This is a genomic window from Vibrio sp. LQ2, assembly GCF_023920125.1.
In the GTDB taxonomy this organism is placed as follows: Bacteria; Pseudomonadota; Gammaproteobacteria; order Enterobacterales; family Vibrionaceae; genus Vibrio; species Vibrio fluvialis.
Genome location: NZ_CP085308.1, coordinates 2,361,243 through 2,418,913, shown reverse-complemented (window position 1 = coordinate 2,418,913; position 57,671 = coordinate 2,361,243). Strand labels below are relative to the sequence as shown.

Genomic DNA, 57,671 nt, shown 5'->3' with positions numbered 1-57,671 from the left:
AAGCCGGAAAAGATATTGAGCGTGGTCGTTTTCCCTGAACCCGTCCCTCCGGAAATCAGTATGTTCAGCTCTCCCTTGACGGCAGCTTCTACAAATTTAGCCATTTGTTCAGATAATGAATTGAACGACAAAAGGTTATCCATCGTCAGTTTATCTACAGCAAATCGGCGAATCGACACTGAAGGCCCGTCAAGAGCCAACGGTGGAATGATGGCATTCACCCGTGAGCCATCGGCCAAGCGAGCATCTACCATCGGAGAGGCCTCATCAATACGTCGACCAACTTGGCTAACAATGCGGTCAATAATATTGCGTAGGTGGCGATCATCGAGGAATGTATAAGGCGTGCGTTCCAGTTTACCGCGGCGTTCCACGTAAACACTCTTTGGACCATTAACCAGAATATCGGAAACCGTTGAATCGTGTAGCAGCGGTTCCAATGGCCCCAAACCAAACACTTCATCTTCGATCTGTTTGATCACACGCTTACGGCCTTCAGCACTCAATGCATGCGTTTGGTCATCAGCCATTAGTTGCACAATGGCATCATGCAGATCTTTTCTTGCGCGGTCTTTTTCCAGACTGGAAAGCAGTGCCAAGTCTAACGTTTCCAACAAGCGCTGGTGGTAATAATGTTTGACCGCCAGCTCTTGCTCCAACTGCTTACGAGCATCATCGATTTCTCGATTTTTGGTTTCAGACTCTCGTAATTTCTTCTCCAAAGGACTTTCATCCTGCTTGGGTCTGGACTCCGAAAATGCTGATTTAGACTCAACATTAGGAAGATCATCAACTTTTAGCACCTGGTCTTGAAACTCGGCATTGATGTTTTTTCTTTTGAAGAACATGCAACCCTCCTAATCCATCAGGAAAATAAACGCTTAATCCAACCTTTTTTCTCTTTCACTTCAGGCGCTAACGTTTGTGATAACTCAATTACCGATTTGGTAATTGAACTGTTTTTCTTTGACTCCACCACGGGTTTACCTAAATTGGCACTCTCAATGGCGGCTTTAAAATCATTGGGAATCATGTGAACTTTAACACCAGTAATTGTCTGCTCAATATCCTTCAGTTTGATTTGCTGGCGCTTTTCATATCGGTTCACAATGAGTTCTATCTGTTCTTTAGAGATACCGTATTCGAGCATCAACGACTTCGCTATTCGAGATGTATTTTTAATCCCCACCAAGTTTTGTTGCGTAACAAGAAAAACCTTCGACGAATGAGATAAAACTGGCGAAAACATTCGATCGACACCTATCGAGAGATCAACAAAAATATAGGGATAGTATTCCATCAATGTCGGTAACAATTTCCCTAGTTGCATGGCTTTATCGAAATTCTCATTGTGGTTTTCATGTTTAAAGCTTAGTACATGTAATCCCGATGAGTGCTTCGAAACCAAACTGTGCAGCGAAATTTCATCTAAGTCAGCGACATTCGCGATAGCGTCATTGATACTGTAGACCGGATTGATATTGAGATAATCCATGATCACTCCGAAATGAATATCAAGGTCAAGCAACAACACTTTATTTTTATGCTGCAGCGCGACTTCAACCGCGGTATTTAGCGCAATCGTCGTCGCTCCCGAGCCACCTTTGGTATTGAGAAATACAAACAATTGACCGAGTTTTCTGGCCGCAATTTTTTCTTCAGCAGCATTTTTCAACAGCGGAATAAGATCTTCTAACGAGGATCTGTCAGAAACGAAATCAGCGGCTCCGATTCTTAAAGCAATTTTTAATGCACCATTATCGCTTTCATCACCGAATACAATTAAAGAGGTATTCACGTCATCCTCTTCTACCTCGGGACTTTCATAATTCTGCAACTCAATCACTTTTTGCGCCCAATTTGGTCCAGTTTCAACAAAGATCAAATCTGGCGGCGAAAAATGTTTGAAGCTCTCAGACATCACACCGTGAAGAGAAATTACCTCATAACTAATGCTGTGGCATTTCGATAACTCACTCATCATGTGAAGTTTAAATCGGTCACTAGAATAGAGTACCCACACCGATAAACTGGTTTTAAGTCTGATATTACTGCTGTCACCTCGCGATAACTTCACGGCTTCTCCCATATCAATCCCTCTCAGCAATCGGTTTTATCGTCAGGATCTGAAGAGTCTGGACGTAAAATACCTAACGACTCCGAAGGTAAAGTGGTCTCAAAATCCGGTACTGATACAACGCCACTGTTACCTAAAAAACTTAACAACCCAGAAAACTGGTAGCTGTATCCCGTCACTCGTGCCCTGACGTAATAAATATCTGCATAGTGAGATGCTGGTGGTTCAGCAACTTTTGCACCATCAGATCCCAAGTATTCAATAACCAAATTTGATGATGTAAAACCATCTGGCGCTCCATCATTAAGTGCAAGTGATGGTATGTCCGGATCTGACACCACGCATACTGTCGCGAAACGGGCCGCTTTTCTTGTAATGTTATTGATTGTCTGAATTGAGTACACATACATGCCTATTTCCATAATAGCGAACAGAATAAGCAACAATACAGACGCCAAAAAAGTAAACTCAACCAGGGTCATACCCCGCTGTATACGGCGAACAACTTTCATAATGTCGTCCTCATAACAGCCGATGCACTAAGTACAATATTATTCATAAGCGAAGCGGGCAGAATATTGACAAGGGGTACGTAGGTGTAGCTGGCCGATACAACCACGTACTTGTCTGCGTGAGTCACGGTAACGTTCGCAGTAGTCAGCGTCGTTAATAATGCAGTTCCCGTCCCGGCTTTATTTCCATACACCACCATATTCTTAATGTCCGCGACCTCAGCAATGGAGTCAGACGATGCTGTACCATAAATATCAGTCACCGCAAATCGACAACCATTCTGTACTAGCTTGCTCAGCGTGTTGTAACGCACGAAAGCATTGCCAAACTCTATAATTCCGCCGAGCAGAACGAGTAATAGCGGAACAGTGATGATGAATTCAACCGCAGCTAAGCCCTTTTGTTTTTTAACGAACCTTTTCATGTCACGATTCCTCACTATTCGGGTCCTTGTAGAGGACGATTCGATGAGGACCATTTGATGTATTGGTTCCATTATTGCGTGTGTTTTTCACCGTACAATCTTCGATGAATTCACCAAAGATAGAGGTATGCCCACCATTCGAATTGGGCGCTTTTTGCAGTAAAAAGAAGCAACCTATTGCCGTTACGGAAAAACTATTGGTTCCCCCTGTTGCCCCGCTACAATCCACAATCGGGATAGCAAGAATTCGCCGTTCTGCATCACCATTAGCTTTACAATTTGTCGTATCCCCAGGACACACCCCACCAGCCAGATCGGATTGATAATCATCGTATCCCCATGCTGGTGTGCTGCCTACATCAGAGTCAGTTAACGTAGGAGAGGTTTGTTTAACATATAGGTCTGGCGGATAATCAGTGGCACTGAGACCGCCTCCAGAATAATCACCAAACCGAGTATTCAGCCCTTGCCCGACAGGACCGACAGTGTTGCCCGGTTTAGTATCAACTGTCTCTCCAGCATCCAAATCAACACAACCTTCGTATCCTCCAGCCAGTGCATCACGTACGGTACTGGCACCTGAGCCAAAATCAAGCAATTGGAAGTTACCCGAGCCCATGGTGGGATCACTTTGATCAGCAATCTTCAGCGCATAAACTACGCCAGCGTCATATCCATTTGTCCCGGCATCATCCCCTTCACAAACGGCCATGGGAACAATATTACAAGCATTACCACCAGGGCTAGGTCCAGCCACGGCACTGGCCGACAAGCGCTTGGTTACTCCCATCACTTTTGCAAAGAAGAAACTCTCTAAGTCCAACTCATTAACAACCACTCGAACATAGCGATCAGCGTCAGGAGAACTTGAGTATGATGACGCCGGAAATATGATCGGGTCATTCGAAAACTGAACTTGAATGTTTGCTGTATCAGATACGTCAAACACAAGTTCAGAGTTGCCTGCCGACGTAGACATTTTAGTTAATGTCGCTCGAGCCATTGCATCAGCCTGAGCTTCAGTACCATCTTTGTCCAACACGACAGCGGCAGCTAAAGCGGCTGCATCCACGCTATTTTGCAACTTGGTACGGTTCATCAGTGCGTGGTTGATATCAATAGCAAATGCAGCGACTGCAATCAGTAGCAACAATGCAATGGTAACAATCACAACAACCAGACCTCGCTGCTTACGTATTCCACGAAGTGGGCGTTGTGTTTTCATAACGACCTCGACTAGTTACTGCTGGTAGTACCACTACTAAAGCCTTCTATAAACTGGCTCGTAGTGCCGCTCTCCAACGGAACTTCTTTTCCTGTGTAAGTTTTGTATACGCCTTCCATTCTTTCACCCGTACCAACGGGTATATAGCCCAGATTTTCTTGGGTGGCGTTGGGATTGTATGTTTGCTCTGAAGCCAACTGTGCAACGTAGTAGCCCAAACGGGGTTCATTGGCGCATCCGGTCAAGAGCACAACACTTATTAGAAAAATCACTGATGAAATTTTCATAATATTTTCCTTATAAATCATGACCAAATGAGCCTTCAGACCCACCTTTGGTGGTATCTTCCATCGCATCATATTTAGACGACTTGGTACGTTTCACATCTTTGGGTTTAGCAAGATATGCACCTTCGCCTAACAGGTAATATTTCAAGTCCGTAGGCTCAACAAATGCGTCTGTCGGTAAGGTAATTTTTGAGCGATCGATAGGTTTGGCGAGTCTTGGTGTCACCAGAATGACTAACTCGGTTTGGCCTGAAATGTATTCTTGGCTGTTAAAAAGTTGACCTAATACAGGAATATCACCAAGACCTGGCATTTTGTTGGCTGAATCACGAGTGTTCTCACTGAGCAGGCCAGCAATACCTATCGTTTGCCCATCAGCGAGTTCAATAGTGGAAGAAGCACTGCGTCTTGTCACCGGTGGGATGTAGTAGACTGCATTGGTACCAACCGCCGTGTAATTGAGAGCCGAAGAGGACGCCACTTCGCTGACATCGACAGCCAATTTAAGGTTGATTTTTTTATCACTCAGAATCGTTGGTACAAATTTTAAGCCAACCCCGTACTCTTTGTACTCAATGGTAATACCGTTGTCGTTGGGTACAGGAATAGGGAATTCGCCCCCGGCCAGAAATTCAGCATTGGCGCCACTTAAGGCAGTTAAATTTGGTTCAGCCAGCACTTTAGCGACCCCGTTTTCTTTCGCGATATCTAACGCAATGGAAAACAAAGTATTACCATCCATAAAGGTTGACAGAAAACCCGTACTATCGATGCCTAAATCGTTGAACACTGGTGTCACGCCACTTATCCCACCGCCAGCGGATGTTCCGCCAATGGAAAAGTTACCGTTAGATTGCAGGAAATTAAAATTGGCACCAAAACGGCGGACTAAACTACGTTGTACTTCAGCCACAGTGACCTCAAGCATAACTTGCTGGGCACCACCGATGGTCATCAGGTTGACGACCCCCGTTGTACTTGCGTCCTCATTGCGAGAGCCTGTTGCTTTGTCGACGGCTTGTGCTGGCGCATACGTTTCAGCCAATCGAAGGGCTAAGTTCATTTTCTCTTGTGAACTCACCAGCCCACTCAGAATCAAGCGATTTTGCGAACTTTGCACTTTGATACCTTCGTCCGGCATGTATTCGTAGAGCTTCGCTTTCAGGCTGTTTACATCGTGAATAACTTCAATATTGATCGATTCAATCAGTCTGCCTTGTCTGTCCCAGGCCATTAAGTTTGTCGAACCCAGCTTATTACCGATCAGAAATAGCTCATCTGATTTCAGCATAACAATATCTAACACTTGCGGATCACCAAGAGAGACTCGGCTGGCGCTGCGTTGCAGTTTTACAAACGTAGACTTATGATGCGGCACCGTTATCGTTTCACCCGATTGGCTTGCAGAAACAGTCCAAACACTACATGCAAAGAATAATGCCAATGTTGTAATTATCGTTCTCATAACACACCTCAATTCTTCACACGAATGTTGGATGAATCGGTTCCTTTAATAATAGTCACACTTGGTGGTGGCACATATTTAACAACCTTTTCTTCCACTGCATGGGGATTACGCAGAACAAGTTGAATGTCTCCTTTACTTTTGGCACTCAACAGTTTTTCAGCTTCTCTAGGTGAAACCTCTAACGTTACAGCCCGTACAATAATCGGTTTATTTTCTTGAGTCTTGGCCGTCTGGTCGACAGCAAGAACACGGATGTCTTTTAAGATAGTGGTCGTATTGGCTGATGTTTTGCTGTATTGAACCGTGCTTAAAACGTCAACTTTATTGCCGGGTAACAAAAAACCAGCCACACCAATGACATCATTAACACGAATGGTAACCGCACGCTTATCTTCCGGAATCAGAGCAGCGAGGGTTGCCCCTTCTCCTGGTGTAGTTAGGCGCTGAGCAACAATAATTTCGTTGGTGTACATGTCCGAACCGGCTATTTTCCCAACAACACCTTCTGTACTCGAAAATTGGTTATCCTCTACCCAAGATTTTTCCAATAAACGAGTCGCTAAATGTTGCTCTTCAATGACTGTGCCTACCGGAATTTCACGAGAAGCCACAACCACAGGAACACGCTCCACGACTTCAACTTCAGTTTGAGGTTGAACTTGTCTATCCATCCATTGTTTTGCAAAGAAGACCGCTCCAAGACCAAATACAATAGATAACAGAAATAACAAAATCACTTGATTGCGACTCATCGAGCACCTCCTCCTTTGCCATCTGCTGTGAAGTAAACTTCCCACGCTCGCTCCATAATGACCGGAGTAATAAGGGGTTCGCTTTCTTCAAACGCTATGATGTCTCGACTGATTCCAATTAAGTCTTTCGGCAAGCAGGGATAAAAGCCCACAGCATGTTGTCTGTGTAGGCTATATAACACTTCGAAAGACGATGCATGGATCTGTAAATTTCGATTAGAAGCCATTTCTTCCCACAATGCGTGGTATTCAGATTGCTCCAGAGGATGAAACTGAACTTTGTAACCTAGCCGACGCAAAAATGCAGGATCACTGATTTTTTCGGGATCTAAGTTCGTCGAAAAAGCCAGCGTCAATATGAAAGGGATAGTAATTTGTTGGCCATTTGGCAAAGACAAGTAGTCATAAAAATATTCCATGGGAACGATCCAACGGTTGAGCAAGGTTGCTACTGGCATTGGTTGCCGTCCCAGGTCATCGATAATGAATATGCCATTGTTGGCCATCATTTGTAGTGGCGCCATCCAGACTCTGTTGTGTTCAGTGTGATTTACTTCCAACATATCCATGGTCAGTTCGCCGCCCACTTGAATACTGGGGCGTTCGCACAGAACCCAACGGCGATCATACTGATCTTTATACGATACCGATTGAGTCTGACCATTTGAGTCAACGGCACGATGGTGCTGTCTTGAGTACACCTTGATGATGTTACCCATGGCATACACGGAATAAGGTACGAACACAGATGTATTCAAAGAATTGAGTATTCTTGTCGCAACGAACGTCTTACCCGTCCCTGCATCTCCATAAAGGAGCAAGGCTCTGCCAGAGTTGATAGCTGGACCAAGAACAGACACTAATCGTTCTGCGCCATAGACATCCTTCAATGCAAATTCGACATCGGGACGCGTAATAATTTTAGATCGAACGTCCTGAGCCTGGACCATCGCATTGTAGTCCTCAAGAGAGACAGGAGCTGGCCCCAAGTACGCATCTTTGGCAAATGCCGCATCAGCTTCTCGCATACCTGTTTCAGACAAGCCGTAACGGACATGCCCTGTAGAAGGGCTTAAATAAGAAGCCTGTTCTGCTTGAAAGACTTCTACCAGCGACTTTTGCCTCAGTGTCGCGATGACATCTTCAATCATGTGGCTGTTAATTGCCATATGCCGAGTAAGCTGTAGAACATCCGATTTGGGGTAAGCGGCTAAATGCTTCAGCAGCAGATTTTCCAATACTGCTCTCGGGACTTTGAGATCTTCAAAAGATGTAGGAACCTTCGGCGCAGAAGCTTGAGGCGTCAGGGCGGATCGGTGAAGATCTTGGGATACCACTGTTGCCATAATGACTCCTTGTCATAGTAGCGCTTTAGAAAGAGCTCTGGGCATATTGTGCTAATGCAACACCGACAACGATGACAGGCGCCAATGGCATAACAAGATCATTACCCTTAGAACGTTTCAAACTTTTCCGACTTAGTTTTGTGTATAGCGGTCCAGACAAGTGAACTTTACTCACGATGCCTCCCGCACTGAGAGCTGATTTGTACTGAAGTAAATAATTCAGTACTCCGTACATGACACCGATAAAGACAGCACTAAGACCGATATATAGAAACGTATCAGCCAAATGACCGAAGCCGGTTAAAAATCCCACGACAGCCAACAACTTAACATCACCTGGTGCCATCCAACCCGCCAAATTGCATAGCAACGCGAGGATAAACACCATCACCATTGCTCCAACTTGGCCCGCGAAAAAGCCATAAGACTCATTCACTAAGACGGTTTGAAACGTCCCCGCTAAAATCAGCAGAGCAAGCAGATAGTTGGGTATACGATGCTGTCTCGCATCATATACACCAACTACAAACAACATAGTCCAAACTATAAGGCTCATATGTAATTTTTATCTGTAATGATTGATTGTCTACGAGAAGATGGCATCCAACTCAGCTTGAAGAGTAGAGCCCCAACCCGAAAACACGACGGCCAACGCTGCAACCAAAAGACCCGCACCGACTACGTATTCAACAACAGACAGACCTTCTTCATCTTGCCAAAAGTCTTTAACGAACTTAGTGAACTTATTCATTTTCTGGTCTCCTTCCTGAATGGTTCCCTTTGAATCTAGATAGTTCTATCAATAGCTGTTAGGACTTTTTTGTCTTCTTTTGGTACTTTTTTATTCAAGATTTCATGTAAAAGTTTGCTTAACCATCACTGAAAGTAATGAGTTGACCGCGTTTATTTGGCACTAACCGTTGCGGTACTTGAACTGAATGATTTGGCAGATAGGAAATCGAGACCTGAAACGCACATTTCTCTGCAAAGAATTTATCTCTCAGGGTATTTTTGCGAGCGATTTAATTCTCAATTGTGAAACTTAATTCACAGATTACATCCCTTTTTGTTGGGCTGTATGTTGAATAGCAAAGAAGCCTATCAATCGGATCTCATACTTAGGTAAGTCGACTTGCACTTTGCTGCCATGATTCTAGGCTTAACTACAAAACCCCTTATTCCAAAGGGTTAACGATAAGAACGATGCGAGCGCAAACTATGGCAGGAAAACTGGAAGGACACTGGTTGGGAAGCCCAGTAAACTTTTTACCTAAGCGAGTTCAGGATGTTTGCCGACACCATTTTGAGCTGGTGGAACACGGAAGCGACGTTTCAATCCTTAGTGAACCCAACATTCACTATGCATTGTTTTTCTATCAGAAGCCTCGCTGTCAGGAGTTACTCATGACAGCAATAAAGATGTGTGCCAATTTACATAAGTATCTGATTATTATTCACGATGGAAGCTACGAGAACTCTATCGGCCATCATGAGTCGATATTCGGAATCATGGATATTTCCGTTGATGACCCATCAATCACCCTGATTGGATTATGTCAAAAGTTGCATATGAGTTTTGACAAACATATTTTTTCGCCCAAGTTGCAAGAAAGTCCTATTTCATCCGCAAGTATGAGCAAAGAAATGCTCGATATTCTGCGCTATATCGAACTCAACATTACCAAGGAAATTCGTGAAGAAGACATCGCAGCGTATTGCCACTACTCCGTTTCCTACTTCTCTAAGTTATTCCATAAAGTCATCGGGATTAGTTTTCGTGATTACATTTGCAACAAGCGGATTGCCATGGCGAAAAGGCTATTGGTCGATGAGCGAAATGCCAAAATCGCCTTTATTGCCTACCAGTGTGGTTATCATGATGTTTCCTATTTTTCTCGAATTTTCAAAAAGAAAACGGGTATTAGCCCGGGAGTTTTCCGCCAGATCCATTCTTAATAAATTCTGTAACTGCGTGTGAGCAAAGCTTCCCCAGAGCAAAACAAACTGCTATATTTAACAACCAATTAACATAAAAATAACAACAGTTTTGCCAATAACATGGAGTTAGAGAATGATTCAGCCTAACGAGTTAAGCAAACCGACCTGTGCTCTCCCACCACCCAATGAGATGATTTTGAAATGGGCCAGGGAACGCCCTAATGAGGTTTATCTCAAGCAAATTATCAACCGACAATTCGTTGAATTTACTTATGCCGACGTTGCGGATCAAGCACTTCGTCTTGTCTCAGCACTGCGCGATTTGGGTGCAAAACCGGGCGATAAGATTGCTTTAATATCAAAAAACTGCGCCGAGTGGTTTATCTGCGATCTTGCGTTCATGCTGGGTGACTTCGTCAGTGTTCCCATCTTCCCCACAGCAGGGGCCGATACGATCGAATACTGTATTTCTCACAGTGAAAGTAAAATCTTGATCGCTGGTAAGCTTGATGATGCCAAAGCAACGTCGCAAGTACTTACTGAAGTGCCCGATCTTATCACTGTCTCCCTGCCATACGATTCAGCACCAACGTGTCAGCATCGCTATCAGGATCTTATCGCGCACTATCCGCCAAGTGAAAGTCGTCCACAACATTACGATGACAAGCTGATGTCGTTGGTGTACACCTCGGGAACCTCGGGATTACCGAAAGGAGCAATGCTGACCTACGGCGCGTTCAGTTGGTCGGTTCAGCAGTTGATTCGACACATCGACATTAAGGATAATGACCGCCTGTTCTCCTATTTGCCTTTAGCGCACATTACCGAACGCGTTTACATCTTTGGCAGCTCAATTCAGGGTGGCGTTCCGACGGCGTTTCCGGAATCACTCGATACCTTTATCGAAGATGTCAAAATGCAGCGCCCAACGTTGTTCATTTCGGTACCGAGACTCTGGACCCTGTTCCAGCAGCGTATTCAGGATAAGTTGCCGCAACGAAAACTTGATATCCTGCTTAAGATACCGTTCGTCAATACATTGATTAAACGCAAACTGGCTGATGGTCTTGGCCTCGATAAAGCGCGAGTGCTCGGTTGTGGCTCAGCACCGGTGTCCCCAGCACTGCTTTCCTGGTATCACAGTGTTGGTTTGAACATTACCGAAGCCTGGGGAATGACCGAGTCATTTGCTTACAGCACGATCAACTATCCATTCCGCGCCGATAAAATCGGAACGGTCGGACAAGCCGGGCCGGGAATCAATCTCAAGATTGCCTCTGACGGAGAGATCATGGTTCAGGGTAAAGGCTTATTTTCCGGTTACTACAAAAATGATATTGCCACCCAAGAATCCTTTGATCGCGAAGGCTGGTTGCACACCGGAGATATTGGTTCGTTGGATGCTGAAGGCTATCTGACTATCCAAGGGCGTAAAAAGGATACCTTCAAAACAGCGAAAGGTAAGTTCGTTTCGCCCGTGCCGATCGAGAAAAAGTTGTTTGAGTACAGTCGGGTAGAGATGATGTGCCTGATTGGTCTTGGGCTCCCCGCTCCTATTCTATTGGTCGTCCCTCATGATTTTCCTAACTTTGACCGGGCACGTTATGAACGCACAACGCGCAAAGTGATTGATAAAATGAACAACGAGTTGGAATCTCATGAACAAATTAAGGGCGTACTCATGATCAAAGAGCCATGGAGTATCGACAATGGCATTCTGACACCGACGCTTAAAATTAAGCGTCACGTGTTGGAACAAAAATACCATGAAGTCGGACAAAATTGGCCCAAAGGTCAGCTTGTCGTCTGGGAAGAATAATTGGAAAGGAGCCTGAGGGCTCCTTTTTCATTTTCACTATAAGTAACGCTGATAATCACGAGCGTTGTCACCGACTTCTTCTAACCCTATGTCTCGTCTAAGATGGGCATTTTCTGGCTCTGGTAATGCTCGACAGTGTTCCTTCTTCATGCCCAAAATCTGCCGAATCGCGTTAGTTATCTTTCTAATAACAGAATATTGCTGCTTAACTTGAATAACCTTTTCCATACATATCTTCCTGTACCCACCACCGCATAGCCCGTATTATGAAAAGGACGCTGACGCGATACGAACGATCATTTAATACACCGACTATAAGCAGAGATTATGGACAATCGCCTCAAACACCTTGCTGGTTTACGCTATTTTGAAGTCGCAGCACGCCTTCGAAGCTACAGTGCTGCCGCTACAGAGCTGTTTATTTCTCAAGCCGCCGTGAGCCAGAAAATCCGCCAACTGGAAGAAGGCCTGAGTTGCAAACTTTTCGTCCGACAGGGCCGAGAAATGCAACTCACCAAACAAGGTGAAACGCTCTACCAACAAGTCAGCAGTGGCTTTGAGAAAATCATCACTGGTCTTAATCAAATTCAAAGCGAACCGGTTGAAGGAGTATTGTGTGTGCGTACTCCACCTTCATTTGCTTCACGCTGGCTGATGCCAAGATTGTGGAAGTTCACGATGGAGCATCCGTATATTCCGATCCGCCTCATTACCGACTGCGATACACCCAATATTCGCCACACTTCGATTGATGTGGCGATATGGCAGGGGGATGAAGAGGTCAATGATCCTGGCTTGCACCAAGAGATGTTGTTTGAAGAGCCCGTCTATCCCTTTTGTTCACCTGAGTTGGCTAACTCAATGAAATTCTCCGAGCCGGAACAACTGCTGAACTGCTGGCTGATCCACTTCGACTCACAGAGTTTTTCCTGGTCTCAATGGTTCAGACAAGCGTCCGTCGTCATGGCCAAAGATACCGTTCAATGGATGGAAGTGAGTACCTTCGACATGGCTCTGAATGCCGTGATTGCAGGTCATGGAGCCTGTTTGGCGACCGACAGTCTGGCTGATGATTTTGTTGCCCGTAGCTTGTTAGTCAAACCGTTCTCTGTCGGATTAACACCCGGTGTGCGCTACAGCTTGATCAGCGATCCTTCTTCATCCCGCGCAGCCCGTATTGAAGCATTCAATGACTGGCTGCGACGGGAGCTGAGACAGCAAGCACCGCTTTAACGCCAGAAGCTTTTGTTAACTTCTGCCTCAATCTGCTCATGTTCAAGACCCAGGTCTTTCCACAGATGCGGAGGCAAGTCACGCAGCTGACGACGAGTGCGGTAGTTTTGTCGCCATTGCATTAACTGACTCAAGAAAGTATTAACTGAATAACTTGGTAATTGGTGCTGAGTACATGATTTTTCGATTTGAGTAACGTTCATAAGTCCCCCTTGAACCCTGATTTGTTATGACTAATAATCGTCATTAATCGTTATTCCGACAAACGATAGATCTTGCCATTCAGTTAAGGAAAACTAATGTGAGTGAACGTATCCCGCCTTTTCAAGGGCTGTTTTATTTTTATACAGCCGCCGAAACAGGCAGTTTCAAAGTCGCAGCGGAAAAGCTGTTTGTGACACCAGCGGCCATCAGCCAACAAATTCGCCTATTAGAAGAGTGGCTTGGGGCTGAACTGTTTGTTCGCCAACACCGAAAAATTCATCTGACCCATGAAGGCAGTGTGCTGTATCAACAGGCTCAGAAAGGCTTTGCTCACCTGCAGGAAGGTATTCGCTTGATCAACCAAGATCCTTCGCCGCATCAATTGTCGATTTCCACTCTGCCCTCTTTCGCTCAGCATTGGTTAGTGCCGCGCATCGGCGATTTTCGAATCCAACATCCCGAAATCTCACTATTAATTGAACCCACCAGCGATCTGGTGAATTTTCAGGACTCCAGTGTGGATGTCTGCATCCGCTATGGCCGCGGTGACTACAAGAACGTCCATTCCGAATGGCTGATGGATGAAGTGCTCTACCCGGTCTGTCACCCGATTTACCAGCAGCAACACAATATTTATCAATTGGATGATCTGGTGCACGCTGATCTCATCGAGGATATCTGGCCGGATATGGATTGGGGGTTATGGTTGCGTAACTTGGGCTATCACAGTAGCAAGTCGACTCTGCAGTACAACGGTTCTCAATTTGTGCTGGAAGGAGCTCTGGCCGTTCAGGGGGTAGCTTTGGTGAAACACGCGACAGCATGTCGATACATTGAAGAAGGTAAACTGGTTCAGGTGGGAAACGTCGCTTTAAAACCGCGTTTTCAATTTTATCTGTGTGCGCCAAGTGGTTACTTCAAACGTCCAAAGATCCAGGCTTTTCATGTCTGGCTGAAAGAAGAAATCGCACAGTTCCAGCAGCGCTATCCTTACACGGGTGAGATTCGGGAAACACAATTCGAACTTTAGACAGTGTCTCTCGTTTGCCGCGTAGAGAGCTTAAAGCTGAGCCAAAGAAAAAGCCCCGTCAGCTTTCACCAACGGGGCTTTGTTGTTAAATGCTTAACTCAAGAATTACTTCTTAGCGTTACGCTCTTTAACTTCAGCAATCACTTTCTCAGCAACGTTTGCTGGACATGGTGAGTATTTTTCGAACTCCATAGAGAACTGACCACGACCTGAAGTCATAGTACGTAGAGTACCGATGTAGCCGAACATTTCTGATAGAGGAACGTCTGCTTTAATACGAACACCAGTTGCACCAGCTTGTTGGTCTTTGATCATACCACGACGACGGTTCAGGTCACCGATTACGTCACCAACGTGATCTTCTGGAGTGAACACGTCAACTTTCATGATAGGTTCTAGAAGCTGAGCGCCTGCTTTTGGCATTGATTGACGGAATGCGCCTTTCGCTGCGATTTCAAATGCGATTGCAGATGAGTCAACTGCGTGGAAGCCACCGTCGAACAGTTCAACTTCAACGTCAAGCGTTGGGAAGCCTGCAAGTACACCGTGAGCCATCATGCTCTCAAAACCTTTCTCAACTGCTGGCCAGAATTCCTTAGGAACGTTACCACCAACTACAGTTGATTTGAAAGTGAAGCCTGAGTTTGGCTCACCTGGTTTGATACGGTAGTCGATCTTACCGAACTGACCTGAACCACCAGACTGTTTCTTGTGCGTGTAGCTGTCTTCGATTGCTTTAGTGATAGTTTCACGGTAAGCAACCTGAGGAGCACCTACTTCCAGTTCAACACCGTAAGTACGTTTCAGGATGTCCACTTTGATGTCCAGGTGAAGTTCGCCCATACCTTTAAGGATGGTTTCGCCTGAATCTTCGTCAGTTTCAACTTGGAACGATGGATCTTCTGCAACCATTTTACCGATCGCGATACCCATTTTCTCAGTTGAACCTTTGTCTTTAGGAGCAACAGCGATAGAGATTACTGGCTCTGGGAAGATCATTGGTTCAAGAGTACATTCGTGTTTTGGATCACACAGAGTGTGACCAGTTTGAACGTTCTTCATGCCAACAACCGCGATGATGTCACCAGCTTGCGCTTCAGTGATCTCAGTACGGTCGTTCGCTTGCATCTCAACCATACGGCCGATACGTTCAGTTTTGCCAGTCGCAGCGTTAAGGATGGTGTCACCCTTCTTCATGCGGCCAGAGTAGATACGGATGAACGTCAGAGCACCGAAGCGGTCATCCATGATCTTGAATGCTAGCGCTTTCAGTGGCAGCTCTGGATCAACGATCGCTTTTTCACCAGTTGGTTCACCAGTTTGTGGATCAGTCAGATCTTGAGGTTCAACTTCAGTTGGAGCTGGTAGGTAATCTACTACCGCGTCAAGAACAAGTTGCATACCTTTGTTTTTGAACGCAGAACCACAGAATGTTGGGAAGAACGCTAGATCGCGAGTACCTTTACGGATACATGCTTTGATTTGCTCAACAGTTGGTTCTTCACCTTCCATGTAAGCCATCATCAGCTCGTCGTCTTGCTCTACAGCAGATTCGATCAGAAGCTCACGGTACTCTTCTACTTGATCAACCATGTCCGCAGGAACTTCTTTGATTTCGTAGTTTTCTGGAAGACCTGAATCATCCCATACGTAAGCTTGACGGTTTAGTACGTCAACAACACCGATGAAGTCATCTTCACGACCGATCGGAAGAGTCATAACCAGTGGGTTAGCTGCCAGTACGTTCTTCACTTGTTCAACAACGTTGAAGAAGTCTGCACCCATACGGTCCAGTTTGTTTACGAAGATGATACGTGCAACTTCTGATTCGTTCGCGTAACGCCAGTTAGTTTCTGACTGAGGTTCAACACCGCCAGAACCACAGAATACACCGATACCGCCATCAAGAACTTTCAGTGAACGGTATACTTCTACTGTAAAGTCAACGTGTCCAGGAGTATCGATAACGTTTAGTCGGTGTTTTTTCCACTCACAAGTTACCGCAGCTGATTGGATAGTAATACCGCGCTCTGCTTCCTGCTCCATGAAGTCTGTAGTAGATTCACCATCGTGAACCTCACCAGTTTTATGGATTTTACCAGTAAGCTTAAGAATACGCTCAGTGGTAGTGGTTTTACCCGCGTCAACGTGCGCGAAAATACCAATGTTTCTGTATTTCGATAAATCTGCCATTGTCTTACTCTGTTAATAAGGTATAAAGTGCGCGCAGAGTATATCACAATCCGTCAAGACTGATACCCCTGCGTACACTTGCTGAAAAAAAATAGTTTACGTCCGCCTACTGCTGATGAAATATAGGCGATCCGGCACTAAGACGCGAGTCGATGAGCGAAATATTTAGCGAGCGTTTTGAATTCGCTTCCTCACAGTTCATCAAAAGCGGAGATAGCTTCAGACAGCTTGCGAACGCCGTGAATCTGCATTCCCGGAATGCCACCTTTGGGCATATTCGCAATCGGGACGATGGCTTTTTTAAAGCCATGTTTGAACGCTTCGTTCAGTCTTTCTTGCCCACTCGGCACCGGACGGATCTCGCCCGCCAGCCCCACTTCACCAAACACCACCACATCTTTTGGTAGTGGTTTATCACGAAAACTAGAAAGCAGCGCCATCAACAGGGCTAGGTCGGCACTGGTTTCGGTGACTTTAACACCACCGACAACGTTGACGAACACATCCTGATCCGCCATTTGCAAACCGCCATGCTTGTGCAGCACGGCCAGCAGCAGTGACAATCGGTTCTGCTCTAAACCCACTGCAACGCGACGTGGGTTGGCCAGCTGCGAGTAATCCACCAGCGCCTGAATCTCAACCAAGAGTGGACGCGTGCCTTCCCACACCACCATCACCGAGCTGCCGGAGGTGGCTTCTTCACCACGTGACAGGAAAATCGCTGACGGGTTGCTCACCTCGCGCAGCCCTTGTCCGGTCATGGCGAATACGCCCAGTTCATTCACCGCACCAAAGCGGTTTTTGTGACTGCGCAGCGTGCGAAAGCGGCTGTCTGAGCCACCATCCAGCAGTACCGAACAGTCGATGATGTGTTCGAGAACTTTCGGGCCAGCCAGTGTGCCGTCTTTGGTCACATGACCGACGATAAACACCGCTACGTTATTCTGCTTGGCGTAACGCGTCAGAGCCGTGGCCGCTTCACGCACCTGAGCCACACTGCCCGGCGAAGATTGCACATCGGCAACGTGCATGACCTGAATCGAGTCAATCACCATAATGCGCGGTTGTTCTTTTTCGGCAATCTGACAAATACGATCGACGTTGGTTTCCGACAGCATTTTAAGATGCTCTTTCGGTAACCCAAGACGAGAGGCGCGCATCGCCACTTGTTGCAGCGATTCTTCGCCCGTGACGTACAAGGTTTTCATTTGCGATGAAAGCAGACACATGGTTTGCAGCAACAGCGTCGATTTACCCGCCCCGGGGTTGCCACCGATCAAAATCGCCGCGCCCGGCACCACGCCGCCACCTAACACACGGTCGAGTTCTTTGAAGCCACTGGTAAAACGCGGCACTTCCTGCAAATTAATGTCGGACAGGGTTTGTACCACTGCTTCCGTGGCACTGCCCGCGTAGCCGCTTAGGCGTTCATTGCGCGCCACTTGTGGCGACGCTGCCAAGCGAACTTCAGAAATGGTATTCCACGCTCCGCAGGCATTACATTGCCCCTGCCAACGCGGAAAATCCGCGCCACAGTCATTACAGACATACGCACGTTTTGCTTTAACCATGAATCCTCAAAAATCGTCTAAGTTGTGACTACACAGGTTTAATAAAATGTTGAATCACTGCAACATATCGCTAAAGATTTTATATCCAGAGCCGATGTATCATGAATGAGAACCACACTCTAACAGAAAAATATGCAGCAATCTGAAATTCTCTCTTTCGCTGAACAATTAATTCCGGTGTTTAACTCACCCGATTTCGAGCGCCTGCTGAACCAATTAACCAGCAGCCATCCACCGTCAGTCAAACTGTTGGTAAAGATGGAGCTCAACCGTGTGATGGCGCCGTGTAGCAAAAGCATCGACCTGCGTGGTCGGGTGCAAGGTGAATGCCGAGAGTATGATCTGGATGGCCGCAAACACTGGCTCGATGATGTGGCCTTTAACGCCTATCACAAAGGGCTGAAGAAATACGGCAGCTACACCGAAGGGGTGTGGGATACACTGTATAACACGCGCAACAACTTCCGGGTCATGCAACAGCGTGGCACCCTCAATCAATCAAAACTCACCAGCGCCGACAGTCCGTTTGAAGTCGAACCAGTCAAACTCGGCTACGATCTCAAGCGTCAGGAAAACCGTTTAAAAATCGCATCACAGGTCAAAATTCACCTGCGTACTCGCGAACAGGTTGTCCACGGCCTGAGTGTTGATCTGTCAGCCTCTGGCGCCAAGTTCAAAGTACCTTCCGCGTTTGATTATAAACTGGGAGACGTTATCTCGGTGCTGTTCACCGAACTTGAGCAGACCTCAGAGATTGGTGGCCTCAACAAACCTATCGAATACCGTATTCTGGCGATTGAAGACTCTTACGACAACGATGCCGTGAAGTTTTTACGCACGCTTAAGCTCTCCGAGACCAACGTCGTTGAGCAAGTGATCCTTGAATCACTGCGTAACAACGCGCAAAAAGCCAAACACGATAACCAGGACAAAATCATCCGCGCCCGTACTCGAGGGTACGAACACAGTTATCTCAAACACACCGCCAACCTGCCGGTCTTTTTCAGTGGCAGCGAACTCAAACTGGTGTTGATGACGGAAAACAACCAGCCTATCTGGCAATACTGGCAGGATGAACGCAATCAGCAAGCGTTGGGTAGCCTGTTCAACAGCAGCCGCATGGAGATGCTGACCAAACCCGGCATTCGTGGCAGCAACAACGTACTCTATTCCTTCAAGCACGATCACCAAGGCAAAACGCTGTTCTTTTCGATGATGATGCCGGAAGCGACTCGCGAACAACGTAAACTGTTCTGGCACATCGGTGCACGTAAAAATAGTTGGAAAGCGTTTCGCCTGTCGGTATTTGAGCTCTCTGAAGAGGAACGCGTTGAACTGGCGAAACATTCGCAAGAACTGGCCAATCACTCCAGCGAACTCACCCACTGCGGTATTTTGCAGGAAGTGAGTGATGTCAGCTCAGCGAAAGATTACCTGTTGGTGGACAAACCCGCCTTAGCAAGCAGCGAGCTCAACCCTTTCCGCCACCCGCGTAAAGTCGAAGGCATGCCGCTCAACATCTATTTCGATGCACGCACTCGCCGTAAAGAGCCACGTTATAAGTTCCGCACGCCGCTGCAACTTCACCTTAACGACCAAGTGCTGGCTGAGGGCTTTACGGTCGATCTGTCTAAACGCGGCCTGAGCCTGATCCTCAGTAGCCCTGTGGACCTCAAAGCCGGCGATATGGTGAATGTGAACTTCCAAGAACTGAAGCTATACGACAAAAAGCTGCCACTGGATGCGCTGCCTTATAAAGTGATACGCATCAGTCCGGAAGGCCGCCGCCTGCAAATGGTGATTGAAGAGAATACGCAAACTATTAAGAGTATTGCTTTCTTTAACAGCATCATCGAAAACAACCAGGACAAGCTGCTACGTAAAGAAGAGATTCTGCCTAGTCAGTCATTGCTGGAAGGGTTGCACAACATCCTGCTGGACAAAATGGTCAGCACACCGATTTTCGTCGAGAAATCGGGGGCCAACCTGAGACCACGCGTCATCGGCGTCAACTACCCGTTGCCACCCCATCTGGCGCTGCTGGCGAAACTCGGACACGAGAACCGAATTTCACTTGAGCCGATCTTCAAAGGACACACCAACTCTTTACTCGCCACCCCGATGCGGCGCATTGATGGTGCCGAACCGCAATATAACGAGGTTTACATCGCGGCAATGAAGTTTGGTTCACGCATTCAGTCGATTGAATCAAGGTTGGTGAATGATTTTGCCAATACCAAAGAGCGAATGCAGTTTATTGCTCGTGCGCAGCACATGGGCGAAATTTACGTGCTGCGAGTCAGCGGTGTGCCGGTGTTTGACCCCATCACGATGTTAATGCGCAGCGACCTCAATGAACTGACCCAAATCAGCATGCCACACGCCAAATCGCTGGAGAAAGAACTCAGCGCAATCATCGGCTTTGGTGAAATCATTGATATCACCGAAGAAGTGTTGATTCGTCTGGAACTGACCCAATAAAAAACGAGGCATCACGCCTCGTTTTTTTCATCATTTCGCATCAATTACGGCTGCGCTTTCCAGCTCAGCTTCTGCTGCTTCACCAAACCAGCGGAGAGAATACACAATACGCCGCCCAACGCCGAGAAACGAACCGAGGTTTGCGCTTTCGCTTCGACTTTCGGTTTGGCATGATACGCCACGCCCAATCCCGCGGCGGACATCATCACCAAGTCGTTGGCACCATCGCCGACGGCAACCGTGTTGTGCATTTCGATATCGAACTGCTGCGCCAGTTCAACCAGAATATCGGCTTTGGTTTGCGCCGACACCACATCGCCCAACACCTGCCCCGTCAGTTTGCCATCGACAATTTCCAGCGTGTTGGACTGAGCATGATCCAGTGACAACATCTGTTTGAGATGATCCGAGAAATAGGTAAATCCGCCTGAGGCAATCGCTGTTTTCCAACCAAACGACTGCAATGTGTCAATCAGTTCCGGCAGTTCAGGCATCAATGGCAGTTCACTGCGCACCGCTTCCAGAATTGCAGCATCGGCATCTTTCAGTTTGCCCACTCGCTGGCGCAGGCTCTGTTCGAAATCCAGTTCTCCCTGCATCGCGCGTTCGGTCACTTCCGCCACTTCTTCCCCCACGCCGGCTAACTTAGCAATTTCATCGATACACTCGATTTGAATCGCCGTGGAGTCCATGTCCAATACGATCAGCCCCGGTTTGGACAGATCCGGCACTTCCGAGATGCGGGCGAAATCGAGTTCCAGACCTTTGAGGATGGTTTCATGCTCCGGCGTTAATTCACCCGCCATTAACGCGACGTCGTAATGACCCACTTTCCAGGTTTCCACGATGGTGTTGTACTGGCCAGTGAAAAAATCAATGTCATCAAATTGCTGTGGCGACAGAAACTCGCCAAAAATGATCCAGTTGGCTTTGGATTTATCTAACTGACTAGCAAAACGGGTTTCTGGCAGACGGTTGAGCAAAGTCGTATGTTTTTTAATAGTTAAGGTTTTCAAAGCGTCCATGTCCACTTTCCTTTGTTGGGATTCCCTGACGTTACCCTATTGCAATTTAAAAACGCAAGTCTCAATATGAGCCCAGTCTTATTTTTCTTTGGGTTAACAGTGTATGGACGGCTCTTTATTTTCCTTCCGTATGGTGATTCGTATCCTGGCAGTCCTCCTGTTGGCGGCGATGTTTTTCACCACCATCAAAAACAGTGTTGTGATCAGTAAAGGCAACGAACGGATTCAGGCCAATCAGTTGGAAACCCTGACTAAAGTGCTGATCACGCAAGCATCGCTCTCTGCGAGCAGCATGATTGCCGATCAGGATCAAGAGCGTTTGTTAGCACTGACTAACCAGTTAGCCCAGGAACGTTTGGTATTTGATGCCACTATTTATGATTCTGAAGGGGTGAAACTGGCCGCCAGCGATTCAGCCCTGAGCGTGCGTGAAGTACTTGGCCTGGACACGCCACTGCAAACCGCAAGCATCGGCCGCCAGCAGTTAGTTGAACCGGTGATGCACGATGGCAGCCTGATTGGCTTTGTACGTATCACCTTTGAAACCGGTAAAGTGACCGCCATTTCCGATCATCACTACCGCAAAAGCGATCGCTACATGTACCTGATGCTGCTGATGAGCTTCATCAGTGGCGTGTTGTTAACGCTGCTATTGCGCCGTAAACCGAAAAACAAAGGCGAAAACCTGCTGTTGAAAAACGCCGGGTAACCTGAAGAAACGCATAAAAAAACCTCAGCACATGCTGAGGTTTTTACGTTTTATCTTACTGAGAAAAATCAGTAACCTTCTTGGTCACCAATCAGCACTGAATCCAGAGCAATCTCAATCATTTCGTTGAACGTATTCTGACGCTCTTCTGAAGTAGTTTGCTCACCCGTCTTGATGTGATCTGAAACAGTACAGATAGCCAGTGCTTTTGCACCGTATTCAGCAGCCACACCGTAGATACCCGCAGCTTCCATCTCCACCCCCACGATGCCGTATTTATCCATCACTTCGAACATTGATGGATCCGGCGTGTAGAACAATTCAGCCGAGAACAGGTTACCCACTTTAACGTCGATACCGCGAGCTTTGGCTGCTTCTTCCGCCGCTTTCACCATTTTGTAATCCGCAATCGCGGCAAAGTCGTGATCTTTGAAACGGATACGATTCACTTTAGAGTCGGTACAAGCACCCATGCCAATCACGACATCGCGCACTTTGATGTCTTCATTAACGGCGCCGCAGCTACCAACACGGATGATTTTCTTCACGCCGTAATCTTTTACCAGCTCAGTCACGTAGATTGAGCACGATGGAATACCCATACCGTGGCCCATTACTGACACTTTGCGGCCTTTGTAAGTGCCTGTGTAACCGAACATGTTGCGCACGTCGCAAACCTGAACCACATCGTCCAGGAAAGTTTCAGCAATGTATTTCGCGCGCAGCGGGTCACCCGGCATCAGTACTACATCAGCAAAATCGCCCATCTCAGCATTGATATGTGGAGTAGCCATGTGTGTTTTCCTTTATTGCGTTTACCCAGTCTCTGGATAAATTTTAATCGTTGAATTTGGTTTCTGCCCACAGGCAGTCAAATCTTTGCCCGCAGACGTGACAGGCCGATGACGTCGTCATCACGTGTTCGTCTGCGGCGCGCTATCACAGAAAGTTCTTTCCGTAGTCCATTGCTGAGGTACCGAAGTAGCTCGCCAGTGTCTGGCCGATGTCAGCAAAGGTTTCGCGCTGGCCCAGAGAGCCCGGCTTCACTTTCTTACCGTACACAATCACAGGAATGTGCTCACGCGTGTGGTCGGTGCCCGGCCAAGTCGGGTCACAGCCGTGATCGGCGGTCAGGATCAGCAGGTCATCCTCCTGCATCAGTTCCAGCACCTGTGGCAGACGGTTGTCGAAGTATTCCAGCGCCGCCGCATAACCAGCCACATCACGGCGGTGGCCGTAAGCGGAATCGAAATCGACGAAGTTGGTGAACACGATGGTGTTATCACCAGCAGCTGAGATTTGCTCCAGAGTCGCATCAAACAGCGCCGGAATGCCGGTCGCTTTGACTTTTTTGGTGATACCGCAGTTGGCGTAGATGTCAGCAATCTTACCGATCGATACAACCTGACCCTGTTTCTCATCCACCAGCTTTTGCAGCACAGTCGCTGAAGGCGGTTCTACCGACAGGTCACGACGGTTACCGGTACGCTCAAACTGACCTTTACCCGGGCCGATGAACGGACGCGCGATCACACGGCCAATGTTGTAATCTTCCAGCTCTTCACGAGCGATTTGGCACAGCTCCAGCAGACGATCGAGACCAAACGTCTCTTCGTGACACGCAATCTGGAACACCGAGTCTGCCGAGGTGTAGAAAATTGGCTGACCCGTTTTCATGTGCTCTTCACCCAAATCATCCAGCACTTGAGTGCCCGATGCGTGGCAGTTGCCCAGGAATCCGTCCAGACCAGCGCGCGCCAGAATGCGGTCGGTCAGCGCTTTCGGGAAGCTGTTTTGTTTGTCGCTGAAGTAACCCCAGTCAAACAGTACCGGCACACCAGCAATTTCCCAGTGGCCTGATGGCGTGTCTTTACCAGAAGACAGCTCGGCAGCGTGGCCGTAAGCGCCGATGATATCGGCACGTTCATCCAAACCCGGTGCAAAACGCCCCGTGGCTTCTTTGTGTGCCATTGCCAGACCCAGTTTGGACAGGTTTGGCAGCGTTAATGGGCCTTTGCGGTTCGCGTTGTCGGCTTCACCGTTAGCACACTGATCCGCGATGTGGCCCAACGTATCTGCACCGACATCACCAAACGCTTCGGCATCTGGTGCCGCGCCAATACCGAAGGAATCTAAAACTAAAATAAATGCTCTTTTCATTGCTCACTCCTAGCCGAAACTACACGTCTTCTTCACGAATCTGACGGTACACTTCCGGAGTTGGTACATACTCTCCACCCACTTTGATTGCACGTTGTAGTGCGTTGGCAGCGTCTTGCCACTGCTCTTCAGTGCGGGCGTGAATCATTGCTAAAGGTTTATTGCTGTCGGCCACTTCACCCAGACGGATAAACTGATCAAAGCCGACTGCGTAATCGATGCTATCGGTCGCCACACGGCGTCCGCCGCCCATACCGACCACCGCCATGCCAATAGCGCGGGTATCCATTGAGGAAACCACACCGCTTTGCTCGGCGTACACAGGTTTGATGATGTCGGCTTTATCAAGGTAGTTATCGTAGTTTTCCACGAAATCTGCCGGCCCACCAAGACCTGCCACCATCTTGCCAAAACGTTCCGCCGCCTGGCCGTTATCCAGCACGGTTTGCAGTTTGGCACGCGCGTCAGTGGTGTCTTTGGCCAGCTTACCCAGCACCAGCATTTCGGCGCACGACGCCATGGTCACTTCAAACAAGCGTGGATTGCGGTATTCACCGGTGAGGAAACGCACCGCTTCGCGCACTTCCACGGCATTACCCGCCGATGACGCCAGCACCTGGTTCATGTCGGTCAGAATGGCCGTGGTTTTGGTACCCGCCCCGTTGGCTACTGCCACGATGGATTTCGCCAGCTCTTCCGATGCTTCGTAGGTTGGCATAAACGCGCCCGAACCCACCTTGACGTCCATTACCAGCGATTCCAGACCTGCCGCCAGCTTCTTCGACAGAATGGACGCGGTAATGAGGGAAATGTTGTCTACCGTTGCGGTGATATCACGAGTCGCGTAGACACGCTTATCCGCGGGTGCCAAATCGCCAGTCTGGCCGATGATGGCCACGCCGGCTTCTTTGGTCACTTTGCCGAACACGTCATTGGTTGGCGTAATGTTGTAGCCCGGAATCGATTCCAGTTTGTCCAGCGTGCCGCCAGTGTGGCCAAGGCCACGGCCAGAGATCATTGGTACGTAACCGCCACACGCTGCCACCATTGGGCCAAGCATCAGTGAGGTTACGTCACCCACACCACCGGTGGAGTGTTTGTCGACGATCGGGCCATCAAAGTTCATGTGGCTCCAGTCGATCACCATGCCGGAATCGCGCATTGCACAAGTCAGCGCAATACGTTCAGGCATGGTCATTTCACGAAAGAATACCGCCATCGCAAACGCTGCGATCTGGCCTTCAGAAACCGTGTTGTTCGCAACCCCCTGAATAAAGAAGTTGATCTCTTCTGCGGTCAGGACTTCGCCATCACGTTTTCTGCGAATAATTTCTTGAGGTAAATACATGAGTGCCTCCCAAGCTCTGGAATCAGAGCCATGGTCTATATCGTATAGATAGAATATAGGTGGCGCAGCGCGCCACCTGAGACGCGAAACGAATTAGTACGCTGCAGGATCTGCAGTTTCGTTGGTCACTTCTAATGTATTTAGTAGATTGGTCAGCAGGCTTGATGCACCAAAACGGTAGTGACGACTGTCTACCCAGTTGTCACCCAGGATCTCATCTGCCATTGTTAAGTAAAGGGCTGCATCTTCTGCAGTACGAACGCCACCCGCTGGTTTGAAACCAACGCTTTTCGCTACGCCCATATCACGGATCACTTCCAGCATCATGCGTGCGTATTCAGGCGTCGCATTCACTGGCACTTTGCCCGTAGAAGTTTTGATGAAGTCTGCACCGGCTTCGATACAGATTTGAGAAGCTTTTTTGATCAGCGCTTCTTCTTTCAGTTCACCGGTTTCGATGATCACTTTCAGTAGCACTGTGTCACCACAAGCCGCTTTACATTGTTTCACCAGGTCAAAACCAACCTGTTCATTGCCTGCCATCAGAGCGCGATATGGGAACACCACGTCCACTTCATCTGCACCGTAAGCCACAGCGGCTTTGGTTTCAGCAACCGCAATATCCACATCGTCGTTACCGTGTGGGAAGTTGGTTACCGTTGCAATACGAACGTCTGGTGTACCTTGCTCACGAAGGGTCTTCTTAGCAATAGGAATAAAGCGAGGGTAGATGCAGATCGCAGCGGTGTTACCGACTGGGCTCTTCGCATCATGACAAAGCTGGATCACTTTCGCATCCGTGTCATCATCATTCAGCGTAGTCAGGTCCATCAGTTTAAGTGCACGTAGTGCTGCTGCTTTTAAATCGCTCATTTCTATCTCCGATCAATATATTCAAATAGTTCACTCCCCGACCCGAAACGGATGTTTCATGGCGGGCAGCCACAAATGAACGGACTTGGTTCCTTGAAGACTCGGTGCTACGCACCAATTGCTATCCCTGTCACCGCACAGTACCAATTTGGTCTATGGCACAACAATCTGCGATTGTGGTGTCTAACGTATACCAGCAACATCGGTTGCCTCAGCGTGAATGATACTCCTTGTATCCACTCAAGCTAACTAAAAACTTCCCAATCATAAATTAAGAAGCAATCCCACCCGACGCATCTTTATCACTCCCGTGACTGAAGAGTGCGCAACAGATGGCTAAACACAGAACAGCCACTCCCGAACAGAAGAAATGGTCACCGTATTACTACGATTTATCCCATGCTCTTTAGTTTTATACAGTATAGATATTCGTCGCAAAACTGTAGCGCCGTTGCTAGAGCAAACGGTTTGTATCTCAAAATAACCAGCAATCGAAACGAGGTTCAGCCCTTGTCGGAGCTGGATTTAGCGTGCAATCCATTACACGTTACCCTCATTTTCGATGGCCAGAAAACAAAAAAACCCCGCAGCAATCTCTTGCTACGGGGTGATGTTAAACGGCGTCTATATAATCTTTCTCTACAAACTTAGAAAGACAGGAAGAAGCCAGCAATGGTTGCTGCCATCAGGTTAGATAGCGTACCGGCAGCCACAGCTTTCATACCGAAACGTGCGATGTCGTGACGACGGTTAGGAGCAATACCACCCAGACCGCCCAGCAGGATCGCGATAGAAGACAGGTTCGCGAAACCACACAGAGCGAAGGAGATGATTGCAGCCGTCTTCTGAGACATTACCGCACCAGTTGCTGCTACTACTTGAGCGTTTTCGCCCACGTAAGGAACAAAGTTCAGGTATGCAACGAATTCGTTTACTACGATCTTCTGACCGATGAATGAACCGGCAAGAGTTGCTTCAGACCATGGCACACCGATGATGAATGCTAGTGGAGAGAATACCCAACCCAGCAGCAGTTCAAGAGTCAGCTGTGGCATACCGAACCAACCACCGATACCACCCAGAAGGCCGTTGATCAGAGCGATCAGACCGATGAACGCCAGCAGCATCGCGCCGATGTTCAGTGCCAGTTGCAGACCCATAGACGCACCGCCCGCCGCAGCGTCGATTACGTTTGCTGGTTTGTCGTCGCCACCGTCGATGTCTACTGTGCCCAGTTCTTCATCTGGAGCCTCAGTTTCAGGTTTGATGATTTTAGCGAACAGCAGACCACCAGGCGCCGCCATGAATGACGCTGCAACCAGGTACTCTAGAGGCACACCCATTGATGCGTAACCAGCTAGTACACCACCTGCTACAGAAGCCAGACCACCACACATTACTGCAAACAGCTCAGACTGAGTCATTTTTGGAACAAACGGGCGCACAACCAGAGGTGCTTCAGTTTGACCAACGAAAATGTTTGCTGCTGCAGACATAGATTCCGCGCGAGAAGTGCCTAGTGCTTTTTGCAGGCCACCACCCAGAATCTTGATAACCCACTGCATCACACCCAGGTAGTACAAAACTGAGATCAGTGCAGAGAAGAAGATTACTGTAGGCAGAACTTGGAAAGCAAAAATGAAGCCGATACCGTCAACAGAGAAGTTAACCAGGCTGCCGAACAGGAAACCGATACCATCTTTACCGTAGTCGATTACGCTCTGAACACCAGCAGCAAAACCTGCCAGCAGATCACGACCCCAAGGGACGTAAAGAACGAAACCACCGAGTGCGAATTGGATAGCAAATGCGCCACCCACGGTTCTAAAGTTAATAGCTTTACGGTTATCAGACAGTAGTACTGCGATTGCAATTAGTACTGCCATACCGATTAGGCTCATAAACAGGCTCATAGTTTATGACTTCCTTATAAGTTAATTGTTGGCGTGTAAAACTTTGGTTTGTTTTCGCAGCGGATTATACGCACCCGCCAAAAAAAAAGTAACGCACGCATCACGCAATATTGATAAAACTCTTTTTGTTGCATTTATAATTGAGAAGTCAATCACAAATAATTGTATAGATAGTGTTCAGAGTTGCTATTTAACCGGTTTGGTGTGCAAAAAATCCGACACGTCGAACTCACCTAACTGCAACCGTTTGCTCAATTTAAAACCCATAAAGATCGCAGCACTTTAACGACAAATTCACGTTTTTTATTTTCATTTCGCTGCGTTTTTTCTCATTATTGGCAAATAAAAACTTGTGTACTCAGTCACACCAATTTGAAACAGTTTTCACTGGTTTTTTCGGTTTATTTGGCTTTCTTTGTCTGACCTGTTTATTTATCCATAAATTTATTTTCTTTCTGATATTCAATTCTAGTCAGTGAAATTTCATTACCGCTATTTTTTATATGAAATTATAAGCACTTCGTTATTACGCATGAATGAGTTAATCGATTACATTAATTTAGCGACGACACTCACACAAATCCTGCTATTCACCCGATCAATTGTTAATAAAAACAACAATTGATTAACAATTCAAAACCTAATATTTTGTTCTTCGAAAAAAAATGTGACTTGATGTGAACTATTGCACTTTTTTTTGCAGCGCAAACGATAAACTTATAATTGGTAGGCTCAATGAGTTGACCTATTGGTCAACATTTTATTATCAATTTAACAACAGTGGTTTTGTAACATAGGGATATATACAGTGAAAAAATCCATCCTAAAAATATCTACCCTTGCTCTCGCAATCTCCTCTTTCCACGTATTCGCAGAAGCAAAACCTGCCGTTATCTACGATACCGCAGGTAAATTCGACAAATCGTTCAATGAAGCGGTTTATCAGAACGGCGTAAAAGTCATGGAGGCCGAAGGCCTTGAAGTTCGTGAGTTTGAGCCTCAGAACGAAGCTCAACGTGAACAGGGGCTTCGTCGTCTGGCGAGCCGTGGTTTCTCACCAATCGTTGCGGTGGGTTTCAACATGGCGTCAGCGGTCGAGAAAGTCGCCACTGAGTTTCCAGACATCCACTTCACCATTCTCGACATGGTGGTTGATAAGCCCAACGTACAATCGATCGTCTTTAAAGAACACGAAGGTTCGTTCTTAGTTGGCGCACTGGCCGCGAAAGCCTCTAAATCAGGCGTTGTCGGTTTTGTCGGCGGTATGGACATTCCTCTGATCCGTAAATTCGAATGTGGTTACGAGCAAGGCGCGAAATACGCCAATCCACAGATCACCGTTCTGCAGAACATGACAGGCTCGACACCCGCAGCGTTTGCAGACCCGGCAAAAGGTTCAGAGCTGGCGAAATCTCAGTTTTCCAAAGGCGCTGACGTGATTTACGCCGCAGCAGGTGGCACTGGCTTAGGGGTTTACCAAGCAGCAGCCGATGCGGGCAAACTGGCCATTGGCGTGGACTCAAACCAAAACCATCTTCAACCAGGCACCATGCTGACCTCAATGGTGAAACTGGTCGGTGCGGCGGCTGTCGACAGCTGGAAAGAAGAAATCAACGGAGCTTGGCAACCAGGCATCAAGGTACTGGGCTTGAAAGAAAACGCGGTTGACTGGGCGTACGACGAGTACAACAAGCCTCTGATTTCCGACGAAATGAAGTCCTACATGGAAAGCCTGAAAGCCGACATCATCGCCGGCAAGATTCAGGTCCATGACTACATGTCAGACAATAAATGTGATTACTAAAACGCTCTGACTATCCATATAAGTCTGGCCTTGCGGGCAACACCGCAAGGGTAAAGAGCCAATGGATAACCCGATACGCCGCTGCTGATGTAGCGGCGTCTATTGATTTGTATTGCGCCCCTTTTGGCGCAATAAAGGCAAGAAACTCATTTTCGTTCAGGAAGTTTTCGTGTGACTCAATCTCAACACTTTGCCATCGAACTTAAACAGATCGATAAGCGTTTTGGTGCTGTTCATGCCAACCGCGCAATCGATCTGCAAGTCCCGGCCGGAACCATTCACGGCATTATCGGTGAAAACGGTGCAGGCAAATCGACGCTCATGAGCATCATTTACGGCTTCTACACGCCTGATGCCGGAGAAATGCGCGTCAACAACACCCCATACTCCCCCAGCAATTCGCAAGATGCGATTGGTTCAGGGATCGGTATGGTTCACCAGCACTTCATGTTGGTGGATACCTTCACCGTTTTGGAAAACATTGTTCTGGGCGCGGAAAGCGGCTGGAAATTGAATGACAGCCTGAGTGCTGCGCGCAAAAAGCTCATCCAACTGGAAAAAGACTACGGTCTGGACGTCCCGCTCGACAGCCTGGTGGGCGATCTGCCAGTTGGCTTACAGCAGCGCGTCGAAATTCTGAAAGCGCTCTATCGCAACGCTAACGTACTCATTCTCGATGAACCCACTGGCGTGCTGACACCTCAGGAAGCGGATCACCTGTTTGCCATTCTCGATAAATTACGCAGTCAGGGAACCACCGTCATCATCATTACGCACAAACTGCGTGAAGTACTGGCGATTACCGACAACATCTCGGTGATGCGTCAGGGTCAGATGGTCGCCCATGTCAAAACCTCAGACACCAATCGTGAAGAACTGGCCGAACTGATGGTGGGGCGTAAAGTCCGCCTCAAAGTCGAAAAGTCTGAACCTCATCCGCAACAGGCGCTGTTGCAGGTTGAACACCTCAATTATGTCGACAGCAGTGGCGTTCCGCGTGTTAAAGACATCAGCTTCTCCGTTCGCGCTGGTGAACTGGTGGGTATCGCCGGCGTTTCCGGTAATGGTCAGTCTGAAATCCTGTCGCTGTTGTCCGGCATCCTCAAACCGACGTCCGGTACGATCCAGATGAATGGTCACACGATTTCTCCTCAACACCCGGCTGATCCACAGCAAGTACGTGCGATGGGTGTCGGCCATATTCCGGAAGATCGCCACAAACAGGGACTGATCAATAAGTTTGAAGCGCAAGAAGCTTACATTCTCGGCTACCACAACCTGCCGAAGTACAACAAAGGGCTGCTGCAAGATAAGCAGGCCATTGCGACGCTGTGTCAGGAAAGCATGAACAAATGGGATGTGCGGCCAAACGACATCCATCTGAAAACGGCCAATTTTTCCGGCGGCAACCAGCAGAAACTGGTGATCGCACGCGAAATGGAAGAAGAACCGGATGTGTTACTGATTGGTCAGCCGACGCGCGGGGTCGACATCGGCGCGATTGAATACATCCATCAACAGATCATCGCCTGCCGTGATGCGGGAAAAGCGATCCTGCTGGTATCGGTGGAACTCGACGAGATCCTCAGTCTGGCAGATCGCATTCTGGTGGTCTTTGACGGCGCGATCGTGGGTGAACTGGATGCCAAATTGGCAGACGAGAAAACCTTGGGCCTGATGATGGCCAACATCGTGCCGGATCATGTAACACAATCACAGGGGAACTTGGTATGAGTCAGACAAATGTCCCTGCCTGGGTCACGATAGGGTTGCTGCCTGCGATCAATGTTCTGGTTGCGTTTCTGGTCTCTGCCCTGCTGTTTATCTACATCGACATCAATCCGCTCGATGCGATCAAAGTCATGTGGACCGGCGCTTTTGGCTACGCGGAAGGCTTCGGTTACACCCTCTACTACACTACGGGCTTTATCTTCACTGGTCTTGCCGTTGCGGTGGCTTATCATGCTGGCCTGTTCAACATCGGGGTAGAAGGTCAGGCTTACATCGGTGGTCTTGGTGTCGGCTTAGTCTGTTTAACACTGGGCGAATACGCGCCTTGGTATGTGGTATTTCCGGTTGCGGTGCTCGCCGGCGGTGCCTTTGGTGCGGTCTGGGCGTTTATTCCGGCGTACCTGCAGGCGAAACGTGGCTCGCACATCGTGATCACCACGATCATGTTCAATTTCATCGCCTCTTCGCTGATGGCTTATCTGTTGGTTGATGTGCTGAAGCCGGAAAACACCATGGCAACCGAAAGCCGCGTGTTTGCGGTATCGAGCTGGTTACCGAAAATGCATGAACTGCTGGCTGCGTTTGGCGTAAAACTGGCCGCAAGCCCACTCAACATCAGCTTTTTGTTTGCGCTGCTGAGCTGTGTTTTCGTCTGGCTGTTTATCTGGCATACCCGTTGGGGCTATGAGATTCGCGCCATCGGCGCCAATGCGTCCGCGGCTTCTTACGCCGGGATTAACTACATCAAAGTGATTGTGATTACCATGCTGCTTTCTGGCATGTTGGCCGGTTTCTTTGGCATCAATGTTCTGCAAGGCGAGCTGCACCAAATCAAACTGAACTTCGTCGAAGGCTTTGGCTTTACCGGGATTGCCGTCGCACTGATGGGTCGTAACCACCCGGTCGGAGTCCTGCTGGCGAGTTTGCTGTTTGGCTTCCTCTATCAGGGCGGTGCAGAACTGAGTTTTGAATATGGGGTTGACCGCAATATCGTCGTCGTTTTGCAAGGTTTGGTGATTCTGTTCTCCGGCGCGTTGGAGCACATGTTCCGCCCATCGCTGGAACGCACCTACCGACGTCTGTTCGGCCAGTCAAAACAAGGAGTGGCATAAGCTATGTTTGAAACCTTTATTCTAATGGCCGATGCCACGGTCCGAGTCTCGACACCGCTGATTCTGGCCGCCTTGGCTGGCATGTTCAGTGAACGCTCCGGCGTCGTAAACATCGCGCTGGAAGGGAAACTGCTCGCCTCAGCATTTGCCGGTGCGGCGACCGCCTCTGTAACAGGCTCAGCCTGGCTTGGTTTGCTGGCAGGTGTCGGTGTTTCCATCCTGCTCGCGCTGCTGCACGGCTTTGCCTCCATTACCCACCGCGGCGAACAGGTCGTCAGCGGCATGGCCATCAACATTCTGGCGACAGGCTTGACCATTACCCTCGGCCGTTACTGGTTTGGACAGGGCGGCCAGACGCCCACGCTCTCAGGCGATGCGCGTTTTGCGCCGCTCACCCTGCCTGGTGCTGATGCCGTTCAGGATACGCCTGTGATTGGACTGCTGTATTCCGAGTTGATCAGCGGCCACTCAATCATTGAATACATCGCCTTTCTGGCGGTACCAACCGCTTGGTATGTGCTGTTCAAGACCCGCTTTGGTCTGCGCTTGCGCGCGGTCGGTGAGTCCCCTGCTGCGGTCGATACCGCGGGGATTTCGGTCGTCCGCATGCGTTACAGCGCCATGGTGATCTGTGGCCTGTTGGTCGGTCTGGGCGGCGTGTATTTGTCGGTCGGCCAGACGGCGCAGTTCATTCCAAATATGAGTGCTGGTAAGGGCTATATGGCCCTCGCCGCGCTGATTTTCGGGAAATGGCGGCCTGTGACAGCGATGGCGGCCTGTTTGTTGTTCGGCTTTCTCGACGCACTGGCGATTCGCTTGCAAGGGGTCTCGATTGGTGATTTCCCCATTCCGGTCCAGGCAATCGAAGCTTCGCCTTATATACTGACCGTCTTCCTGCTGGCTGGCTTTATTGGTAAAGCGGTGGCACCAAAAGCGATTGGTGTGCCTTACACCAAAGAGCGCGAGTAACCACCAAATAGTAAAGGGCACATATCGTGCCCTTTACTTTATCCTTCAGATCAGAATTGTCACTCACGCTTCAGATATGCCAAACACGCATAAACTGTTATCCCACAGTTGCTGCGTCAGTTGATGTGGGTCTTCATTGCGAAGCTGCGCCAAAGCATCAAGTACCTGCGGCAGATAACGCGGATGGTTGGGTTGTCCCTGCAAGCCTGACAACGGCATATCGGGAGCATCCGTTTCCAGCACCAACGACTCAATCGGCAACATCGCCACGGCCTGACGCGTTTTATTGGCACGTGGATAGGTGATGACACCACCGACACCGATGCGAAATCCCAAAGCAATAAACTGCTGCGCCTGTTGCACACTGCCGGAAAAAGCGTGCAACACCCCGCCGTATTGAAAACGGGTTTGTTTAAGCAATTGCAGCAAGCGATTGTGCGTTTTTCGGCTATGCAGAATAACGGGCAGTTGCGCACTCTGCGCAATTGCCAGTTGCCCGACCAACAACTGTTCCTGCAACTGGGTATCGACAGCAATCATGCCATCAAGCCCCATTTCGCCGAGCGCGATACATGCCTCACTGCGCACACTGAGTTCGCGTTCCAGTCTGGCTAGCGGATTGTGCCAATCTGATTGAAGAAAATAGGGATGAAAACCCAGTGCGTAATAAACCGCACCGGGAAACTGCTCAGCCAACTGCGCAACACGTTGCCAGTTCTGCGGCCCAATAGAGGGAATGAGAAAACGTTCAACCCCAGCTTGTTGTGCCAGCGATATCTCGGTCGGGAAATCACTGGCAAACGCATCAAAATCGAAATGACAATGGGTGTCGAACAGGCGGACCTCAGACTTTATCGCCATCTTGATCGTGCGCCGGGTCTTTACGGTATGGTACGCAGCAGCGTTTTTGGTCCGGCGTCAGCCCCATGGCCCGACACCAGGCATCGTAGCGTGCGATCATTGCCTTCATCCATGCCCACATAGCAAACTCTCCTGTGCGTAACGATTACTGTTCTTCGCGCTTGAATACCAGTTCAGTAGCGGTCGATTCTGCCGCCACAAAATAGTAGCCAGCGGTATCAAACGCTTCCAGCTGTTTTACCGACTCAATACGGTTTTCAATAATGTAACGAGCCATCATGCCGCGCGCCTTTTTGGCGTAGAAACTGATCACTTTGTACTGACCATTTTTGCAGTCTTTGAACACTGGCGTGATGACCTGCGCGTCCAGTTGTTTGGTATTGACCGCTTTGAAATATTCATTGGATGCCAGATTGACCAACACGTTGTCGCCTTGAGCGGCAATCGCCTCATTGAGCTTGTCAGTAATAACATTGCCCCAGAACTGGTAAAGGTTACTGCCACGCTCGTTCGCCAGCTTGGTGCCCATCTCCAAACGGTAAGGCTGCATCAGATCCAGCGGCTTCAACAGACCATACAGGCCAGACAACATGCGTAGATGTGACTGTGCAAAGCTCAGATCATCATCGCTTAGCGTCTCAGCCTCAAGCCCGGTATACACGTCCCCTTTGAAGGCAAAAATCGCCTGGCGGGCGTTTTCAAAGGTGAAAGTCTCACTCCACTCAGCAAAGCGAGCAACGTTGAGTCCGGCAATTTTATCGCTCACCTTCATCAGCGCGGAAATGTCCGCCGGTGTCAGTTTACGGCACACCTCAATCAGTGCTTTTGAGTGCTGGGTCAGTTCCGGTTGTGTGTGGCGCTCGCTTGGCAGCGGCGATTCATAATCCAGTGTTTTTGCAGGTGAAACCACAATCAGCATTGTCTTATCCTAATTCTTTGATTGGTTGAGCTTTATATAGCCTACAAAAAAAGCCATGCATTGTCTGCATGGCTTTTCCAATCTCTGGTATTGACGCTGTCTATTAAGACTTTTTGTTGTTGTCCCAGATACCGTCTTCCAGCTGAGATTTCAGCTCAGGGTATTCATTGGCATCAAAAGTCGGCACTTTGCCCGCTTTCAACTGGCGGTTGTAGTCTTTCGCCAGCTTAATCACAATGCCAGACAGCAACAGAATCGCTACCAGGTTAACAATCGCCATCAGACCCATCGACACGTCAGCCATTGACCAAACGGTCGGCAGCGTTGCCAGAGAGCCGAACATCACCATGCTCAGGAAGATCAGGCGGAAGACCACCAGACCTTTCTTGTTGTTGTGCTCAAGGAAAATCAGGTTGGTTTCTGCATACGAATAGTTAGCAATGATCGAGGTGAACGCGAAGAAGAAGATCGCAAACGCCACGAAAATAGAGCCCCAGCTACCCACTTGTGAACTCAGCGCGCGCTGTGTCAGCTCGATACCAGTAATTTCACCATGTGGTACGTATTCACCCGACATCAGGATGATAGCAACGGTAGCCGAACAGATTACGATCGTGTCAACAAACACGCCCAGCATCTGCACGTAGCCCTGAGAAGCAGGGTGTGGTGGATATGGTGTTGCGGATGCCGCTGCGTTTGGCGCAGAACCCATACCGGCTTCGTTCGAGAACAGGCCACGTTTCACACCGTTAATCATCGCCTGGGCAATCGCGTAGCCCAAACCACCAGCAGCGGCTTGCTGGAAGCCAAACGCGCTCTTGATCACCAGGCTGAATACGGCCGGCAGTTTTTCAAGGTTCATGAACACGACGAACAGGGCAATCGCAATGTACGCCAGCGCCATGAACGGCACAATGATTTCCGCGGTGCGCGCAATCTTACGGATACCACCGAAGATAACGAACGCAGACAGCAGAACAATCGCAATACCAACGTAGAGCGGTTCGTAGCCAAATGCGGTGTTCATCGCGTTAGTGATGGAGTTCGCTTGTACAGCGTTGAACACCAGACCAAATGCAATGATCAGGAAGATAGAGAACAGCACGCCCATCCAGCGCATGCCCAGGCCTTTTTCCATGTAGTAAGCCGGACCACCGCGGTAGTTACCGTCTTTATCGCGGGTTTTGTACAGCTGCGCCAGCGTACTTTCCGCAAAAGAGGTCGCCATACCCAGGCAAGCCGTCATCCACATCCAGAAAATCGCACCCGGACCACCAGCGGTCAGAGCGACAGCCACACCGGCCATATTACCGGTACCCACGCGGGCAGCCAGACTGGTACAAAGGGCTTGGAAAGAAGAAATACCAGCATTGTCCTCTTTTCGGCTGTTCTTCAACACGCTGAACATGTGGCCGAAATGACGGAATTGGATGAAGCCTAAACGTAGAGTGAAGTAAATACCTACACCCACTAAAAGATAAACCAGAATCGATCCCCAAAGCAGATCGTTCATTAAATTGATTAAGTCTGTCACAAGTACCTCTCGTAGAGTGATTGCGCTGATCTGAGCTAAAGCCAGCACGGCAAATGCACTTTCGCGTCCCGCGAAATTATCAGAATTGTGGTTACATTTGATGTCGTTTTGCCGGTCAGAATGACCGTCAAAATAAACCAGCGTATTTTTTGACGGGCGGATAATGCAACCTGAGGTAGTAAAAATCAATATGCAATCAAATGCATTTAATTGTTATTTTTTACTATAAAATCACCATTCATTAACACGCAACCAATCAAAAACAACACAAAATTAGAACAAAACACCACACATATCGCAACATTTTAGAGCAAAAAGCAACCATAAAAACCTTATTGCATAAACTTAATCTCATCCCCTGAGAATAAAGGGATGGGACGTTCAGGCCGGGAAATTTGTCAGCAAAAAGTCATATTTTGAAATCAAACGAACAAAAAATAACCACCCAATCATTCTGGCACGAACTCTTCAACACCTTTTTAACAACCTGCCGAACGCAATAAAAACGTTTGCGCAGTTCAATTGCTGATTTTTTGCTCAAAATTTCCGTCAGAAAAGTGTGAATTCCAGTTGAAAAACTCATCAAAGCTTCATCGAAACGAAACAAATGAGAAACAAATCAAAGTTACGCTGCGGCTAACTGTGCTATTTAGACAGCACTCATGGAATGACAACAACGACAATGAGGCTAGATTATGGATGACTTGCACTTCGATGAACTGTTGGATAGGGAAATCACGAAAATCCGCGCCAACCGAGCGAAACCGGTAAAGCGCATGTGGAGAGAGATCGAAGCCATTCGAGACAAGAAGCGATTGGAGAAAGAGCTTCTCGATATGGATATCTGTCTGGAGATTGACGACATCAAATTATGAAATAAAAAGGCACCGCTCGGTGCCTTTTTATTATTTATCTCATTGCGCTATCAGGTGCACTCGGATTCGCTTTTCCGCACTCGACGGGCCAGCTGAGCAAAACGTTCGGCAATAGTCTCACCAAACACCGGATCATCTTCATTTTCGTTCCATTGCGACTCCACTTTCTGCCAATCGGCAACGGTAAACGTGCGATTGATCAGTGGCAGAATGGACTGCTCTTCCATTTCCAGATGGCGGCGCTGCGCACTGATAAAGCTTTCCAGTTTCTCGATAATCACCTCTTGCGGCACAACCGCATCCTGCAGAATCATCTCAATGATATTGAGGAAAGCATGTGTCTGCTCGGAAAGCACCATGTGCTCTTTTTCCAGATCGGCCACCGTGTGGTGTTCACCATAATGCTGCATATAGTAGCGGTAAATGATGTCCTCTTTCGGGTGATGGACGGTTTCAGAATGACTGGCAAGGTAATCAACGATCTCTTTTACCAAGCTATAATTGATGGCCTGTTCGGCTTTAAGCAATTGCAGCTTGTCGCGCAGTATCGCCAGTAGCCGAGTCATGTAGCCATGCTCGCGTCTGATTCTCTCAATCATCATCGTGTTTCTCCCTTACACATACTTTATGTAAGTGTATATAAGGATTCAAAAACACGCTTTGATTCTGGTCGAAAAAACACCAATTAACGCATTAGTCGAGCTGTGGCTGCCAGTTGATTGGCGCTTTACCTTGCTGCTCAAGCAACTGATTGGTTTGTGAAAAGTGGCGACAACCCAAAAAACCGCGATGGGCAGAAAGTGGCGACGGGTGCGGAGCCATCAGCACATGGTGCCGCTGACGATCGATCATGCGGCCTTTCTTCTGAGCGTGCGAGCCCCACAGCAGAAACACAATCCCCTGGCCATTCTGATTGAGAGCATCAATCACGCGATCAGTGAAGGTTTCCCAGCCGGTATTGGCGTGCGAATGCGCTTGACCTTGTTCGACGGTCAGTACGGTGTTGAGAAGCAAAACGCCCTGCTCGGCCCAGCTTTTGAGATAGCCATGGTTCGGGATCTGAAAGCCAGGAATATCCTGTGCCAGTTCCTTATACATGTTGACCAACGAAGGGGGAGTTTTGATGCCGGGTTGCACGGAAAAACACAGCCCGTGAGCCTGATTAGGCCCGTGATAAGGGTCTTGGCCGAGAATCACCACTTTCACCTGGTTAAATTCCGTGAAGCGAAATGCGTTAAATACGTCTTTCGCCGGAGGGAAAATTACCTTGCCCGCCTGTCGTTGTTGTTCAACGAATGCGAGAGTCTGCTGAAAATAGTCTTGCTGCTTCTCGGCACCAATAACGTCATGCCAGGTCAGTGACTGAGTCATAAAAGATCCTTATTACTTGAAGAATAAGGGCGATTGTACCCTGATTTCTTCTCAGACGTCAGGCATCAGTGATGACTCAGTGCGCATTCCGGCCATGCTCATCAATGATGAGGACGACTACGTTGTGGAGAACGATGATGTCCCTGCCCATTCACATGACGATTGGGGACCGGCATGCGTGGCACAGAACGAGCGACTGAGTTAACGGCGAGCGATTTAGGTGCGTTCATATTGACATCCTTACTGACATGACACTTACATGAAAATGTAATGAAAGAAAGATGCCAATATTGTGAATTAAGTCGGAATTATAAATTCTGCAAATGAATTTCTCGCAACGCATTGATCTCATCGGCCCAAATATCAGGATCGATTGTCTCCAAAATCAATGGGATACCATTGAAACGGGGATCTTTTGCGATGTATTCAAAGCAGCTCCAGCCGATCTCCCCTTTACCCAATGAATGGTGGCGGTCAACGCGGCTGCCATGAACAGACTTTGAGTCATTGATATGCATTGCCCTTAAATAGTGCATGCCCACAATGCGCTCGAACTCGGCAAACGTGGCTTCACATGCTTCAGGGGTGCGTAGATCGTAACCCGCAGCAAACGTGTGGCAGGTATCGAGACACACGCCGACACGCGACTTATCTTCAACCTGATCAATAATTTCGGCCAGATGCTCAAAACGCCACCCGAGGTTGGTTCCCTGCCCGGCGGTGTTTTCAATCACCGCAATCACCTCAGGAACGGCCTGATGTGCGATATTGATCGATTCCGCAATCGTACGCAGACACTCCGCTTCACTCACCTGCTTTAGGTGGCTACCCGGATGGAAGTTGAGTAACGTTAGCCCCAATTGCTGACAGCGCTGCATTTCATCGATAAATGCTTCGCGTGACTTCTCCAGCTTGTCAGCTTCCGGAGCTCCAAGGTTAATCAGGTACGAGTCGTGCGGCAGAATGTGTTCTGCGGCAAATCCCAAACGCTGACAATTCGCTTTAAAGGCACGAATCGTGGCCGCTTCAAGCGGCTTCGCCACCCACTGGCGTTGATTCTTAGTAAACAGTGCAAACGCATTAGCACCAATCTCTTTGGCGCGCACTGGTGCCTGATCAACACCACCTGAGGCCGACACATGTGCGCCGATGAACTTCTTCCCAAAATCGATTTTACTGTTTGTCATTTAATCACTTTACACTTTCAGTTCTACCGCCTAACTGCCTGATCTTGCGTTATCCAAGTCAAGCTGACGACTAGTTTTGTAGTAAAATTACAACAAAACTACAGTTAAAATTTGTTTTAATATTTAAAATAAATTGTAATTAGTTTGTTTTTAAACAACTTATTGACCAAAATCAAATTATTCACCTTGATAAAAACAAGGTTTATTGTTGTTTTTTGACTTAAATCAATACTATCTTTAAGGATATTGGTTATATAATACGAAGCTCAACAAGGTTTGAAAATTAACACCAATAATTGCCACGTTTGTGGACTAGGAGATAGTGATGATCCAAGGTATCCAAATTACTAAAGCCGCTAATGATGACCTACTTAACTCAATTTGGCTAATCGACAATGAAGCGAATGAAGCGCGTTGTGTTGCTGCAGTCGCTGGCTACGAAGCTGATCAGGTTGTCGCATTGAACGAACTGGGCGAATTCGAAAGCCGTGAAGTAGCGATTGAAACAGCGCCTCGTATCGAAGGTGGCCAACACCTGAACGTGAACGTACTAAAGCGTGAAACTCTGGAAGATGCCGTAGCAAACCCAGAAAAATACCCACAGCTGACCATTCGCGTGTCAGGCTACGCGGTACGTTTCAACTCTCTGACTCCAGAACAGCAACGCGACGTTATCGCGCGTACTTTTACTGAGTCACTATAATCTCAGATGCATGAAAAAAGCGGTGCCTAAGGCGCCGCTTTTTTTATTCTCTCTGCTGGCAAAGGTAACCAAAGCTCAAGTTAACCTTGGTTCCGCATGATTCATCAGGCCGATTAAGGCTGCACTTTTACCAGCAAGGCTTTCAGAGCATCAAAGTCATTATCGAGATCAACTGACAACAGCTCCATCACCGCATGTTTGGCGAGCGGCGCGGGCAGTTCGATATCCGTACCTAAAATCTCATCGACGACTTCTTTGAATTTCGCCGGATGCGCTGTACACAGGAACAGACCGGTTTCGCCCGGTTGCAGTTGCTCGCTGAGAACCCGGTAAGCGATCGCGCCATGTGGTTCACACAAATAGCCCAGTTCATTGAGCTCTTGTACTGATTGCGCGCTCTCGTGATCAAGCACCGCACCTTTGCCCAATGTTTCCAGGCCCCAATCTTTCAGGCGGCACAGCTCTTCAATGCGTGGCCAGTTGTTTGGCTGGCTTACATCCATCGCATTCGATGTGGTTGCGACCGTCGGTTTTGGATCCCATTTACCAGTTTCCAGATAACGAGGCACAGTGTCGTTGGCGTTCGTTGCGGCAATGAAACGTTTGATCGGCAGACCCAGCGCTTTGGCCAGCAGGCCTGCAGTCAGATTACCGAAGTTACCACTCGGGACCGAAATCACTAGGTTCTCGCGCTCTGCCTTGCTCATCTGCGATGCCGCTTCAAAGTAGTAACAGATTTGCGCCATCAGGCGGCTGATGTTGATAGAATTCGCGGAGTTGAGGCCGATCTGCTGACGCAGCTCAGCATCATCAAACGCTTTTTTCACTAACGCCTGACAAGCATCAAAGTCGCCATTGATGGCCACAGTATGAATGTTCTTACCCAGCGTACAGAACAGCTTCTCTTGCAATGGGCTGATCTTGCCTTTCGGATACAGAATCACCACATTGATGTCTTCCATGCCGTAGAAGGCGTGGGCAACCGCCGCACCGGTATCACCCGATGTTGCGGTCAGAATGGTGATCTTACCGCCGTTAGAAACCGCTGCCAGAGATTGGGCCATAAAACGACCACCAAAGTCTTTAAACGCCAGCGTAGGACCGTGGAACAGCTCCAGCGCATAAACGCCGTCTTTAACTGACTTTATGGGCGCAGGGAATTGGAAGGCCGCATCCACCATCGCGTTCACTTTTTCTTCCGGTAGCTCATCGCCAATCAGCGCAGACAGAATTTTGGTGCTGCGAGAGACGAAATCTTCCGCCAGCAGTGCATCAATGTCGTCAAACTTTGGCAATTCCGACGGGAAAAACAGGCCTTGGTTGCGGCCTAATCCTTGGCGCACGGCTTGGCCAAAGGAGACTTGTTCATCATTTTCTTTTATGTTGTAAAGCTTCATAGCTCACTTCCTGTAACTTTCGAACCGTTCTTGTCGAGGCGACAAATGTGTACGAATCCTTCTTCATTTTGGACGTAGTTTTGTTCAAGCCAACGAGCGACACGCTCTGCGACATCTTTATCTTTGCATACGCTAAACAGCGTTGGACCACTGCCTGATATCCCGGTCGCCAGTGCTCCTGCAGAGGCCGCGTATTTACGCGCATCGGCAAAGCCAGGCAGCAGTTTCTCACGATACGGCTCCGCGATCACGTCTTTGATCATCTTCGCCGCCAGCTCTGGCTGGTTGGTATGGCAAGCGTGAATAAAGCCCGCCAGATAGCGTCCGTGAGCGATGATATCCTGACGACGGTATTGAGAAGGCAGAATCGCACGCGCTTCCGCGGTGGATACTTTGATCCCCGGATACGCCATCACCCAGTACCAGTCATCAAAACACGGCACTTCCTGACTGATGATGCCGAGTTCTTCCAGCATGAGTTGTACGCCGCCCAGATAGCAAGGTGCCACGTTGTCGTAATGCACACCACCGGAGATCTTGCCCTCCATTTCCCCCATCAGTGCCAGCAGCTCAGTTTCATTCAGTGGTTGGCCATGGAAGCGGTTAAGGGCATCGAGTGCAGCGACGATCGAACAGGCACTGGAACCCAGTCCCGAGCCGATCGGCATGTTTTTCTCCAACGTCATTTCCAGCGGTTTGAGCGCAATTTGCTTTTTATCCAGCTCGCGCGCAAACACGGTCCAACAATCGTACACGATGTTTTCTTTCGGATCCGTTGGCAGCTTAGAGACAAAACTGCCCGCGGTTTTCAGTGTGAACGGTTCGCTGCCCGCTTTGACCTGCACGCGGTCACCAAGCAGAGTGCCGTCGATCGGGGACACGGCGGCCCCCAGCACATCGAACCCGACACTGACGTTACCGATCGATGCCGGTGCATAAACGACGACACTCATATCACTTGAACTCATTGATTAAACCCCTAATTTCCAGCCTAAAGTACGCATCACATCAGAGAATACGCCTGCGGCAGTCACTTCTGTCCCTGCGCCGTAACCGCGCAGAACAAGAGGAATTGGTTGGTAGTAGCGGCTGTAGAACGCCAACGCGTTCTCGCCATCTTTAATTTTGAACATTGGGTCATTTTCATCGACCATGGCAATGCGCACGCGGCACTGACCATCGGCAATCTCGCCCACATAACGTAACACTTTGCCTTCTTGTGCAGCTTTATCGCACAACGACTTAAAGTATTCATCCGCTTGCGGCAGACGCGCCATAAACTCGTCAACACTGCCCGAGGCATCAAAACCCGGTGGCAGAGCTTGCTCGACGATCACATCATCCAGCTCTAACACCATGCCGGATTCACGTGCCAGGATCAGCAGCTTGCGCGCCACATCCATACCCGACAGGTCGTCACGCGGATCCGGCTCCGTAAAGCCTTTGTCTTTCGCGACCGTGGTTGCCTGACTGAACGACAATCCTTCATCCAGTTTGCCGAAGATAAACGACAACGAGCCCGACAAAATGCCGTTGAATTTTTCCAGCTCATCACCTGCCGCAATCAGGTTTTGCAGGTTTTCGATCACCGGCAGACCAGCACCAACGGTTGTTTCGTACATCAACTTACGACGCGAATGACGCGCAACTTCACGTAGCTGGTAGTAGTAAGCCATGCTGGCGGTGTTGGCTTTTTTGTTGGGTGTCACGACGTGGAAACCCGCGGCCAGAAAATCTGCGTACTGGCTGGCAATTTCATCGCTCGACGTACAGTCAACCAGCACCGGGTTAATGATGTGGTTACGTTGCACAAGGGCAATCAGACGCGCCAGTGAGAATTCTTCGGTCGCAGCGGTCATGCGATCGCGCCAGTGATCCAACGGCAGACCTTCGCTATCAAGCAGCAACCCTTTACTGTTGGCGAGGCCACACACACGAATCACAATGCCTTTATCGGCCAGTTTGGCTTGCTGACGATGGATCTGATCCACCAACTCACCACCCACGCCACCAATGCCCACCACAAACACATCCAGGAAGTGTTTCGAGTTGAACAGGTTCTCGTGACACGCTTTGATCGCTGAAGACACTTTGTCTTCCGGGATCACTGCAGAGATCGCGCGCTCAGATGAGCCTTGTGCAATCGCGACAATGTTAACGTGCGCTTCAGTCAGCGAGGCAAAGAACTGCGATGCGACACCGCGAGATGTGCGCATACCGTCGCCCACCAGTGTGATGATCGACAGATCTTCCATAAATTCGACCGGTTCAAGCAGGCCATCTTTCAGCTCCAGCTCAAAGGTTTCCGCCAACGCTTGTTGTGCCAGTTGTTTGTGCTCCGCTTCAATACAGAAGCTGATGCTGTATTCAGAGGACGACTGAGTGATGAGCACAATCGATACGCCCGCGGCAGACATCGCACCAAATACTCGGCTCGCCATGCCAACCATGCCTTTCATGCCCGGGCCGGAAACGTTCACCATGGTGAGATTGTTGAGCGTGGTGATGCCTTTGATTGCCAGCTTATCTTCACCAGTATCCTGACCGATCAGAGTGCCGGGGCCTTGCGGGTTGAAGCTGTTTTTAATCAGGCAAGGAATGTGGAACTGAGCAATCGGTGCGATGGTTTTCGGATGCAGGACGGACGCACCGAAATAAGAGAGCTCCATCGCTTCCTGATAACTCAGGGATTTCAGCAGACGAGCATCGTCAACCAAGCGCGGGTCACAGTTGTAAACCCCGTCAACGTCAGTCCAGATCTCGCAGCACTCGGCGCGCAGACACGCGGCCAGGACCGCCGCAGAATAGTCCGAACCATTGCGTCCAAGGCAAACCAGTTCACCTTTTTTGTTACCCGCGGTGAAACCCGGCATGATGTTGACGTGATTGGCTGGCAGTGGGTTTTGCTTGAAGTGCTGAGTCGACGCTTCAACATCCACCATCGCTTCCAGATAATCACCTTTTGCCAGCAGGTATTTAACCGGATCAATAAGGTTTGCCGCCAGGCCTTTGGCTTCCATGACGGCTTTCATCAGTTGGATGGAAACGCGCTCTCCTTTGCTGATAATGCGAGCATTGACATTATCCGGGCACATACCAAGCAGGTTAATGCCGTGGACAAACTGACGCAGCTGAGACATCGATGTGCGAACCTGGTTATCAAATGCGCTGCCATCGATAGCAGGCAGGACCGCTTTGATGTCCTCAAACAACACTTGGAATGACGTTTCCAGCTCGGTAATTTGTAACTCGGCTTCGCCATTGCGCAGTGCGCTTTCAATCACCGCAACCAGTTTATTGGTTGTTTTTCCAGGGGCAGAAAGAACGACGGCCACTTCTTCCTGTTGTGCATTGTTGGCAATGATATCTGCCGCTCTTAAAAAACGGTCAGCATCTGCTAACGATGAACCTCCAAACTTTAATACTCGCATCCCTTCCTCCAAATTCTCTGAAAATTGGTATAAAAAAAGGCCTGTATCGGTTGGGATACAGGCCTTTTTTGTGAATTTTTTACGCTCAGCAGCCTGCCCCAACATGCGTAATGTCGGTAATAATAATGGTGGTGGTCATTACTACTAGGCTGTTATTAATCATAGAAATCTTGCGTAACTCGTGTGTTTGCGTGCCTCTACGTTTAACTCATTTCTGCGCAAATAGTCAACGAAAAAATTGTTTTTTTTCGCATCTCTTTCAAATCTTGCCGCTAAGTTGCTAAATCATCTGGATTCATATGATAGAGTGGCGATTAAATAATCAAATCATCCGTTAAACAAAACAACTCGTTGCTCAATTTTGCTCAGCAGGCGCGAAATTTTTGTGCTTAACTTATGGGTACCGCAGTGGAAAGCGTACGCCCAATAATCAATACAAGGAGGGTATCATGAAGCAAATTCTTGGTATGTGGTGCCTGTGTATTGGTTTTGCCGCAAACGCCGTCGAACTTCCCGCGTTACCTTCCGCACAGAACCGTTCCTCTCACAGCGTATTCCTTTACAGTGAACCGGGCAGTCAGGGCTTTGACAGTTGGATTGTGGATGGCGGTTACATGTACAACGTGTTTCGTGATGTGGATTTGTACGTCGGTGCCCGGGTTAATTCATCGTTAAATGGCGGTGAAAATGGCTTTCTCAGTGGTGTCAGCTACAAGATAAGCGATCGTTTCTCGGTTAAAAGTACGCTCTATACTGCGAACAAAAACTCTGAAGATAACAAGCGCAGCGAAGTGATGGCTGCAGAGCTTTCCAGCCGCTTACACCTGACGGAAAACCTCGACTTGCACGCCACTCTCGATTATCAGGAGTGGCAGCAAGGGATTGAATTAGGGTTAGGCTTCCGCTTTTAACTCAAGTCCAACTCGACCGGTGAAAGCAGCACGCCATTCCAGTCGGCATAAATATAATCGCCCGGTTGAATCATCTGATTATGAATCGACAGTGTCACATTGACGTCACCCGCGCCGCGTTTCTCAGTTTTGAACGGGCAAGCGCCGAGTGCTTTGATACCCAAATCCATCTGCGACATGGCGACAACATCACGCACAGCGCCATTAATGATCACCCCTTCCCATTCATTTTCAATCGCAGAAATCGCAATCTGATCGCCCATCAGCGCTTTTTGGCAGGAACCATGTCCATCAACAACCAGAACTTTCCCATTGCCATTCTGACTGAGGATTTCTTTAACCTTTGAGTTATCGTGGTAGCAGCGCACGGTTACAATTTGTCCCCAGAACGCACTGCGCATACCGAAATTTTGTAACGGCAGCTCCAACAAAGTCACTTGCGATTCATATTGATCACAAATATCCGGTGTTATATCTCTCATCATTCCTCCATGATTCTTGTTGTGCTTGTTATGTCAGTTTTTCTTGTAGCGAGCCCAGCGATGTCACCTCATCGTCGACACAAGAGTGCAACATCAGCTCATCATCAATAACGTAATAAATGGCATTCTGGCCAAAGTCTCTGGCCATTTGCAGCGCTGTGTCTAAAGGTATCGACACAGCAAAACTCTCTTCATACCAATCAAAATTGTAGTCACCGACCACCACTTTCGACCAATCATAGTTGATCAACGCTTGCTGTAAACGTTGATTATTTACGCAATTCTCATTATTCGACAACCGTTGGCTTTTCGGGTTCCATGCGGTAATGATCGCGAAAGAACGCTTGCGTAGCGGGGATTCAAAGGCAAAACGCACGTTTGCATAGGCTTGCCAGAGTTTTGCATCGATCGTCATCATTCTCGTATTTTTACAACTCGTTATTACTATTCATATCTGTTACATTTCAACTCTTGATGTAAATCAACAAAGTTGTTGGAATTAACAACAGGCCGTTGTTAGCATGCTGTTAACATTATAGAATTCGCTGCAAAGACTAGTAGAACCAATGAGGTGTTGGATCTCAATCGCTAGTGTTATCCATGGATGGCGGGCAACCAAAGACGAGACTTTCTCGAAAAACTTTGGTTTATTATCAACATAAAATTACTTGTATGTTATGTTTTTGCCTAGAATGAGTTCTATTAGCACATTTTTTTCACAAGTTTAGGTACCGCCAATGCAAACCCCGCAGATTCTTATCGTTGAAGACGAGCAGGTTACTCGTAACACTCTAAAGAGTATTTTTGAAGCAGAGGGATACGCTGTTTTTGAGGCCAGTAACGGTGAAGAGATGCACCATGTGCTGTCCGACAACCCAATTAATTTGGTGATCATGGATATCAACCTGCCAGGTAAAAATGGCTTGCTGCTGGCTCGCGAACTTCGCGAACAAGCAGATGTAGCTCTGATGTTCCTGACTGGCCGCGACAATGAAGTCGACAAGATTCTGGGTCTGGAAATCGGTGCAGATGATTACATCACTAAGCCATTTAACCCACGTGAACTGACCATTCGTGCGCGTAACCTGCTAAGTCGTTCAATGAACGCCAGCACCACGCATGAAGAGAAACGTTCGGTTGAGAAATACGAATTCAACGGTTGGGTACTGGATATCAACAGTCGTTCACTGGTCAGCCCTGACGGTGACAGCTACAAGCTGCCGCGTTCAGAGTTTCGTGCCCTGCTGCACTTCTGTGAAAACCCAGGCAAGATCCAGACTCGTGCGGATCTACTGAAGAAAATGACTGGCCGTGAGCTGAAACCTCATGACCGTACTGTTGACGTAACCATTCGTCGCATTCGTAAACACTTCGAATCTGTGTCTGGTACACCGGAAATCATCGCGACCATTCACGGCGAAGGTTACCGTTTCTGTGGTGATCTGGAAGAGTAATCTTTCATGGTAACGAATACAAAAAAGCCTCTGCATACAGAGGCTTTTTTATTATGCAGCAAACACTCAGTAGACTTTGTCGATCGTGACTTTGTGTTCCACCAGCCAGGTTTCGCCCTGACTATCACTTAAGCCCAGCGCCACACTCACCGGCTTATTCAGATCCACTTCGATGTCGCTTTGAAACACCACTTCCCACATGTTTTCACTCTGGGTACGCAGCTCGACTTCATCACCATCGATGGACCAAACTTTTTCACCTTGTTTGATGACCACGGAACTGACGGTTAAATCGGCGGGTAACTGCCCGGATGTCTCCAGCGTCAGCGTACCATTAAGGTTCTGGCTATCGACATCCTCGCCCACCTTCGGCATTTGATCGGTCCAGAGGTTACTTTTGAGCTGAATCGCCGTTTCCGAGAACATCGCCAGATTACTGTGCTGCCAGTTGACGGCGTGAGTTGAACAAGCGGTCAATACCGCACTCACCAAGACCAAAAGCCACTTTTTCATGTTATTTCCTCTGAGCTAACCACTGTTTCAACACCAGAATATCATTCTGGTATTCATTTTTAATTTCATCGACCCAGTCGCCGATATTCTCCCACCAAGCCGGTGCATCTGGCGTTTGCGCTTTTTGCGCCACACTTTGAATGTGTTTCAGACCAATAGACCCCGCCGCCCCTTTGATTTTGTGCGCTTCAGAAACGATACCGTCTTGATCTTTCGCAACCATATTGGAATCCAGCACTTCAATATAGCTTGGCATCATATCCGCAAACATGTCTATGCTGTCCAGCACGGGTTTGGGGCCAACGATGTCGATATAAGACTCAAGCATCGGCAGATCGAGCAAGCGCTGATACAACTCATCATTGCTGTCGGACTGTTCAGGTTGCGCCGAGACAACCGACACATTCGGTTTATCAATCTTATGGACCGTTTTGTTGATCACGTCCTGCACCGCCTGTACTGACAACGGTTTGCTGATCACATCGTCCATACCTTGGCGCTGATATTCCCCTTTGTCTTTCAGGACATTGGCTGTCAGCGCGACCAAAGGCGGCAGATGATCGTAGTTTTCTCGGTAGTACTGAGCAATATCAAAACCGGTCATGTCTGGCAGCTGAATATCGAGGAAGACCAGATCGTAAAGGTCTGGTGCAAACTTCGCTTTCGCCTCTTCACCAGTCATTGCCACCGATACGGTATGGCCTAAACTCTCCAGCAGCGAACGGGCAACGGTAATATTGAGTTCAATATCTTCCACCATGAAGATGTTGAGACTCTTCTGTTCGACCGGGCTTGGCAACGTCTGGCTCACTTCGGCCAGCGGCACGCAAATGGTTACAGTAAAGGTACTCCCAAAGCCTTCCTCACTGCTGACGCTGATATCGCCGCCCATCAGATTGATCAACTGGCGAGATACCGCGAGACCAATACCGGTACCTACCGCGTGTAAGTTATCTTTGCCCGATTTAACCTGATAATACATGGCGAAGATCTTATCGAGTTCCGATTCTGGAATACCGATCCCGGTATCCTCAATGTCCATTACGATATTGGCAAAGCCATCTTCAATATCCGCACTTACGGTCATGACCACGCCACCTTCTTTGGTGAACTTCATGGCATTACTAATCAGGTTCCACAACACCTGACGCAAGCGGGTGGCATCCACTTCCACCAGCGTAGGTAAATCGGTCAGACGTTCGAGATCAAAACGCAGGCCTTTTTGCTCAGCCATCAACGCCGACAGACTTTCCAGTTCAGCGACAAATTCTTCGAAATTGAGCGGCGCCGGGAAAAGTTCCAGTTTGCGGCGGTCAAACTTATCCATGTCGATAATATCGTTGAAGATGTTACCAAGCGTGACCGCGCTGACGTTGATCGTCTGCATGTGTTTGCGCTGCTCGGGATCGAGTTGCGTGTCGAGCAGCATACGGCTCAGACCTACAATGCCGTTGAGCGGCGTACGCAGCTCGTGACTGATGGTGGAAATAAAGGTGGTTTTATCGCGGCTGGCTTTTTCCAGCGACTCTTCATGACGCTTGCGCTCTGTGATATCACGTCCAAAGCCGACCAGGCCGAGATGGCGGCCTTCTTTGCTGTAAAACGGCACTTTGCGCAGTTCGAAGTAGTTTTTACGCCCATCCGGATATTCCAGCCACTGCTCATAGGTGAGAGAACGGTTGTTGTTGAACACCTGCTGGTCTGTTTCCACAATCGACTGCGCAATCTCTTTACGATACACATCCCATGGCGTCAGACCGACCAGCTCACTTTCTCGCTTGCCTGTCAGCTCTTCCATCGCGCGGTTACAGCCGGAGAACTCACCTTTCGCGTTACGGTAATAAATCAAATCCGGCGAGGCATCGATGAAAGAACGCAATAAGGCGGTGCGCTCAGCCAACTCAACCTGGGTTTTTTCGCGCTGGTAGACTTCGTTTTCGAGATCCACCATCGCTTCTTCCCGCGCTTCCTCGGCTTTGATCCGCTCTTCAATTTCCTGATTCAGCTTGACGATGTTCTGTTGCAGTTTTTGGTTCAGCTCCTGATCGCGCGAGCGCATGTCTTTGAGCTTGGAGACCAGTTTCGACAGACGTTGACGCGATTCTTCCAACTGATCGACGACCACCGACAGGAAATAGACCGCCCACGGGGTGATCAGCAGACCAAAGAAAACGGAGCGAACAATATCGATATCGTCGACAAAGCCCTTCAGTGCCAGCGTAATACCGACCTGAACCACAACGGCCAATGCCACCAGCGCCAGCGCCAGTAAAATGGAAAAACGGAGGATGCCCAGCTTAACCAGCAGATCAACATAATACTGGGCGAGATTTTTCATGGGTTTCATTCAAAGCTCCACGGGAAAGCGTTGGCGTTAGTCTAGCGTGTTTGTGGCGTGAACGTCAGCCATTCCAGTCACAAGCCATTGAGAAATCACTAAAGAGTATGCTCACAGCGAGACCGGATGCACACAAGTCTGATTGCGGCCGTTGGCTTTTGCCTGATACAGCGCACTGTCAGCCCACGCCAGCATGATCTCCGGCGAATCGTCGGCCTGAGGCGTACAGGTCACCACCCCAATACTCACCGTAACATAAGGCGATACAGCAGAGCTCTGATGCGGCAGCGCAAGCTCAGCAATCCGGCCATGAATACGTTGCGCCACCAACTGAACCCCCGCCAGTGCAGTATTGGGCAGGATAATCGCAAACTCTTCTCCCCCATAACGGGCGACACAATCGGACGAGCGATTAATCACGTCATTAAATGCCTGCGCAACCATACGAAGAATATCGTCCCCCTGCAGGTGACCATAGCTGTCGTTGTAGCCTTTAAAATAGTCGACATCGCACAACATCACGCTGAGCGGGCGCTTTTCGCGAGCATGCAGGTGCCACAACGTCTGCAACTGCGCATCAAACCGGCGGCGGTTGGCAACCTGCGTCAGACTGTCGAGATAACTGAGGCGCTCCAGCTCTTGGTTGGCAGCTTCCAGCTTCTGTTCACTCAGATAACGCTCGGAGACATCACGTGCCATGATCAGCACACCACGCGTTCCGGATATCGGGTCGCGAAATGGTGATTTGACCACGTCATACCACACCTGACGGCCATTGGAATAGTCCACTTTATCCAGATATCGCAGCGATTGGCCACTTTTCAACACCTGACTGTCACTCTCAGACAGACGGGCGTAAACACTTTCCGGCACCACATCCTGCAGGCGTTTGCCGATCAGTTCACTGACATCGCTCAGCCCCAGCGCGTCAATAAATGGCCGGTTACACGCCTGATAGACCATATTTTCGTTGAAGATCCCAATTGAATCCGGGCTGGCATCAAGAATGCTTTGCAGAATCGTATCTCGCTGCGCGAGTGCCACTTCGGTGTCTTTGCGCTTTTCCATTTCATCGCGCAGGTTGCGCTGAATGTTGTGCCAGTCGGTTACATCATGACTGATGCCCAACACGCCCAGATGATCACCGCGCGGCGACATCAGCACAGACTGATACGTTTCCAGCAGGCAACTGCGGCCATCCGGCGTGGTGGTCCAGCGCTGTTGACTGGCGCGTCCTTTCATGATGCCGGAAAAGACTTCGCTGCCTTCCTCTTCTCTGCCCAGCCAAAACTGGTCGAACGCACGGTTGGTCGCGATGCGTTGACCACTTAAGTCTTTGACATAAATAAGTTCCGACAGTGAATCGAGGGCGGTCTTGGCAATAGAGAGAGAGTTGAGTTCGTGTTGCTGTTCGAACGCAGAGTGATGATAAACCACCGCGTTCACCAGCCAGACTTTACGCCCCCGGTAATGGGTCGCGCGTGCGGAAAGTTCGATATGGTGTGAAGCGCTGCCGGGCATCGGCCACTCAATCACAGCGGCAATCCGCTTTTCCGCGCAATTGGCAATCGTGTTGAGCAGTAACTGCAACTGTTCAGAAGAAAGATGAGGAGGGAAAAAAAAATTTTTCCCAACCCGGCGAATGCCGAACAATGAATACGCAGCCAGGTTGGCGAACATCAGTTCGCCTTTCTGCGCCTGAAACAACAACAGGGCAGCGGGCGAACTTGCCATCAGCAACACCAGATGCCGCTGCTGACGGCGGTACAGATAAAGGAAACCTGCGCTCATCGTCGCAAACAACGCGACAAACCAGCCCCAGTGTTCCATAAATCCAGTCGCAGCCCACTGCAGTTGATCCATGCTGATGAAAACCTTCAATCATTACCGATTATTGAGTGGGCAAAAGATAACAGTTTCTCGGTTTATGGTCTGCAACTATTCGAGCGAGTGATATTGAAACGGCCGTCCGATTAAGGATCCTTGAGCGCCGTCACGATCCAGTCGGCGTCCAATCTCGGTCATCGCCAGCCAGCGGTTCTCGCACCATAGCGGCGACAGCAACGTTGGCCGCCTCGCAGCAGATGTCACGCGATGAAAGACCACTTCTGGTGGTGTGCGTTGAATCATTTCACTGGCAATCGCGACATAATCTTCTAATGTCGGCGCTTCCAGTTTTCCGGCTCGCCACGCTTTGGCCATGGTACTGCCTTCGACGATATGCAGGCCGTGTAATTTGATCCCGTCGGTACCAATCGTCAGCACCTGTTCCAGCGTGGCGATATTGTCATCCCTGCCCTCTTTCGGTAACCCGACAATCAGATGAGTACAAACTTTGATTCCCAGCGCGCGGGCACGTCGGGTGATTTCACCGTAACAGGCAAAATCGTGGCCGCGGTTGATGCGTTTAAGCGTACGATCATTTGCGGTCTGCAAACCGAGTTCAAGCCAGATTTCAAACCCTTGTTGCACGTATTCCGCGAGTAATTCCAGCACGGCATCCGGGACGCAGTCCGGGCGCGTCCCGACACACAAGCCGACAATATCGGCGGCTTTGAGTGCTTGTTCATACATGTTTTTCAGCACCTGAACTTCGGCATAGGTACTGGTATAAGCCTGAAAATAGGCCAGATACTTCTTCGCCCGCTGCACTTCACTCGCACGATCTTTCAGTTGGTCTTCAATACTTTTGGCTTGGCTCTGTTCATCGGCAAACGACGCCACATTGCAGAAGGTACAGCCCCCACGGCCGATGGTGCCATCGCGATTCGGGCAACTGAATCCGCCATGTAAGGTCAACTTATGTACACGCTCTCCGTAGCGTCGCTGGAGATCTTGTCCAATCGTATTCACTAGCTCATGTAACTGCATGGCGACATCCCAAATAAATACAAATACTTCTCAATTACAAAATGTAATTAAATTACACAATTACAAAATTTAGTCACAAATTTTAGGTGTATGAAACGCAGACATCTCTAATCAAAATCAATAAACATTCATAAAAACAGCATTTAACCCTTAATGTTTTACAAATGTTAAACAGGTTATGCATTTGCAAACAAAAAAAGCCCATAAAAAACCCAGACTTTTCGTTGCATTTTCGTGCAACAAAATTGTAGGATACTTACAGTTTTGCACTGATTTTTGATTAATTTATTACAAAAAACTCTGCGAAACGTCGGTGATATTCCGCTCCTACCTATATAAACCACTAGAAAAGTGGCCTGACAAAAGGGATATCACTAAGGATTGTTTTTCTCACAAAATTTTTCCTGTGAGAGACGGAAAGGAAGCGAACCCGCCACCATTGGCAGGTTTAGATTCATAACAATAAAGGACGGGATACAGAGCTGGGGCTTGCCTTGGCTTAATTGTGTCCGCTTGAACTGGAAGGATGTATCTATGGTAGATAGAGAGCAAAGTTCGCGAGGTCTTTACACTCCGGAACTCGAGCATGATGCTTGTGGTATCGGTTTTGTTGCTCACCTTAAGAACCGCAAATCTCACCAAGTCGTGACTCAGGCACTGGACATGCTGGCACGTATGGAACACCGCGGCGGTCAGGGCTGTGACCCTTGCAGTGGTGACGGTGCGGGTATTCTGCTGCAAAAGCCACACGAATTTCTGTTGGAAGAAGCCGTTAAGCTGGGCATCAAATTGCCAGCGTTCGATAAATACGGCGTCGGCGTAGTGCTGTTTCCTAAAGATGAGCACAAACGCGCGCAATGTCGCGACATTTTGGAACGCAATGCCAAACGTCTTGATCTGGACGTGATTGGCTACCGCGTATTGCCAACCGACAACAGTATGCTGGGTGCGGATCCGTTAAGCACTGAGCCTCAATTTGAACACGTATTTATTTCCGGCGGTCCGGGCATGAGTGCCGACGAGCTGGAACGTAAACTGTACGTCTTGCGTAATTACACCGTCCGCGTTTGTCTCGAAAGCGTGTCGAACATCGGTGATGACTTCTACATCAACTCGCTGTCGTACAAAACGCTGGTCTACAAAGGCCAGTTAACGACCGAGCAAGTACCGCTATATTTCCTGGATCTGCAGAATCCGACCATGGTGACGGCGCTGGCGCTGGTACACTCGCGTTTCTCCACCAACACATTCCCGAAATGGCGTCTGGCCCAGCCTTTCCGTTACATTGCGCACAACGGTGAAATCAACACGGTACGCGGCAACCTGAACTGGATGAAGGCGCGCGAGGCGATCCTGCAATCGAATTTATTTACTCAAGCCGAAATCGATATGTTGCTGCCAGTGTGCCAGGAAGGCGCGTCCGACTCCGCCAACTTCGACATGGTGCTTGAGCTTTTGGTGCTCTCTGGCCGCAGCCTGCCACATGCCCTGATGATGATGATTCCGGAAGCGTGGCAAGAAAACAAAGCCATGGACCCGAAACGCCGTGCGTTCTACCAATACCACGCCAGCGTGATGGAACCGTGGGATGGCCCTGCGTCTGTCTGCTTTACCGATGGCGTGCAAGTGGGTGCAACGCTTGACCGCAACGGTCTGCGCCCGTCTCGCTATACGGTGACGAAAGACGATTTCCTCATCATGGCGTCCGAGTCGGGCGTGGTGGAAATTGCTCCGGAAAACGTTGAATACCGTGGCCGTTTGCAACCGGGCCGTATCTTTGTGGCGGATTTGGAACAAGGCCGCATCATTTCTGATGAAGAAGTGAAAGATGGCATTGCCAACGCCCAGCCATATGAAAAATGGGTGGAAGATAACCTGCTAAGCCTGAAGAAGCTTCCTGACGCCGATAACGTGCACAGCCAGCCTTCGCCAGAACGCCTGCTGCATCGTCAGCAAGCCTTTGGGGTCAGCAGCGAAGAAGTGAACGACATCATTCTGACACTGGCGCAAACCGGTTATGAACCGCTCGGTTCGATGGGCGCAGACTGGCCTGTGGCCGTGCTTTCGCACCAGTCCCAGCATCTGTCGAACTACTTCAAGCAGCTGTTTGCTCAGGTGACCAACCCACCGATCGACCCGATTCGCGAACGCATGGTGATGTCACTCAACACCTACATCGGCCGCGATCAAAACCTGCTCGCTGAAACGCCTGCGCACTGCCGTAAAGTGGAACTCGAATCGCCCGTGATTTCCAACGCTGAGCTGGAAAAACTGCGTGCGATCGATAACGAACACCTACAAGCCAAAACGCTGGATATCGTATTCCAGGCCAGCGGCGAACCGGGCAAACTCGAACGTGCTCTGAAACGCATCTGCCAATACGCGGAAGATGCGGTCATCGACGGTTACTCGATCATTCTGCTGACCGACCGCGCGGTGAACTCCAACCACGCGGCGATTCCTGCCATGCTGGCTGTGGGCGCGGTACACCATCACCTGATCCGCAAAGGTCTGCGCTCGAAGTGTGGCATTGTGGTTGAGACCGGGGATGCGCGTGAAACGCACCACTTTGCGACACTGGTCGGTTACGGGGCCAACGCAGTCAACCCGTATCTGGTC

The 57,671-nt window shown here is 48.9% G+C and carries 53 protein-coding genes and 1 other annotated feature (2 of these 54 cut by a window edge); of the genes, 16 read left to right on the top strand and 37 right to left on the bottom strand.

The features are described from left to right. The 11 genes in view from LGV68_RS11355 to LGV68_RS11305 are tightly spaced (at most 30 nt apart) and all read right to left on the bottom strand, a layout consistent with a single transcriptional unit that may run on beyond the window. Positions 1-848 carry the 5' portion of a CpaF family protein gene (locus LGV68_RS11355; RefSeq protein ID WP_024373265.1) on the bottom strand. Its footprint begins 613 nt before the window's first position, so 848 of the gene's 1,461 nt are visible here — the first part of the coding sequence; the start codon lies at positions 846-848; its stop codon lies beyond the left edge, outside the window. 17 nt (positions 849-865) lie between these two features. Next, positions 866-2,089, bottom strand: coding sequence for an AAA family ATPase (locus tag LGV68_RS11350; protein WP_047457807.1), 1,224 nt, complete (start codon positions 2,087-2,089; stop codon positions 866-868). A gap of 11 nt (positions 2,090-2,100) precedes the next feature. Then, positions 2,101-2,589 (bottom strand): TadE family protein, encoded by a 489-nt coding sequence (locus LGV68_RS11345; RefSeq protein WP_024373267.1) that lies wholly within the window; start codon positions 2,587-2,589, stop codon positions 2,101-2,103. Beyond that, the gene (locus LGV68_RS11340; protein ID WP_024373268.1) at positions 2,586-3,014 is read right to left on the bottom strand and encodes a TadE family protein; all 429 of its coding nucleotides are present in this window, start codon (positions 3,012-3,014) and stop codon (positions 2,586-2,588) included. Before LGV68_RS11340 ends, LGV68_RS11345 begins: the two co-directional genes overlap by 4 nt. 1 nt (position 3,015) lies before the next feature. Further along, entirely contained in the window at positions 3,016-4,239 is a 1,224-nt protein-coding gene (locus LGV68_RS11335) for a pilus assembly protein TadG-related protein (RefSeq protein WP_047457809.1), read from the bottom strand. A gap of 11 nt (positions 4,240-4,250) precedes the next feature. Next, positions 4,251-4,526: a hypothetical protein gene (locus LGV68_RS11330; RefSeq protein ID WP_024373270.1), complete on the bottom strand. Its 276-nt coding sequence runs from the start codon at positions 4,524-4,526 to the stop codon at positions 4,251-4,253. A gap of 10 nt (positions 4,527-4,536) precedes the next feature. Then, the gene (locus tag LGV68_RS11325; RefSeq protein ID WP_047457811.1) at positions 4,537-5,991 is read right to left on the bottom strand and encodes a type II and III secretion system protein family protein; all 1,455 of its coding nucleotides are present in this window, start codon (positions 5,989-5,991) and stop codon (positions 4,537-4,539) included. An 8-nt stretch (positions 5,992-5,999) separates the two neighbouring features. Next, complete coding sequence (gene cpaB, locus LGV68_RS11320) at positions 6,000-6,746, bottom strand: Flp pilus assembly protein CpaB (RefSeq protein WP_024373272.1); 747 nt, start codon at positions 6,744-6,746, stop codon at positions 6,000-6,002. Continuing rightward, positions 6,743-8,092 (bottom strand): AAA family ATPase, encoded by a 1,350-nt coding sequence (locus LGV68_RS11315; RefSeq protein WP_158146830.1) that lies wholly within the window; start codon positions 8,090-8,092, stop codon positions 6,743-6,745. The genes cpaB and LGV68_RS11315 overlap by 4 nt, the downstream gene beginning before the upstream one ends. 25 nt (positions 8,093-8,117) lie before the next feature. Then, positions 8,118-8,648, bottom strand: a complete 531-nt coding sequence (locus tag LGV68_RS11310; protein WP_338326971.1) for an A24 family peptidase — start codon at positions 8,646-8,648, stop codon at positions 8,118-8,120. Between the two features lie 30 nt (positions 8,649-8,678). Continuing rightward, complete coding sequence (locus tag LGV68_RS11305; protein WP_024373274.1) at positions 8,679-8,843, bottom strand: hypothetical protein; 165 nt, start codon at positions 8,841-8,843, stop codon at positions 8,679-8,681. Positions 8,844-9,295: 452 nt separating this feature from the next. Here LGV68_RS11305 and LGV68_RS11300 point away from each other — a divergent pair, with 452 nt between their 5' ends. Continuing rightward, positions 9,296-10,048, top strand: coding sequence for an AraC family transcriptional regulator (locus tag LGV68_RS11300; protein ID WP_252535204.1), 753 nt, complete (start codon positions 9,296-9,298; stop codon positions 10,046-10,048). A gap of 115 nt (positions 10,049-10,163) precedes the next feature. Further along, positions 10,164-11,849 carry an AMP-binding protein gene (locus tag LGV68_RS11295; RefSeq protein ID WP_252535202.1) on the top strand — a complete coding sequence of 562 codons (1,686 nt, stop codon included), beginning with the start codon at positions 10,164-10,166 and terminating at the stop codon, positions 11,847-11,849. A gap of 36 nt (positions 11,850-11,885) precedes the next feature. Here LGV68_RS11295 and LGV68_RS11290 read toward each other — a convergent pair whose 3' ends face one another. Continuing rightward, positions 11,886-12,077: a hypothetical protein gene (locus LGV68_RS11290; protein ID WP_047461184.1), complete on the bottom strand. Its 192-nt coding sequence runs from the start codon at positions 12,075-12,077 to the stop codon at positions 11,886-11,888. A gap of 99 nt (positions 12,078-12,176) precedes the next feature. Here LGV68_RS11290 and LGV68_RS11285 point away from each other — a divergent pair, with 99 nt between their 5' ends. Further along, the gene (locus LGV68_RS11285; RefSeq protein WP_238854054.1) at positions 12,177-13,082 is read left to right on the top strand and encodes a LysR substrate-binding domain-containing protein; all 906 of its coding nucleotides are present in this window, start codon (positions 12,177-12,179) and stop codon (positions 13,080-13,082) included. On the opposite strand, the gene LGV68_RS11280 is transcribed toward LGV68_RS11285, so the two are convergent. Then, positions 13,079-13,285, bottom strand: coding sequence for a DUF1127 domain-containing protein (locus tag LGV68_RS11280; protein WP_252535200.1), 207 nt, complete (start codon positions 13,283-13,285; stop codon positions 13,079-13,081). The two genes, LGV68_RS11285 and LGV68_RS11280, sit on opposite strands and share 4 nt — an antisense overlap. 98 nt (positions 13,286-13,383) lie before the next feature. Here LGV68_RS11280 and LGV68_RS11275 point away from each other — a divergent pair, with 98 nt between their 5' ends. After that, on the top strand, positions 13,384-14,316 hold the full coding sequence (locus tag LGV68_RS11275) for a LysR substrate-binding domain-containing protein (protein ID WP_252535198.1): 933 nt from the start codon (positions 13,384-13,386) through the stop codon (positions 14,314-14,316). A gap of 105 nt (positions 14,317-14,421) precedes the next feature. Here LGV68_RS11275 and fusA read toward each other — a convergent pair whose 3' ends face one another. Both fusA and radA read right to left on the bottom strand, forming a co-directional pair. After that, positions 14,422-16,509, bottom strand: a complete 2,088-nt coding sequence (gene fusA, locus LGV68_RS11270) for an elongation factor G (protein WP_020330549.1) — start codon at positions 16,507-16,509, stop codon at positions 14,422-14,424. Between the two features lie 191 nt (positions 16,510-16,700). Continuing rightward, entirely contained in the window at positions 16,701-18,080 is a 1,380-nt protein-coding gene (radA, locus tag LGV68_RS11265) for a DNA repair protein RadA (RefSeq protein WP_020330548.1), read from the bottom strand. A gap of 132 nt (positions 18,081-18,212) precedes the next feature. Here radA and LGV68_RS11260 point away from each other — a divergent pair, with 132 nt between their 5' ends. Then, positions 18,213-20,561: a PilZ domain-containing protein gene (locus LGV68_RS11260; RefSeq protein ID WP_044364945.1), complete on the top strand. Its 2,349-nt coding sequence runs from the start codon at positions 18,213-18,215 to the stop codon at positions 20,559-20,561. A 44-nt stretch (positions 20,562-20,605) separates the two neighbouring features. Here the strand turns inward: LGV68_RS11260 and serB are convergent, their stop codons facing one another. Further along, on the bottom strand, positions 20,606-21,586 hold the full coding sequence (gene serB / locus LGV68_RS11255; RefSeq protein WP_020429789.1) for a phosphoserine phosphatase: 981 nt from the start codon (positions 21,584-21,586) through the stop codon (positions 20,606-20,608). A gap of 103 nt (positions 21,587-21,689) precedes the next feature. Between serB and LGV68_RS11250 the strand changes: the two genes are divergently transcribed. Then, entirely contained in the window at positions 21,690-22,295 is a 606-nt protein-coding gene (locus LGV68_RS11250; RefSeq protein WP_024373282.1) for a YtjB family periplasmic protein, read from the top strand. A gap of 68 nt (positions 22,296-22,363) precedes the next feature. Here the strand turns inward: LGV68_RS11250 and deoD are convergent, their stop codons facing one another. From deoD to LGV68_RS11225, 5 genes are all read right to left on the bottom strand, one after another. After that, positions 22,364-23,089 carry a purine-nucleoside phosphorylase gene (gene deoD / locus LGV68_RS11245; protein ID WP_020330544.1) on the bottom strand — a complete coding sequence of 242 codons (726 nt, stop codon included), beginning with the start codon at positions 23,087-23,089 and terminating at the stop codon, positions 22,364-22,366. Positions 23,090-23,234: 145 nt separating this feature from the next. After that, on the bottom strand, positions 23,235-24,455 hold the full coding sequence (gene deoB / locus LGV68_RS11240; protein ID WP_158142366.1) for a phosphopentomutase: 1,221 nt from the start codon (positions 24,453-24,455) through the stop codon (positions 23,235-23,237). Between the two features lie 19 nt (positions 24,456-24,474). Then, positions 24,475-25,803, bottom strand: coding sequence for a thymidine phosphorylase (gene deoA, locus LGV68_RS11235; RefSeq protein WP_020429784.1), 1,329 nt, complete (start codon positions 25,801-25,803; stop codon positions 24,475-24,477). A gap of 93 nt (positions 25,804-25,896) precedes the next feature. Further along, positions 25,897-26,676, bottom strand: coding sequence for a deoxyribose-phosphate aldolase (gene deoC, locus LGV68_RS11230; protein ID WP_222807730.1), 780 nt, complete (start codon positions 26,674-26,676; stop codon positions 25,897-25,899). 647 nt (positions 26,677-27,323) lie between these two features. Continuing rightward, positions 27,324-28,589 (bottom strand): NupC/NupG family nucleoside CNT transporter, encoded by a 1,266-nt coding sequence (locus LGV68_RS11225; RefSeq protein WP_020330540.1) that lies wholly within the window; start codon positions 28,587-28,589, stop codon positions 27,324-27,326. A gap of 808 nt (positions 28,590-29,397) precedes the next feature. Here LGV68_RS11225 and LGV68_RS11220 point away from each other — a divergent pair. The 4 genes from LGV68_RS11220 to LGV68_RS11205 all read left to right on the top strand — a co-directional run bounded on the left by LGV68_RS11220 (position 29,398) and on the right by LGV68_RS11205 (position 34,205). After that, positions 29,398-30,393: a BMP family ABC transporter substrate-binding protein gene (locus LGV68_RS11220; RefSeq protein WP_020330539.1), complete on the top strand. Its 996-nt coding sequence runs from the start codon at positions 29,398-29,400 to the stop codon at positions 30,391-30,393. A 171-nt stretch (positions 30,394-30,564) separates the two neighbouring features. Further along, positions 30,565-32,127 (top strand): ABC transporter ATP-binding protein, encoded by a 1,563-nt coding sequence (locus LGV68_RS11215; protein WP_199465703.1) that lies wholly within the window; start codon positions 30,565-30,567, stop codon positions 32,125-32,127. Next, positions 32,124-33,236, top strand: a complete 1,113-nt coding sequence (locus LGV68_RS11210) for an ABC transporter permease (protein WP_252535196.1) — start codon at positions 32,124-32,126, stop codon at positions 33,234-33,236. The genes LGV68_RS11215 and LGV68_RS11210 overlap by 4 nt, the downstream gene beginning before the upstream one ends. 3 nt (positions 33,237-33,239) lie before the next feature. Next, positions 33,240-34,205 (top strand): ABC transporter permease, encoded by a 966-nt coding sequence (locus LGV68_RS11205; RefSeq protein ID WP_252535194.1) that lies wholly within the window; start codon positions 33,240-33,242, stop codon positions 34,203-34,205. Between the two features lie 63 nt (positions 34,206-34,268). Here LGV68_RS11205 and LGV68_RS11200 read toward each other — a convergent pair whose 3' ends face one another. The 4 genes from LGV68_RS11200 to LGV68_RS11185 all read right to left on the bottom strand — a co-directional run bounded on the left by LGV68_RS11200 (position 34,269) and on the right by LGV68_RS11185 (position 37,519). Next, positions 34,269-35,066 (bottom strand): TatD family hydrolase, encoded by a 798-nt coding sequence (locus LGV68_RS11200; protein ID WP_222807728.1) that lies wholly within the window; start codon positions 35,064-35,066, stop codon positions 34,269-34,271. Then, complete coding sequence (locus LGV68_RS11195) at positions 35,050-35,187, bottom strand: hypothetical protein (RefSeq protein ID WP_020330534.1); 138 nt, start codon at positions 35,185-35,187, stop codon at positions 35,050-35,052. Before LGV68_RS11195 ends, LGV68_RS11200 begins: the two co-directional genes overlap by 17 nt. A gap of 24 nt (positions 35,188-35,211) precedes the next feature. Continuing rightward, positions 35,212-35,985 (bottom strand): peroxide stress protein YaaA, encoded by a 774-nt coding sequence (gene yaaA / locus LGV68_RS11190; RefSeq protein ID WP_024373290.1) that lies wholly within the window; start codon positions 35,983-35,985, stop codon positions 35,212-35,214. A gap of 103 nt (positions 35,986-36,088) precedes the next feature. Further along, the gene (locus LGV68_RS11185) at positions 36,089-37,519 is read right to left on the bottom strand and encodes a sodium:alanine symporter family protein (protein WP_032081785.1); all 1,431 of its coding nucleotides are present in this window, start codon (positions 37,517-37,519) and stop codon (positions 36,089-36,091) included. A 695-nt stretch (positions 37,520-38,214) separates the two neighbouring features. Between LGV68_RS11185 and LGV68_RS11180 the strand changes: the two genes are divergently transcribed. Next, a complete protein-coding gene (locus tag LGV68_RS11180; RefSeq protein ID WP_020330530.1) occupies positions 38,215-38,394 on the top strand; it encodes a DUF3545 family protein in 180 nt (59 codons plus the stop codon). Between the two features lie 50 nt (positions 38,395-38,444). Here LGV68_RS11180 and LGV68_RS11175 read toward each other — a convergent pair whose 3' ends face one another. Beyond that, positions 38,445-38,996 carry a hemerythrin domain-containing protein gene (locus tag LGV68_RS11175; RefSeq protein ID WP_020330529.1) on the bottom strand — a complete coding sequence of 184 codons (552 nt, stop codon included), beginning with the start codon at positions 38,994-38,996 and terminating at the stop codon, positions 38,445-38,447. A 91-nt stretch (positions 38,997-39,087) separates the two neighbouring features. Beyond that, the gene (ung, locus tag LGV68_RS11170; RefSeq protein ID WP_044362114.1) at positions 39,088-39,765 is read right to left on the bottom strand and encodes a uracil-DNA glycosylase; all 678 of its coding nucleotides are present in this window, start codon (positions 39,763-39,765) and stop codon (positions 39,088-39,090) included. A 16-nt stretch (positions 39,766-39,781) separates the two neighbouring features. On the opposite strand from ung, the gene LGV68_RS11165 reads away from it, so the two are divergent. Then, on the top strand, positions 39,782-39,970 hold the full coding sequence (locus tag LGV68_RS11165; protein ID WP_020330527.1) for a hypothetical protein: 189 nt from the start codon (positions 39,782-39,784) through the stop codon (positions 39,968-39,970). A gap of 103 nt (positions 39,971-40,073) precedes the next feature. Here the strand turns inward: LGV68_RS11165 and nfo are convergent, their stop codons facing one another. Continuing rightward, a complete protein-coding gene (gene nfo / locus LGV68_RS11160) occupies positions 40,074-40,952 on the bottom strand; it encodes a deoxyribonuclease IV (protein WP_061056856.1) in 879 nt (292 codons plus the stop codon). A 325-nt stretch (positions 40,953-41,277) separates the two neighbouring features. Between nfo and grcA the strand changes: the two genes are divergently transcribed. Continuing rightward, on the top strand, positions 41,278-41,655 hold the full coding sequence (grcA, locus tag LGV68_RS11155; RefSeq protein WP_024373292.1) for an autonomous glycyl radical cofactor GrcA: 378 nt from the start codon (positions 41,278-41,280) through the stop codon (positions 41,653-41,655). 113 nt (positions 41,656-41,768) lie between these two features. Here grcA and thrC read toward each other — a convergent pair whose 3' ends face one another. Genes thrC through thrA form a run of 3 tightly spaced genes read right to left on the bottom strand, consistent with a single transcriptional unit; the run spans position 41,769 to position 46,483 of the window. Then, positions 41,769-43,052: a threonine synthase gene (thrC, locus tag LGV68_RS11150; RefSeq protein ID WP_020330524.1), complete on the bottom strand. Its 1,284-nt coding sequence runs from the start codon at positions 43,050-43,052 to the stop codon at positions 41,769-41,771. Next, on the bottom strand, positions 43,049-44,005 hold the full coding sequence (gene thrB, locus LGV68_RS11145; RefSeq protein ID WP_020330523.1) for a homoserine kinase: 957 nt from the start codon (positions 44,003-44,005) through the stop codon (positions 43,049-43,051). The genes thrC and thrB overlap by 4 nt, the downstream gene beginning before the upstream one ends. A gap of 18 nt (positions 44,006-44,023) precedes the next feature. Continuing rightward, positions 44,024-46,483 carry a bifunctional aspartate kinase/homoserine dehydrogenase I gene (gene thrA / locus LGV68_RS11140; protein ID WP_020330522.1) on the bottom strand — a complete coding sequence of 820 codons (2,460 nt, stop codon included), beginning with the start codon at positions 46,481-46,483 and terminating at the stop codon, positions 44,024-44,026. Positions 46,484-46,513: 30 nt separating this feature from the next. Then, positions 46,514-46,633 (bottom strand) — a sequence feature (Thr leader region). A gap of 299 nt (positions 46,634-46,932) precedes the next feature. On the opposite strand from thrA, the gene LGV68_RS11135 reads away from it, so the two are divergent. Beyond that, positions 46,933-47,394, top strand: coding sequence for a hypothetical protein (locus LGV68_RS11135; protein ID WP_100268014.1), 462 nt, complete (start codon positions 46,933-46,935; stop codon positions 47,392-47,394). Here LGV68_RS11135 and LGV68_RS11130 read toward each other — a convergent pair. Continuing rightward, a complete protein-coding gene (locus LGV68_RS11130) occupies positions 47,391-47,876 on the bottom strand; it encodes a putative 4-hydroxy-4-methyl-2-oxoglutarate aldolase (RefSeq protein WP_180953925.1) in 486 nt (161 codons plus the stop codon). The two genes, LGV68_RS11135 and LGV68_RS11130, sit on opposite strands and share 4 nt — an antisense overlap. A 28-nt stretch (positions 47,877-47,904) precedes the next feature. After that, a complete protein-coding gene (locus tag LGV68_RS11125) occupies positions 47,905-48,294 on the bottom strand; it encodes a DUF3293 domain-containing protein (protein WP_024373855.1) in 390 nt (129 codons plus the stop codon). A gap of 319 nt (positions 48,295-48,613) precedes the next feature. On the opposite strand from LGV68_RS11125, the gene arcA reads away from it, so the two are divergent. Further along, positions 48,614-49,330: a two-component system response regulator ArcA gene (gene arcA / locus LGV68_RS11120; protein WP_004724146.1), complete on the top strand. Its 717-nt coding sequence runs from the start codon at positions 48,614-48,616 to the stop codon at positions 49,328-49,330. A 66-nt stretch (positions 49,331-49,396) separates the two neighbouring features. Here the strand turns inward: arcA and LGV68_RS11115 are convergent, their stop codons facing one another. The 4 genes from LGV68_RS11115 to LGV68_RS11100 all read right to left on the bottom strand — a co-directional run bounded on the left by LGV68_RS11115 (position 49,397) and on the right by LGV68_RS11100 (position 55,052). Beyond that, the gene (locus LGV68_RS11115; RefSeq protein ID WP_024373856.1) at positions 49,397-49,843 is read right to left on the bottom strand and encodes a hypothetical protein; all 447 of its coding nucleotides are present in this window, start codon (positions 49,841-49,843) and stop codon (positions 49,397-49,399) included. Between the two features lies 1 nt (position 49,844). Continuing rightward, complete coding sequence (gene arcB / locus LGV68_RS11110; RefSeq protein ID WP_061056858.1) at positions 49,845-52,190, bottom strand: aerobic respiration two-component sensor histidine kinase ArcB; 2,346 nt, start codon at positions 52,188-52,190, stop codon at positions 49,845-49,847. 102 nt (positions 52,191-52,292) lie between these two features. Continuing rightward, the gene (locus LGV68_RS11105; RefSeq protein ID WP_252536760.1) at positions 52,293-54,011 is read right to left on the bottom strand and encodes a diguanylate cyclase; all 1,719 of its coding nucleotides are present in this window, start codon (positions 54,009-54,011) and stop codon (positions 52,293-52,295) included. A 108-nt stretch (positions 54,012-54,119) separates the two neighbouring features. Beyond that, positions 54,120-55,052, bottom strand: a complete 933-nt coding sequence (locus LGV68_RS11100; protein WP_252535192.1) for a TIGR01212 family radical SAM protein — start codon at positions 55,050-55,052, stop codon at positions 54,120-54,122. Between the two features lie 534 nt (positions 55,053-55,586). On the opposite strand from LGV68_RS11100, the gene gltB reads away from it, so the two are divergent. After that, positions 55,587-57,671 carry the 5' end (the start) of a glutamate synthase large subunit gene (gene gltB, locus LGV68_RS11095; protein WP_154184736.1) on the top strand. It continues 2,451 nt past the right edge of the window, so 2,085 of the gene's 4,536 nt are visible here — the first part of the coding sequence; it begins with the start codon at positions 55,587-55,589; its stop codon lies off the right edge, out of view.

What these genes read in the sequence shown, in the direction of transcription:
- LGV68_RS11350 (WP_047457807.1), bottom strand. Translation starts at nt 2,089, where the DNA reads ATGGGAGAAGCCGTGAAGTTATCGCGAGGTGACAGCAGTAATATCAGA.
- LGV68_RS11345 (WP_024373267.1), bottom strand. Translation starts at nt 2,589, where the DNA reads ATGAAAGTTGTTCGCCGTATACAGCGGGGTATGACCCTGGTTGAGTTT.
- LGV68_RS11340 (WP_024373268.1), bottom strand. Translation starts at nt 3,014, where the DNA reads ATGAAAAGGTTCGTTAAAAAACAAAAGGGCTTAGCTGCGGTTGAATTC.
- LGV68_RS11335 (WP_047457809.1), bottom strand. Translation starts at nt 4,239, where the DNA reads ATGAAAACACAACGCCCACTTCGTGGAATACGTAAGCAGCGAGGTCTG.
- LGV68_RS11330 (WP_024373270.1), bottom strand. Translation starts at nt 4,526, where the DNA reads ATGAAAATTTCATCAGTGATTTTTCTAATAAGTGTTGTGCTCTTGACC.
- LGV68_RS11325 (WP_047457811.1), bottom strand. Translation starts at nt 5,991, where the DNA reads ATGAGAACGATAATTACAACATTGGCATTATTCTTTGCATGTAGTGTT.
- cpaB (WP_024373272.1), bottom strand. Translation starts at nt 6,746, where the DNA reads ATGAGTCGCAATCAAGTGATTTTGTTATTTCTGTTATCTATTGTATTT.
- LGV68_RS11315 (WP_158146830.1), bottom strand. Translation starts at nt 8,092, where the DNA reads ATGGCAACAGTGGTATCCCAAGATCTTCACCGATCCGCCCTGACGCCT.
- LGV68_RS11310 (WP_338326971.1), bottom strand. Translation starts at nt 8,648, where the DNA reads ATGAGCCTTATAGTTTGGACTATGTTGTTTGTAGTTGGTGTATATGAT.
- LGV68_RS11305 (WP_024373274.1), bottom strand. Translation starts at nt 8,843, where the DNA reads ATGAATAAGTTCACTAAGTTCGTTAAAGACTTTTGGCAAGATGAAGAA.
- LGV68_RS11300 (WP_252535204.1), top strand. Translation starts at nt 9,296, where the DNA reads ATGCGAGCGCAAACTATGGCAGGAAAACTGGAAGGACACTGGTTGGGA.
- LGV68_RS11295 (WP_252535202.1), top strand. Translation starts at nt 10,164, where the DNA reads ATGATTCAGCCTAACGAGTTAAGCAAACCGACCTGTGCTCTCCCACCA.
- LGV68_RS11290 (WP_047461184.1), bottom strand. Translation starts at nt 12,077, where the DNA reads ATGGAAAAGGTTATTCAAGTTAAGCAGCAATATTCTGTTATTAGAAAG.
- LGV68_RS11285 (WP_238854054.1), top strand. Translation starts at nt 12,177, where the DNA reads ATGGACAATCGCCTCAAACACCTTGCTGGTTTACGCTATTTTGAAGTC.
- LGV68_RS11280 (WP_252535200.1), bottom strand. Translation starts at nt 13,285, where the DNA reads ATGAACGTTACTCAAATCGAAAAATCATGTACTCAGCACCAATTACCA.
- fusA (WP_020330549.1), bottom strand. Translation starts at nt 16,509, where the DNA reads ATGGCAGATTTATCGAAATACAGAAACATTGGTATTTTCGCGCACGTT.
- radA (WP_020330548.1), bottom strand. Translation starts at nt 18,080, where the DNA reads ATGGTTAAAGCAAAACGTGCGTATGTCTGTAATGACTGTGGCGCGGAT.
- LGV68_RS11260 (WP_044364945.1), top strand. Translation starts at nt 18,213, where the DNA reads ATGCAGCAATCTGAAATTCTCTCTTTCGCTGAACAATTAATTCCGGTG.
- serB (WP_020429789.1), bottom strand. Translation starts at nt 21,586, where the DNA reads ATGGACGCTTTGAAAACCTTAACTATTAAAAAACATACGACTTTGCTC.
- LGV68_RS11250 (WP_024373282.1), top strand. Translation starts at nt 21,690, where the DNA reads ATGGACGGCTCTTTATTTTCCTTCCGTATGGTGATTCGTATCCTGGCA.
- deoD (WP_020330544.1), bottom strand. Translation starts at nt 23,089, where the DNA reads ATGGCTACTCCACATATCAATGCTGAGATGGGCGATTTTGCTGATGTA.
- deoB (WP_158142366.1), bottom strand. Translation starts at nt 24,455, where the DNA reads ATGAAAAGAGCATTTATTTTAGTTTTAGATTCCTTCGGTATTGGCGCG.
- deoA (WP_020429784.1), bottom strand. Translation starts at nt 25,803, where the DNA reads ATGTATTTACCTCAAGAAATTATTCGCAGAAAACGTGATGGCGAAGTC.
- deoC (WP_222807730.1), bottom strand. Translation starts at nt 26,676, where the DNA reads ATGAGCGATTTAAAAGCAGCAGCACTACGTGCACTTAAACTGATGGAC.
- LGV68_RS11225 (WP_020330540.1), bottom strand. Translation starts at nt 28,589, where the DNA reads ATGAGCCTGTTTATGAGCCTAATCGGTATGGCAGTACTAATTGCAATC.
- LGV68_RS11210 (WP_252535196.1), top strand. Translation starts at nt 32,124, where the DNA reads ATGAGTCAGACAAATGTCCCTGCCTGGGTCACGATAGGGTTGCTGCCT.
- LGV68_RS11205 (WP_252535194.1), top strand. Translation starts at nt 33,240, where the DNA reads ATGTTTGAAACCTTTATTCTAATGGCCGATGCCACGGTCCGAGTCTCG.
- LGV68_RS11200 (WP_222807728.1), bottom strand. Translation starts at nt 35,066, where the DNA reads ATGGCGATAAAGTCTGAGGTCCGCCTGTTCGACACCCATTGTCATTTC.
- LGV68_RS11195 (WP_020330534.1), bottom strand. Translation starts at nt 35,187, where the DNA reads ATGTGGGCATGGATGAAGGCAATGATCGCACGCTACGATGCCTGGTGT.
- yaaA (WP_024373290.1), bottom strand. Translation starts at nt 35,985, where the DNA reads ATGCTGATTGTGGTTTCACCTGCAAAAACACTGGATTATGAATCGCCG.
- LGV68_RS11180 (WP_020330530.1), top strand. Translation starts at nt 38,215, where the DNA reads ATGGATGACTTGCACTTCGATGAACTGTTGGATAGGGAAATCACGAAA.
- LGV68_RS11175 (WP_020330529.1), bottom strand. Translation starts at nt 38,996, where the DNA reads ATGATGATTGAGAGAATCAGACGCGAGCATGGCTACATGACTCGGCTA.
- ung (WP_044362114.1), bottom strand. Translation starts at nt 39,765, where the DNA reads ATGACTCAGTCACTGACCTGGCATGACGTTATTGGTGCCGAGAAGCAG.
- nfo (WP_061056856.1), bottom strand. Translation starts at nt 40,952, where the DNA reads ATGACAAACAGTAAAATCGATTTTGGGAAGAAGTTCATCGGCGCACAT.
- grcA (WP_024373292.1), top strand. Translation starts at nt 41,278, where the DNA reads ATGATCCAAGGTATCCAAATTACTAAAGCCGCTAATGATGACCTACTT.
- thrC (WP_020330524.1), bottom strand. Translation starts at nt 43,052, where the DNA reads ATGAAGCTTTACAACATAAAAGAAAATGATGAACAAGTCTCCTTTGGC.
- thrB (WP_020330523.1), bottom strand. Translation starts at nt 44,005, where the DNA reads ATGAGTGTCGTCGTTTATGCACCGGCATCGATCGGTAACGTCAGTGTC.
- thrA (WP_020330522.1), bottom strand. Translation starts at nt 46,483, where the DNA reads ATGCGAGTATTAAAGTTTGGAGGTTCATCGTTAGCAGATGCTGACCGT.
- LGV68_RS11135 (WP_100268014.1), top strand. Translation starts at nt 46,933, where the DNA reads ATGAAGCAAATTCTTGGTATGTGGTGCCTGTGTATTGGTTTTGCCGCA.
- LGV68_RS11130 (WP_180953925.1), bottom strand. Translation starts at nt 47,876, where the DNA reads ATGAGAGATATAACACCGGATATTTGTGATCAATATGAATCGCAAGTG.
- LGV68_RS11125 (WP_024373855.1), bottom strand. Translation starts at nt 48,294, where the DNA reads ATGATGACGATCGATGCAAAACTCTGGCAAGCCTATGCAAACGTGCGT.
- arcA (WP_004724146.1), top strand. Translation starts at nt 48,614, where the DNA reads ATGCAAACCCCGCAGATTCTTATCGTTGAAGACGAGCAGGTTACTCGT.
- LGV68_RS11115 (WP_024373856.1), bottom strand. Translation starts at nt 49,843, where the DNA reads ATGAAAAAGTGGCTTTTGGTCTTGGTGAGTGCGGTATTGACCGCTTGT.
- arcB (WP_061056858.1), bottom strand. Translation starts at nt 52,190, where the DNA reads ATGAAACCCATGAAAAATCTCGCCCAGTATTATGTTGATCTGCTGGTT.
- LGV68_RS11105 (WP_252536760.1), bottom strand. Translation starts at nt 54,011, where the DNA reads ATGGAACACTGGGGCTGGTTTGTCGCGTTGTTTGCGACGATGAGCGCA.
- LGV68_RS11100 (WP_252535192.1), bottom strand. Translation starts at nt 55,052, where the DNA reads ATGCAGTTACATGAGCTAGTGAATACGATTGGACAAGATCTCCAGCGA.